This is a genomic window from Massilimicrobiota sp. SW1139 (assembly GCF_012027715.1).
In the GTDB taxonomy this organism is placed as follows: domain Bacteria; phylum Bacillota_I; class Bacilli_A; order Erysipelotrichales; family Coprobacillaceae; genus Allocoprobacillus; species Allocoprobacillus merdigallinarum.
Genome location: NZ_SJOR01000015.1, coordinates 1 through 50,452, shown reverse-complemented (window position 1 = coordinate 50,452; position 50,452 = coordinate 1). Strand labels below are relative to the sequence as shown.

Genomic DNA, 50,452 nt, shown 5'->3' with positions numbered 1-50,452 from the left:
ATAGTTAGACAAAGGAAACACTATAAATTCAATTTTCCTTTTTATAATCAACAAAAAATGATATTTTATAGTTTAAAATTTTTTATAACCACTATTAAAATATAAAATATTTCTTTTTGTTTAACTTTATTAATACAACTTTAAATAACTTTATTCTTCTTTTTTATACATATAGTATAAAATTATATCTCAAATAATCTTATAAACTTTCAATAAATTACTATATTATTTATACGAATAACATGTTTCTTACATGATATCAAATACTATACTAGAATTTTCATAGCCTACATACACACATTTAATCGAAAATTATTAACATGAATCAATTGATATCATTTCTCAATATTATATTTTAATATCTTTTACTTTTTTAAAATATCAAAAAATGGCTAACAGTGGCTATTTGATATAATTTTTTGTTCAAAAATATAAAAAAACCGCTTAAAATCAATGTTTGTAGCGGTTGTTGTTTTCTTTGGTGGAGGCGGCGGGAATCGAACCCGCGTCCAAAAGCCGTCCCATATGAAACTTCTACAGCTTATCTTGTCGAATGAATTTAACTAAGCTACGATCCACAAGCAGTCTTTCACTTAGCGATTCTGTACATTTTCGTGGTATAAATCCAGAATCTTTATACCCTTAACCTATTAAATATGTTACCAGTTCTATAGCCATAGGTATGCTATAGGCTGATATTCGCTAAAGTCTAACGTCGACTAGCAAGCGAAAGATAATTGTTGTCTGTTTCCAGATATTTTTTGTTTGCAATTAACGTATGCCCACGGCTGCCATTCCATTCAAACTGACCCCTGTCGAATCCAAGACGCCCCCATTAGTAAGCATTTTTTAATGCTCTTTCCATATCTCTTTTTGCATCTTTAGCTTTCAGATCCTGACGTTTGTCATATAATTTCTTACCTCTTGCTAAAGCAATCTCTACTTTTAACTTAGACGTATTAAAATATAATTTTGTAGGAACTACTGTTAAACCATTTTCTTTCACTTCTCTTTGTAGCTTTTTAATTTGCTTTTTATGAAGCAATAGCTTTCTATTACGAAGTGGTTCATGATTAAAAATATTTCCTTGTTCATAAGGAGCGATATGCATGTTTTCAATAAAAGCTTCATCGTTCTTAAAACGAATAAAAGCATCTTTTAAATTGACATGTCCAAGACGTATTGATTTAATTTCTGTCCCTTTTAACTCAATTCCAGCTTCATAAGTATCTAAAATAAAGTAATCATGAAATGCTTTTTTATTCTGAGTGACAACTTTCATGCATATCACATCCTTTCTATCTATGTTTTCTTGTCTTTCTATGTGACCTATTTATTTTACCTTTTTTTGTACGTTTTGTCTTTACTTTTCTATCATTTATTTTCACAATTTTTGATTTCTTTTTTCTTGATTCCATTCCCACAACTTCAAAATCAATTGTTCTTTCTTTTTTATCACAAGCAACAACTCTAACTTTCACTTTATCAGATAATTTAAAGATTCTTCCTGTTTTTTCACCAACGAGAACCATTCGTTTTTCATCATAGTGATAATAATCATCTGTTAAATCTGTGATATGTACCAAACCATCAATAGTATTTGGCAGTTCAACAAAGAAACCAAAAGAAGTAATAGAAGAAATCATACCTTCAAATTCTTCCCCAATATGTTCAGACATATACTCAGCCATCTTCATATCTGTAACTTCTCTTTCAATATCAACAGCTTCTTTTTCACGATATGAAGATTGTTCTGCTAATTCTGGAATCACTTCTTCAAAATGAGCAGTCTGTTTATAATCCTGTTTAAATAAGAATGTTCTAATTAAACGATGTCCCAATAAATCAGGGTAACGACGTATTGGTGAAGTAAAGTGTGTATAATATTCATCTGCTAAACCAAAATGCCCTAAACATTGAGCATCATATCTTGCTTTTTGCATACATCTTAACAATAATGTTGACACAATCACATGTTCATCAGTTCCTTTAGATGCATGAATAATCGCATTTAATTCATTTGGATAAACATGTTCTAAAGATCCTTTAATCGTATATCCTAATGGTTTTACAATATTCACAAATTGTTGTAATTTCTTAACCTTTGGCTGTTCATGAACACGATAAATAAATGGTAAATCCAACCATTTAAAATGCTGCGCTACTGTTTCATTGGCTTTCAACATAAACTCTTCAATGATTTTATCAGAAGCGCCACGTTTTCTTAAAACAACATCAGTTGGTTTTCCTTTTTGATCAACAAGTACCTTAGCCTCATCAACATCAAAATCAATAGCGCCACGTTCATCTCTGACTTTTCTTAATAATGTCGCTAATTCCTGCATTAAAAAGAATAATGGCACAGCTGGCGCATATTCCTGCTGTAATTTTTGATCACCATCTAAAATCTTATTCACATTATTATATGTCATACGATAAGAAGAATGAATCACCGTTGGTAAAATATCATGATTAACAACTTCACCATGTTTATCAATTTCCATAATACAACTGATTGTATAACGATCTGTATTTGGATTTAATGAACATATTCCATTTGATAATTTATGTGGTAACATTGGAATCACACGGTCAACCAAATAAATAGATGTTCCTCTTTTAATCGCTTCCTTATCTAAAGGTGAACCTTCTGTCACATAATAAGAGACATCTGCAATATGAACTCCCAGCTGATAATGTCCATTATCTAATTTCTTTAAAGAAATGGCATCATCTAAGTCCTTGGCATCATCACCATCAATTGTCACAATCAGCTCATTTCTTAAATCCGCACGATTTTCAATATCACTTGGATCAATTTCATCTGAGATACCTTCAATTTGTTCATAGACTTCCTTAGGAAACTCAATATCTACATCATGCGCATGGACAATAGATAATATATCTATTCCAGGATCATTACGATGTCCAATAATTTTAATAATATCGCCTTTAATTTGTGGTTTAAAAGTCTTAATTTCTACCACAACCTTATGTCCTGGCATAGCACCATGCATATGTGCTGCATCAACAATAATAGGCTTATCAAATTTCTGATCATCTGTTTTGACAATATAGTCTTTTCTTCCACGCTTCACTTCCCCAACATAACGAAGTTTTCCACGCTTTAAAACACGCACAACACGTCCTTCTTCACGTTGTCCATGAGATTTAATCTTTTCGATTAAAACAGTATCATTATGAAGTGCATCCTTCATATTGGAATCATGTATATAAAATTCTCTATCTTCATCAACTTTTACAAAACCAAATCCACGTTTATTTAATTCTAAGACACCTTTATAATATTGAAGCTGATTAATCAAATAATAATCATTAATACGACTTCTTATAATAAGCCCTTCATCTTCCATTTCATTAATAAGTTTAATAAACGCAACATAATCCTGTGTTTCTGTCATATGAAAGTGTTCTGCTAATTCTTGAATTTTTCTTCTTGTATAAGTTTGATCAGATAATAACTCTAATATTTCTTCTTTCAATTTTCTCACCTCACTTTTAGTTTATCCAATTAATAAAAAGAGGACACATCAAAGTGCCCTAATGATTAACCCATTCTAATTAAGATTGCAAGAACAAAAAATGCAATTGCAAGTCCAACAGTAATACGTGTTAAAACCAAATCTGCTCCTCTTTCTTTTTGATGAGCAAATAGGTTAGAACTTTGACCAGTCAAAGCATTCACCACACCATCAGATTTTCCACTTTGTAATAGGCATACAACAATAAGAGCAATTGAAACGATAATCAATAAAATATTTAAAATCATTGTCGTACCTCCTTTTCTTTTTTATACATTCGCATAGACATCATAGCATATCATCATTTAAATTACAATACTTTTATTTTTAACAAAGATTTTCATCAACAATGGTGCCCCAATTAAATAGAAAAAGAAGTTTCCAACTGCATGAAAAGTATCAAATAATAATCCCGATATATAATAAACAATAAATAGTGATGGTCCACCCACAACAAATTTATCTAATGATACAATAAAACCAAAAACATATCCCATCAAAAAAGCAAATATAGCCATAACTAAAATATGTGGTTGTTTATGTATTTTCTTAAAAAAATCCATTAAACATTGCGTCAATAAACAAATCACAATCCATGCTAAAATCTGAAAAATTGTCCAAATTCCCATACCTAAATAGATATTAGAAACAAGTGTTGTCACAATCGTTAATTTAATACCAAATGCCAAACCAAAAATCATCACTGAAATAATGATAATGGATGTTACGGGCTTAATATTAGGTAATGCCTGTAAAGCTATACGTGATGCTATATTGACAGCCGCTAATATTCCAATCAAACTGATTTCTTTAACTTTATCCATTTGTTGAATAGACCCATTCAACCTGATCACCATCTTTTAAAGTGCAAGCACCTGCACTCGTTTGAGGATATGTTCCATTAACCTTATATTTCCATCCTGACATGCCACCATAATCAAATTCCATAAGTCCGTTGATTCCTTTCACATAAATGGCTTGCCCAATTCCTGATGTACTCACAGGCATTTCATAATTATCTGCTAATATTTTTAAAGCATCATAAGCACTTATACCTTCTTCATATTCTATATAATCTTGTGCCATAACACCATCAACACCAGTGATTGTCACATAAACAGATGCAATTTCTTCTTCAATATAAACTTCTTCCTCTTTTTCAGGTACATCCTCTACTTGTGTTTGGTGAGATGTAGATGTTTCCTGATTGGAAGTTGTTGTTTGTTTCTGTTGTGTTGATTGAGATTCAGGCTTTTGTTTTGATGACTGTTTTTTTTCTTGCTGAGAAACTTGATTCACTTGTTCTTCTTTTTTTTCTTGTTGAGAAGTTTGATTCTCTTGTTCCTCTTTTTTCTCTTGGGAAACTTCCTCTTTTTGTTTCGAATCTGTCATTTCTTGTTGAACTTGATTTTCTGTATTGTCAGTCACTTGTTTTGCTGACTGACTTGGTGAAGCAAAGTAGGCATGATAAATGCCTACTCCACCTATTAATAAAAAACATACAACAACAAAAATGAGCGTATATTTCTTTGTTTTATTCAAGATACTGTCTTCCTTTCAATAGAAGTATACCACTTCCAATAAATAATAAACTATATCCTATCAACCATGATGAATCATCTGTTTGAACCACATCAGCTTTTTGTGATGATGATTCTTCTTTTGTCTGATTATCATTTTGCATTTCTGTCGAAGATGTTTCTTTATCTTCTTTAACTGGATCTTCTTCAACAGGTATTTCTGGTTCTTTTTCTATTTCGGTAACTTCACCTAAAGCTAAGTATGCTTGATGGGCCTTTTGATAAACTGAACCATTATAATAGTATCCTATTGTTTGTACACCTTGTACAGTTGCAAGCAAATTATATTGCCCTTCTCCTGTAAATGATGACCAAAAACTTCCATCAGAGTTTTGGAAAGATAATAAGACATCATATGGATTATGTTCATTTTGATTATATGTTCCGGCTTTCACACCAGCACTATCATATGTTAATAATCCCGCCAGTACACATGCCTGCGTATTAGCATCTGCACCATATCCATACATATCAAATCCAGCATCCTCTTTTTGATATGATAAAATATATGTCATAGCCTGTTGAATAGTTGGCTGATATTTCTCTTGATTAACTAAACTCAAAGCCTCTATTGCCCATCCTGTGACAGCAAGATCTTCATAACCTCCAGCATATGTAAATGCTCCATTATCTTGAATCATAGAAGCTAGATAATCTGCAGCTAATTCTTGTTTATCTGAGCCTACAATATATAAAGCATCTACACAAAAAATCTGATTATTTGAACCAAAACCATTCTCATTTTCAAAATGAACAGCTCCATCACTTTGAATTGCTGATTCTAATAATTCAACATAGTTGACCCCATTATAATTTCTAGGATCATTTCCATGTAAAGTTAAAACTATAATTGTTTTCGCAACATTTGATGCTGTATCTGTTGCAAGAAGTTCTTCAGGTATGACCTTCTGATCCGTTTCTACTCCAACTGATTCACTCGCAATGATTTCATCAACTGATTGAAACGCACTTAAATTTTGAAAATAATTTTTTGCTAATGTATAGCTTTCATCATAAGTAAGTGCAGCTATTGGAAAAATATTTCCCATCACCAACATTAGCATAATCAATAAACATGTAAAAATTTTCTTCATTTTGTCCTCCTCTTTTTCTAGACAAAAACAGGACATCTCTGCCCTAGAATTGAAACTAGAACGACTTTATACTCCGTAAAGTGTATTCCAAGATGTTGGCATGTATTCCGGCTCAAGTTCTTTGTCTTTGCACCTTCCCAGTTGCCCAGTGGTTATATTACATTGACTCCCTTTCACGGCTGCGGGACAGCTCAGGATTCACACCTGCTTCCATTTTCATGAAATATCTCTATTTCCAACCAACAAATTCATAAACTTTTACGCCATCATTATATACTATTACGAAAAGATAATAAAGAAAAAGAAGCATCATGATATGCTTCTATTGAACAATTATTCTTCCTAAATAAACACCAATAATACATCCTATCACACTTATCATAGCATATACTACAGCAAGTGCATAAAATCCATCTTCTAAAAGCGTCAAAGTTTCTAGAGAAAATGTAGAAAAAGTCGTAAATCCTCCACAAACTCCAGTTTTTAAAAATAAATTTATAGATGGTGAAATACGTTCTTTGGTAAACAAGCCTACAACCATTCCAATAATGAAGGCTCCTAGAATATTTGTTATAAGTGTGAGTATAGGAAAATGATTTTTTAATGGTATAAGACTTATGCCATATCTGAATATAGCTCCAAGTGCTCCGCCAAGTCCTACCCATAAAAATTTATCCATTATCATTCTCCATCGCAACAACACTAAACTTCTGATCTTTTTCAATTAAAGTCACCGTTGTTGTATATTGTAATGTATCTAAAATAGGATTTATTTCTTTAAAAGTCATTTGAACTTTGACATCGTAATAACTATAATCTTCCAATCCTGACAAAGCTTTATAAGAAACCACATTAGATAAAATATCATAACGGATAACTTCAGGTGGATTTATATCTGTCTGTATTTCTTTATAATATTCATTTCGAGCATAAGCTGTAAAATCATCTTTTTTCTCAGCATAGAAATAATCAATACCACCTATTTCTCCATTCTCTTTATTCGATAAAGTATAGTAATCACTCACAAAATAAGCAGCCACTAATTGCCTTTCTGCGGTTTTATCACCACGATTAATAGCTGTGACTAATTGATTATATATATCACTCATTAAACTTGTTTCATTTTGCGACTCTATATACTTAGTAGTCACTGGTGTCTGAGGTTCTACTTTTTCCTCATTATTCAAAACAAAAACCATTGAGAATACAATACCTATAACAAGAACCAAAATAACAGCATATTTTTTCTTGGCTTTTTGAATAATTCTTTGATATGGTTTTGTATCTTTGATGGAAGGCAAATATTCACTTTTAATAAAAATATTTAAAATCGTTAAAAGTGGTTTATATTTACGATCAATCATATTTGTTGCTTCTACAAAAAGTTCAAATAAAACCATCAAAGCAATAAATAAAATAGTTGCTGCAACCTTATCAAATAAATAAAGATAAGAACATAAAGAGAATAATACTGTAACAGCGTATAAGATTAAAACACTCTTGGTTTGTCCAAGTTCTAAAGAAAACATCAATTTATGATGAAGATGATTACGATCAGCTTCACTAAAACTTTTATGATGAACTTTACGACGAATAATCGCAATAAACGTATCCATAATTGGAACCATCAAAACAACAATCGGTGCCCCTAATGTAAAAAAAGATGAGCTTTTATAACCAAATCCAAGTAATGAAATGACTGCAATCATAAAACCAATAAACAATGCCCCACAATCACCCAAAAAGATAGATGCAGGATGAAAGTTATACACTAAAAAGCCACCTATTGCGCCAGCTAAAAGCAATGATAAAGAAGAAATATCTGTACGTCCATAAGTTAATGAAGTCAATGAAATAGTCACCAGAACAATAATAGATATACCTGCACACAATCCATCTAATCCATCAATTAAATTAATAGCATTACTAATACCTACGATCCATAAAATAGTAATAATAATAGCCAGTATATAAGACACTGATTCAGGTAAGAATGGAAGCGTGAATCCCTTTAAAACAATATCACCATAAATAATAACGACTAACGCAGCAATGACTTGACCAAGCATTTTTAATTTCGGAGATAAATCATGAATATCATCATAAAATCCTGTTAAGAAAATGATAAAACCACCTATTAAAATAGCATTAATCTGTGTATCTGTTTTTAAGAAGATCATCGTTCCAATTAAAAAACTCATATAAATCGCATAACCACCAGTTCTTGCGATAATGCCTTTATGTATTGTTCGTTTATTTGTATGGGCAATAATACCAAGTTTTTTTGAAACCTTTCCCACTATTGGAACAAGAATTAAGCTTAATACGAATGTCACAACAAACGATAAACATATTTCTAAACTCATGATTCTTAGCTCCTTTCTTCAATTCTATATCTTTTGTTATATCATAAATATGCGATTTTGCGAAGTCCTGACTGCATTTATTTCATTTATTTATTCTTATTAATGAAAAAAATTTTCCATTTATATACTCATCATATAGACTTATCTTTTCTTTTGAAGTTGTTTAATTATCTCTTTAAAAATATCATAATATAATATATTTTAAATGACAAAATCTATTCTAAGCTCTTTTTTGCTTAAAGTCTATTCACAAAGGTGCTATAATGTAAAATATAAGGAGGAAAATGAATATGCACAAATTAGGTATTTCTGTATACCCTGACAAAACACCAATGGAAGAGGTATACGCATACATGGAAAAAGCTGCAAAATTAGGTTTTAGCAGAATTTTTACATGTTTCTTATCTATTCCAGATGATGAAAGAGAAAGTTATTTAGTTCAATTTAAAGATTTCATGAAAAAAGCTCATGAATTAGGATTTGAAGTTGCTGCTGATACAAATCCACAAGTTTTTGACTTAATTGGAGCAACACCTAGCAATTTAAAACCATTCGCTGATTTGGGATTAGATATTATTAGAATGGATGGTAACTTTGGAACTCAAGGTGATATTCAATTAACACGTAATCCATACAATATTAAAATTGAATTTAACGCTAGTATGGATATGGGTGTAGAACTTTTAATCAATAATGGTGGTAATAAAGATCAAATCACTATGTGTCATAACTTCTTCCCAGAACGTTATACTGGGTTAGATTTTGATTTATTTATGGACTTTAACCGTTATTGGAAAGAATTAAATTTACACACTGCTGCTTTTGTTTCTAGTAACAATGAACATACAATTGGTCCATGGCAAGTTTTCTGTGGTTTACCAACTGTTGAAATTATGCGTGGTTTACCAATTGATTTACAAGCTCGTTATATGCTTGCGACTGGAGATGTTGATGATATTTTAATTGGAAACTATCCAGCAACTGATGAAGAATTAGAAGCATTATCTAAAGTGAATATGCAAGCTATTGAAATTAGAGTTGATGAAGCTGAAGGTATTAGTCAAAACGAAAAAGAAATCATGTATGATTTCGCTCCTCATTGGGATCGTTATGATCATTCATCATTTATGTTAAGATCTTCATCACCACGTGTATGGTTTAAAGAAAAGAAAAGTGTTCAAGATGGAGATATGGGAAAAGATTCTCAAATGAATGTAGAATCACAATCTATTCCATATAGAGATCCAGGTAAAAAAGTTTTCACTCGTGGAGATGTATTGATTGTTAATGATAATTTAGCACACTATCGTGGTGAACTTGAAATTGTTTTAACTGAAATTCCTAATGATGGTGAACGTAACTTAGTCGCTACTGTAAAACCTGAAGAATTAATGTTGTTAGATTTCATTAAACCAGGACATCACTTCAAAATCTTAAAATAAAAAACAAAGGATTGAAAGTTTCGTTTTCAATCCTTTTTTATACCTATTTTCTTGATTCAACTGGTGCAATCAAAACCTTTCCTGTGCCACGATAGACATTCACAAGGCCTTCACCAGATGCTGCTGATCCTGCTAATGTTTTTCCAGAACGTTCTACTTTGAACTCAAGAGTTCCACTCCATGCAATAGCCATATTTCCATCAATTTTTAAAACATCATCTTTTAAAGTCACTTCAATAAGTTCTTCTTGTGGACATTCTGACTCTAAGCATACAATACCAGAACCTTCTATTCCAAGATTAAATAATCCTTCATTTCCCATTGTCGCTGATGATAAATTAGAACGCATCACAGCTTTATGCTTTAATTTTGCATCACAAGCTAAAAATAAACCATCATCTAATACAACAGATTGATTCCATTCATCAAGATCAAGCAATAAAATATGTTTATATGTAGGTTCTAATACTAGAACTCCATCTCCTGTATATTCTGGTTTAATTGCTGTTTCCCCTGTAACTTTTCCACGAACTGCTTTAGATAATAAATCTCCTACACCTTTTAATCCTGTTGTGGCATAAACATTTCCAACCATCCATTGCATTGCCCCTGCCTGAACAACAATATTTGCTTTATTAATATCACAAATAACTTGTCTTTTTCGAATATTCATTTCATTACAAAAATATGCCGTTTGAGCATGATGTGGCATAACACTTAAATCACGTTGATATTCAATAACCTGAAATGGTCCACATTCTTGAATAATTTGAACATCATTATTGTTCGTAAAATTTGAAATCTTAAACATGTTTTTTCCTCCTTTTCTTTTATTATATCATGAATCAAAATCAGATAAGTTTTTTCTCACAATTTATAATGATATGTTAAAATAAAAAGTAGGTGATACTATGAAATGAATCAATAAATGACAACAGGCTGATTGTTTAATTAAACATCAAAGCCAAATGACCAATTACAACATTTTACATCATTACAAAAATCTTTCACAGGTATCTTTAGGTTTGTTTTCATATCATCTTATGGACTGTTTACGGATTCATACTTTATGATTTCATCATTATTATATCTAACAGAATAACAACTGTTTTAGCTGGTATTGTTTTATTCTATAAATATAAAGAAACATTTTTAAATAAAGACAATTAATTTTTACTCAAGTTGACTATTTCCTGTCGCATAATCAATTTTTACACCAGGTTGTACATTATAAACAAATACATTAAATTCAATATCTAATCCTTGATCTTCTACTGACATAGCTTCCATTAAAACACCATCAGCAACCAAATGATTTCCTTCAAAAACAGGTGTCACGCGATAAAGAACATGATTACCTGTTTCTTGTACATAATCAGCCACTTGATTTTCAAAAGGCAGCATTCCTTCTGTATTCATGTATCTTGTACCTGTAATTAGATTTTTCTCATTTGCATTTTCACCACTCAACTGATATCCAATCAAATGACAACGATTATATAAATATTTCCCATCTATAAAATCATATTTTTTAATTTGCCATCCAGAGGGTTTAATCATTCCAATATTCCCTCTTTTTTCTGTTGGCATAGTTTCTTCACCAATATTTGCATAAGCTACACCACATCTTCCTAATGAATCTAAAGAACTATATTTTTCAAATGTTTGTGTTGTTAAATTATCCTTATCAAAATAAGGTTCATTATCATTAATAATCACATAGGATTGCCCACTATATTCTGGGACATCTTCAATGCTGATAGCACTATATGTCTGCTGATGAAATTCAACACCGAGATAACCACCCAGTGCAACAACACCAGCAACAATAATTTTTATAAGTTTCTTTTTATAACTTTTTCTCATTTCGATTCTCCTTGCATGATACAGTTAACTTCATCAACAATTGGCTTTAATGCTTGAAAATCAACAAAATCAACTTTTTTATTATACGAATCCACCATAGCTTGATCTTCTGCAGTCATATTTTCTCTTGGTTTATTTTTAGTAACCTTATATAAAAGAGTCATCATAGTCTTGTGTTTAAAGTTTAACTTTGAATAATCAATACCTCCACGTAAATGAAAAAACTTTGAGTCATGAAAAAGTTCTGGTGATAATTGTTGTTGGAGAGCATGTCTTATATTTTTTATATTTTGTTCATCTTGAACATCTGCTAAACCTACTGTCACGACAATCATTTGTGTCTGTGATGGTATCATTTTAACTATATGTTTTAATCCCTTAACTCCTCCTGCATATAATCCACCTAAATAAACAATGAAATCATCATGTATATTTTTTACATCTTCTTCGTTTTCTAATGGTAAATGTGTTAATCTTGATAATTCTTCAGCATATTGTTTTGTTGTTCCATAGTGAGAACCATATATAATAATTCCTTTCATTTTTATGCCTTCCTTCCATTATATGCATTCCTTTTTCTCGCTCTATATATACAATAAAATAAGAACCTTACTATTTCTAAAAAATCATTTTCTATCACATGACTCATTTATATCCGTTTCTTTTCTACGCACATAAATTGTGTTCAATATTCCATTATCCTCATGAGATTCTACTAATTGTAATGGAATTGTTGAAAATCCTGTATGAAACAATGAAATGCCTGATCCTAAAAGAATTGGAATAATAGAAATATGATATTCATCAATCATTTGATTTTGCATAAGCGATTGAATGATTTGTGCTCCACCACAAATCCATATATCTTTTCCTTCTTTTTGTTTTAACTCCCTAATCAAATCGCTTGGATCCTGTAAAACAAATTGAATATTTTCTGTTGATTCTTTTTGATTATGTGTTATGACATAGCTTTGAAGTGAAGAATAAACCCACTGATCTGGTGATAATTCTGTTACAATCTGATGATATGTATTCCATCCCATAATAACTGTATCTATATTTTGAATAAATTCTGTATAAATATCTTTTGTTTCCTGATTCAAGTCCTGTCCTTGTAACCAGTCTACTCCACCATTTTGATTAGCAATATATCCATCTAGACTCATCGCAATAAATAAAATAACTTTTCTCATTCATCCACCTCAATGCATTCAAATTATAACATGTTAAATCTTTGTCGTCATTTCTTTTTATATGCAATTGATACTTATATAAACGTCTATTTTTTTATTTTTCAAACAAAAAAGAAGATCAATACATAGTATCAACCTTCTCATTATTGTTATTGAGCATTTGAAGCTGCGATTTTTACTTTACTGAAGTAATCTGAAATGATTTTACGAGTTGCTTCATCATATTCAAAAACTTCATCTTTATCATTACCAGTTCTAGGCACGTAAGCATTAATTCCTTCATAATCTCCACTTGCTAATTCATCCATAACTTCCTGATTAGCAGAAGTATATCCTACAAAGCTTGAATTATCCATAGCAGCTTCATAGCTACAAGCATAATTAATAAATTCATGTGCTAATTCTACATTTTCAGCATTCTTTGGAATCACCATAGCATCACTCCATAAGTTTGTTCCTGTTTCAGGCATATAGAATCCCATGTTTTCATTTTCACTCATCACATAAGCAGCATCTCCAGAATAAATCAATCCTAAAGCTTTTCTACCTTGAGCCATGTTATCAATAATTTCATCAGTTACGATTTCTGGTTCCATTGTTTCTACACATTTCACTAACCAGTTATAAGCTTCTTCTAATTCTTTTTCATCTTTTGTATTCATTGAATATCCTAAAGCTTTTAATGCCATCATGAATGAATCACGTTCAGAATCATATAGATAAATATCTCCTTTGTATTTAGTATCTAAGAAAATATTGTATCCTTCTTTTTCTAAGTCAGCTTCACTCACTTTTGTTTTATCATAAACAATTCCAACTGTTCCCCAGAAATATGGAATTGAATATTCATTGTTTGGATCATATGGTAATCCTTTGACAGCATCAACAAGCTCATCCATACATGTAATCTTATCTTTATCTAATTTTTGAATAAGATCTTCTTGAATTAATCTTTCAATCATATAGTCACTAGGAACTAAAATATCATATGGTTCTCCATTTGCGACTTTGATATACATAGCTTCATTTGAATCAAAGTAATCCACAACGACTGTTGCGCCTGTTAAATCTTCAAAACCAGAGATAAAATTTTCACCCATGTATTCTCCCCAGTTATAAAGGTGTAATTCTTGTCCAGCATATGGCTTATCTGCATTTGAATCCCCTCCACACGCTGTTAAAGTAAACATTGTTGCAACCGCTAATAAACTAGTTAATAACTTTTTCATCTTTTTTCTCCCTTCTTGCTTTAATTAGTGGTACTACATTGATAATCACTAAGACTACCGTTATCAATACTACGACAAGCGTAGATATTGCATTGATTGTTGGGTTAACTCTTTTACTCATTGTATAAACCATGATACTTAAGTTTTTAACCCCTCCTCCTGTTACAAAGTATGAAATGATAAAATCATCAAATGACATTGTAAAGGCAATTAAGGCTCCTGATACAATACCAGGCATAATTTGTGGCACTAAAACTTTTGTTAAAGCTTGCCATGGTGTTGCTCCTAAATCCATTGCTGCATCAGATAGATTTGGATCTAGTGAACGTATCTTAGGCATCACACTTAAAATAACATAAGGTATACAGAATGTAATATGAGCAAGTAACATTGTCATAAAACCACGTTCTATATGAAATGTAATAAATAGTAACATCAACCCAATAGCTGTCACAATTTCTGGATTCATAATTGGAAAATCATTTAACTGCATCATGACTTTTTTAACAATCTTGCTTGATTTTGATAAACCAATGGCACTAATTGTTCCTACTATTGTCGATACAATTGTAGCAATCACAGCAACTGTAATTGTGACATATAATGATTCCATCATATCTCTATTTTGGAAGAGTTTTTCATACCAGTTTAAACTAAAACCAGTAAAATGTGTTAATGATTTACTTTCATTAAAAGAGAAGATAACCATAAATACAATTGGTAAATAGAAGAATAAAATCATCAGAACCATTAAAATTTTACCAATAATTCTCTTATCTTTTTTCATGATTCCTGATTCCCTCCTCCACTATTACGTTCATCAATTTTTCTAATTGCATACATACAAATCATCATAATGACTGCCATAATCATAGAGATTGCACTACCAAAGTTCCATTCTCCAACTGTAATAAATTGATTTTCAATCACGTTACCAATTAAGAAGAACTGTCCTCCACCAAGAAGTTTAGGAATAAAGAATGAACTCACTGCTGGTAAAAAGACAAGTGTTATTCCACTGACAACTCCTGATAAAGATAATGGCAAAGTGACACGTAAGAATGTCTGGACTCTGTTCGCCCCTAAATCAGCACTGGCTTCTAATAATGATTTATCCATCTTACATAAAGATGTATTGATTTGTAGAATCATAAATGGAATAAAGTTATAAACCATTCCAAGCAATACAGAACCTTCTGTATATAACAACTCTACATCTTTAAATCCAAAGAAACCTAGAATTGTTTGAGCTATACCCCCATTAGAAAGAATTCCTATCCAGGCATATGTTCTGACTAACATATTAATCCACATTGGTAAAGTAATAGCTAAAACAAGAATATTACGAACACGATCACTGCTTCTTGCAATAAAATAAGCAACTGGATAACCTAAGACAACACAGATAATTGTTGTCTTCACAGCAATCGTCAATGAACGCCATAAGACAAGTAAAAAGTCTGGGTCGGTAAAAAACTTTTTAAAATGATCCAAAGTAAATGTAAAGTTAATGATGTCATTTCCACTTGTTGTTAATGAATAGAAAAGAATTAATAACATTGGTAATAAAATCATTAAGATCACCCATATCATATAGGGCCATGCTAATTGTGAAAAACGTTTCATTCTAGAACCCCATCTTTTCCATGACATGAATATCTTCAGGGAAGAATGTTAAACCGACCTCTTTACCTTCTTCCACATAATCTGTTGTATGAATCTTTAATTCTCTACCTTCTGTTGAGAAAGTGACTTTATATGTTCCTTCTTCAATATGTTCAGGATCAAAATCATAATCTACATAAATATCTACAGATTCATCTTCATCATTCAATTTCCATCCTTGAGCATTTGCCCATGTTTTTAAATCTGTATCTAATGCTACGGATTCATCAAGTTCATCAACTGTCTTAAAGAAATTGAATGCCATAACCCCTTCATTCGCTCTTTCATTCTTCACAACAGGTTGATTCACAACAATGATCTTACGTTCTACTGATGTTCCACTTGAAGTCGAGAATGTCACTGCATATTCACCAATTTCTTCTTTTAAATCATAATCAATCTTACTGATAGAAATATAATCATCTGTTTCAGGATTCCATGCCTGTGCATCAGCACGCGCAATAATTTCAGCATCATCTAATGATTTCACATCTTCAATATCAACATAGAAATCATTGGCACTGATTTTTTCTTTTCCGTTTTCAGATGTCACATCACGATTTCTGATGACATGCATGTTCACAGTTACACTTGTTCCTGGAACAGTTTCAACCATAACTTCATAATGTACACCTTTAAAAAGAACACTTAAGACTTCTCCTGTCATTTTTCCATCTTTGACATCGACAATATCAATATCCTCTGGACGGATCACAACATCAACAGGTTGTTTATCTTTAAATCCAAAATCCACACAGTCAAAAACAATATCATCAAATTTCACTTTATAATCTTCTAACATAACTGCTGGAATAATATTACTTTCCCCAATGAAGTTAGCGACATATCTATTTTCTGGTTCATTGTAGATTTCCTGAGGTGTTCCAACTTGTTGAATTTCCCCATCTTTCATAACAACAATCTTATCTGACATAGTTAAGGCTTCTTCCTGGTCATGTGTAACAAAGATAAAGGTAATTCCAACTTCCTGTTGAATTCTCTTTAATTCATATTGCATTTCTTTTCTTAATTTTAAATCCAATGCTCCAAGTGGTTCATCTAATAATAAAACCTTAGGTTCATTAACAAGTGCTCTGGCAATCGCTACACGTTGCTGTTGTCCCCCTGAAAGAAGTGTAACGTTTTTATTTTCAAAACCTTCTAAACCAATGAGCTTTAACATTTTCATAACTTTTTGTTCAATAACGTCTTTACTCATTTTCTTAATTTTTAATCCAAAGGCAATATTTTGATAAACACTCATATGTGGGAAAAGAGCATATTTTTGAAAGACAGTATTTAACTCTCTTTTATGTGGAGGAACTTGACTAATGTCTTCTCCATCAAAAATAACTTCTCCCTCAGTTGCATCTAGAAAACCACCTAAAATTCTTAGTAATGTTGTCTTTCCACAACCACTAGGTCCCAGTAAAGTCACAAACTCATTTTCATAAATATCAAGATTGACACCTTTTAAAACAATTTGTCCATCAAATTCTTTCACTATATTACGAAATTGTATTAACTTCTTCTTATCCATAATCATACTCCCTTCTTTTAAAACATTGGTGGTGTTGTGACCCACAATATTTTGGCATCACTTGAACCATTATTGATAAAATAATGACTTTCTTTACCATCCATATAGAATGTTTCTTTTGCTTTTAATCTATATTTTTTATTCCCACGAACTAAAGTGACATTTCCTTTTAAAATATAACCGAATTCTTCTCCATTATGACATTCCATTTCTTTACTTCTTTCATGTCCATGAATAGTTAAAAGAATTGGTTCCATTTCATTTTTCTGAGCATTAGGAATAACCCATTCAATCGTATATTCGTCTTTTTCATCCACAAAGAAATCCTGTGTATGAAAGACAATCTTTTCTTCCTGATCAGATTGAAAGAACTCAGAAAGATTGGTGCCTAGTGCCTCTAACAAATCTTCGAGTGTAGAGATACTTGGACTGGTTAAATTTCTTTCGACTTGAGAAAGAAATCCTTTTGTGAGTTCACTTCTTGATGCTAATTCTTCTAAAGTTAAATCATTTTTAATACGCAAATCCTTCAATTTCTTTCCAATGTCCATATAAACCTCCATGTCACTATACTAAACTTTAAATTCAAAAAATCAAACAACTTTATTATACATATTTCTACCCCTAATGCAACAATAAATTTCATATTTTTAAAATAAAGTTCATAAATATTAAACTTTTTTATCAAAATCAATTTGAATATATATAATAAATTCATTATAATAAAAAAGTAAAGGAGTATAGATTAGATTATGCACACATATACACATCAAGTTCAATATTATGAAACCGATAAAATGCAAATTACACATCATTCTAATTACATTCGTTTTATGGAAGAAGCGCGTATTGATTTTTTAAATCATATTGGTTTTAGTTATGATAAGATGGAAGAATTAGGTATTAGTTCTCCTGTTATAGGCATTCAATGTGATTATAAAAAAAGTACGACTTTCCCTGATCTTATTAACATTGAAACAAAGGTTTCTGCATATAAGGGAACACGTCTAGAAATAGAATATACGATGAAAGTCAATGATGACATTGTAGCTATTGGGAAAAGTTTACATTGTTTTCTTAATCAAAATGGTAGACCAATTATTTTAAAAAGATCTCTACCTGAATTAGACCAAATTCTTGTTCAACTTCTTAACGAGGATACAAACAATGTTGAGTGAACTCTTTCAAACTGATGGCTTTCATACATTGATATATCTTACCTGGTTTATTTTACCTTTTCTCTTTGTGTTTTCATTTGCTTTCGGTATTAAAAATGAAGTACACGAAAAAACTGGCTTTAACTTTGCACTATTAGTTGCCAGTATATCCTTACTTTTTATGTTTGCAATGATATTATTTATGTAGATATTTTTATGGGCAGAATGTTTCTGCTCTTTTTTATATTATCAATAATATGAAAAAACTAGCTTTGATAGCTAGTTATTCATTAAACATCTTTTCTAATTGTATAGCTACTCCGTTTTCTTGAACACTTGGACATATGATTTCTGCTCTTTGTTTAATATCTTCAATAGCATTTCCCATCGCAATAGGATGTCCAACTGTTTCAAACATTTCTACATCATTAGGACCATCCCCAAAACAATAACTATCTTTAATATCAATATTTAATTCATGTAAGACATCTAATATACCTGTTGCCTTAGATACTTCATTAGAATAAATTTCTAAGCTATGGTGATCTGGATGCAATTCATAAGAAAAAGATTGAAAACATGAAATCGCATAATCTAACTCTTCCTGATTTTTTGTCCATGCTTCCATTTTAACTGTTCTTTTTATAATATCTTCTTCATCATATTGATAACATAAATTATGAAAATCTATATTACAATGAGAATAGAAATCTAATAAACATTGGTTTGACTGATTCAAATAACAAAGTGTTGGTGTCTGCAAAATATATTCAATATTTTTAGACTTTAAACACTCAGTCAATTCTTTAACCTTTTCTGGATTTAAATATCTTGCTGTTAAATCTTTATTATGATATTTCACATTAGCCCCATTTGCCAGTACATATCCATCAAACCCTATTTCTTTTACATTTTCAGCAATGAATCCATAAGGTCTACCACTTGCAACAAAACATAAATGTCCTTGCTTTTGAACTGATTTAATTGCATTTTTCACTTCATCAGTAATACGTCCTAACTCTGGACAAAACAATGTTCCATCAATATCAAAAAATATAATTTTCCTACTCATTTAATCCACCCATCCAAAATGCTGACATGCTTTATAAATCCCATCTTTATCAGCATCATCTGTAATATATGTTGCTTTTGCTTTTAATTCATCAATAGCATTTCCCATCGCAATAGAAGTCCATTCATCACGAAACATACTCAAATCATTCTTCTCATCACCAAAAACAACAACATCCTGATAATCTCCACCAAAATGATCAACAATAGCTTTAATTCCTACTGATTTATCTCCTGGTTCAACAAATAAATATTCTTTATGGAAACGACACCAAGGTAATTCCTTTAGAGTTTCTAGTTTTTCTTCTTCTGGAGAAAAACAAGCCACATAAACTTTATAAATTTGATCATAATTTCTTGGATCGAGTCCTTCTTCAACAACTGTATCCATATAAATATCATGTGTAAAATCATAAAAGCGATTATCTGGTGCTAAACGTCTTGTTTCATTATCTGGTGATATTGCCCAAATGAATCCTTTTTCTTTACATTCATCAATTAACGCTAGACACTTATCATAATCTAAAGGTTTGATTTCAATTAGTTTTTCATTGATAGTGATTCCATTTCCCCCATCACTCACCATATTTTTAAATCCTAATTCTTTCATATGATTGACTGCCATTGCGTAGCTTCTTCCTGTCGCAATAGCAACAAAATGTCCTTTTGCTTCTAATTCTTTAATTGTTTTTTTCGCTGATTCAGGAACATATTGATCTCCTGGTGTTCCTACAGCTAAAGTTCCATCAATATCAAAGAAAAAATATTTCTTTTTCCCCATCTTTATCACCTCAGTCATCTATTTTAACAAAATCATATAAAAAATCTATTTTTTTACAGATAAAGAAAAAACTATTATTTTCAATATTTTATAAATGATAAAAGATATTTAAACTATTTATAGAATTGATTTTATATTTGAGTCAATATATATATCATAGTATAATTGAAATAGAAAAAGAATAATATGCCAAGAAAGGATGGTACGAAAAAAGAAGGCAATTCTTTCCATTATAGATACAGTAATAAAGGTAAAAATGACATATAAGATTGTATGAAGAAATAATTAAAATTTCTCTATGACTATTGATAATATTATGAATATTCTTATAACAATGATCAATGCAGTATATTTCACTCATATTGTAATCATTCAGTTGAAGAATACTTAGAAAAAGATGTATCCATTCATAATATTTAATTATATCATTTCAATGGAAAACAATTCTATGATTCAAATAAATTGATTGATGATTTTGCTAATACTATGGTGGAAAATAATAATTATTCATATAGAAATAAGTTCTACTATTTTAAACTTGATGATTATAACTTATATATAGCTCTTATGAGTTATAGCTCAATGATTAAACTTTCTAAAAAACTTATAAAAAATAGTAGGATAATGGGAATAAAGCTTGTCGAGGTAAAAATATAATATGAAAAAACATATAATAATAGTTTTGGGTTTTATGAGTCTTTTGATAATTGGATTTTTGTTTTCACAATTATGGGGATATAATGACTATAATCCGTATTTCGTGGAGAATTATGATGGCTTTGATTTTATTTATAATAAGGAAAATGAACCTGTTGGTGTTTCATTACAAGATGATACAGAGTACATCTATTTTCTAAAAGAAAGAGATTCTAAAGCGTATATAAATGATTATAATAAGAAACAACATGAATATAATTGGAAATATGAAGGATATGAATGTGAAGTTGAGCTGATGAGTAGCACTTCATTATGGATATACGGTAAAAAAAGTATATATGTATTTATCAAAACTGATGATTTTTGGATTAGAAGATATGTTGACTGTTCAAATATACAGAACAGTTCAGATTTTGAAAATATAAAAAATATTCAAGACATAGTGAATCCGTATATTACAAAAATGATCAACATATATGAAAAATACCATCAGCAAATTATACAAACTTATCAAAATGGCAGTGAAGAATTAATGCGCAGTAAAGATGAATTAGTCTAAGATATGGATGGTGGTTTTATGAAATTTATGAGTCCTAAGATGAATAATTTATGAATTTGTGTTTTAGGTCTTTTAGCACTATTCTAGCAAAACGGCGAATATCACTTTTCGTTTATGAATGATTCAGTTATGTTGCTAATGATTGTTTTATTTATAGGTTTTGTTTTCTTTCCAAAATCATGGTTTCATTGTATTTGGGAATTATTAATGGGATTTGCAGTCAGTATACCTTTATTATTGGAAGTATTTAATGGAACAAATAATATGATTGCTATTGTGTTTGATTCTATTTTATCATTCTTGATCTTTGGTTATTTTGGTTTCCTAATTTATAAAAAGTTAAAAATTAAGGTTCAATAATATTCTATGATTGATTTCATTGATTTTGTCAATGAAGACATTATTAAAAATAACTCAACCAAATATCTTTAAGTCATAATAAAAATGGGCAATAATCATCATTGTCCATTTTCATATCATAAGTTTATCATTTTTTATTCTCAAAATTCACATAAAAAAGCTGTACGCATTCACTTTTAAAAGCGATTTCGTTACAGCCTCTTTTATTAACTATTGTAAATATTGAGTGTTTTCTAACATAACACCGCATCCTTCAGCGACGCAGTCAAGAGCATTTTCAGCTACAAATACAGGAACTCCTAATCCTTCTTCTAAGAATTTATCTAAGTTATGAAGTAAAGCTCCTCCACCTGTTAAGAAAATACCTTTATTAACGATATCAGCTGATAATTCTGGTGGTGTTTGTTCAAGAACTTGTTTTGTAGAACGTAAAATTGTCATACAACATTCTTCTAAAGCTTCTTGAGTTTCTTTAGCATTCAATTGAATTGTATGAGGTAATCCTGTAACTAAATCTCTACCTCTTACATCCATTACTTCTTTTGGATCAGCTTCATAAGCACTACCAATTGTCATCTTAATTTCTTCTGCTGTACGGTCACCAATTAATAATTTATATTTATCTTTAACATATTTAATTAATTCAGCATCCATTTTATCTCCAGCAATCTTTAAAGATGTACTTGTAACGATATCGCCTAATGAAAGAACTGCAATATCAGTTGTTCCACCACCGATATCTACAACCATGTTTCCTGATGGTTTAGAAATATCTAATCCAGCACCAATAGCAGCTACTTTTGGTTCTTCTTCGATATAAACACGTTTAGCTCCACATCTTAATGCAACATCCTGAATAGCACTCTTTTCAATTGAAGTGATATTTGATGGACAACAAATTAAGATAGTTGGTCTTGAGAAAACTCCTTTTAAGTTAAGTTTATTAATAAAATGAGTTAATAATATTTCAGTAATTTGAAAATCTGCGATAACCCCATCTTTTAAAGGACGAATAGCTTGAAATTTACCTGGAGTTTTTCCAAGCATATCTCTGGCTTCTTCTCCTACTGCGATAGGTTTATTTGTTTCAGTATTGATAGTTACAACAGAAGGTTCATTGACAACAATACCTTCACCTTTGACATAAATAAGAATGTTAGCTGTTCCTAAGTCAATACCAATTTCCTTTGATAATTTCATTGAACATTCCTCCTATAAGCATTTCTATTGTATCATTTTTCCTATTAATTACAAGAAAAAATTATTTCTATATCAACATAATTTTTATCTTTTTCAAAACACTTTCTTTTCCTCAATGATAATATACCAAATGTATGAAATTTATGTGAATATTTTAAAAAAATTTAGATTCCTAAGAACCTAAATTTTATTTAATCATATCAAGTGTCTGTCCAATAAATTTCTCTGGATTATACAATTGATCCTCTTTTTGAAGAATAAAATGTAAGTGATTTTTTAAATCAGCTTCATAAACATTCTCACCACTTTTACCAATCACATCACCTTGTTTGACTTCTTTATTTAATTCTACTGATACTTCTGATAATGATTCATAAGTTGTAGAAATATTATCACTATTGGTAATAGTGATAACCCAGCCAAGTACAGGATCATTTGTTTTCTTTGTAACAGTACCACTGATAGCTGCCAACACATCAAATTTTTCATTCTTATTGGCATAGTCAATACCTTGATTAGGACGATAAACATCTTCAAATAATATTAAAGACTGTTCCTGCTTTGTGGCATCATCATCCTTATCATAATAATATCTCACTATCCCTATACCATCTTTAACCGGTGATTTTAAAGTTTCTACTTTCTTTTCTTCAGTTTTGTTTTCTTTGGTCTGATTTTCATCCACTTTGACAACAGTTTCATCTTCAAAATTTTGAGTATGTTCATCTAAAATATTTTGAACAATCCCAATACCACCTAAAAATAAAGCTAAAGCTAGTGAGATTCCTAATATCTTCTTATAATGAAAAGATCTTTTCTTCATGTTTTCACCTCAACTTAAGTATGAACAAAAGTTAAGAGTCTATACTTTCAATTTCAACATTTTGATAATAATGATGTAAAATCTCTTTATAACTTTTCTTTTCTAAAGCCATAGCTTGAGCACCATATTGACTCATACCAACACCATGACCATTGCCATGCGTAATAAAAGTATAACCTTTTGATGAAAACTGAATTTGAAAACACGAAGATGGTAGCGATAGTTTTTCTCTGATTTCTCTACCTGTATATGTTTTTTGATTAATAGTGACTTTGTCAACATAGCCACTTGATGTATGGGATGTGATTTTGATTTGTTCAGGAACAACATTAAATATATTGGCTAATTGTTGTTTGGTAAAAGTCTGACTCCTTGTATTATGAGGATCAATACTTGTATCCCAATGACTATCAACCGATTTAAGATAGGCCACTTCTCCCGTAAAATAATCTTCACTATTAACAGTTTTACCATTACTGCTAGAAAAAAACAATGCAGAAATATATTCTCCCTGATATGTCATAACTTCGCCTTTTGTTTCTTGAATTGCTTCTTCTATTTTCTTTTTATTTTGTGCATATTGTTTTCCCCATTTTTTCTTCATTTCATCATCATCTAAATAGACCTGTGAATTGGTTGTATTATCAACTTTTAAATCCCTTGATAATACAAAAGTTCGACTGGCTACTGCCTGTGCCTTGAGCGCCTCCTTTTCAAAACTGACTGGCATTTCCCCGGCAATAACTCCTATAAGATATTCTTCTAATGGGATGGATACAACCTGATCAGACATTTGAACTTGTACATTTTTTTCCTTTGTTTTCACTTGATATTTTGAATGAATCCAAACCATTGCATCCTGATAATGAAAACAACCGATTACTAATAAAATAGAAAATATAAAAAGAAGTTTTACATATATTTTTTTCATCATTCATATATATGTTGAAAACTTCTTATTTAGAATTGAAAACTTAAACTTCCAAAATCCAGTATAAAAGATGCAAATAAATAACCTAAAGCTATTGATGTGACAATAAAGAAAATATGAAATTCTCTTTCTTTACCTTTTCTGATGTATTGATCAAAGCGAAAACAGCTTAAACCAATCATAGCAAGAGTAATCGAAACGATATACACAATAATACTAACAATATGATACATGGAAACACCTCTTTTTCTTTTACATTATAATCATTATTTTATATAATAACAACAGGAGGGAATAATTTATGGAATATTTTCAAATATCAAAAACGGATTTAAAGGCTTCTCGTTTAGCTTTAGGTTGTATGCGTATTGCTGATAAAAGCCTAGAACAAGTCGAAGAACTCGTTCAAACTGCTTTAGATGCAGGTATTAACTTTTTTGATCATGCTGATATTTATGGTGGAGGAAAATCAGAAGAAATTTTTGGTGAAGTTTTAAAAAAGCACCCTGAATATCGTGAAAAAATGATCATTCAAACAAAATGTGGAATTGTTCCAGGGAAACGTTATGATTTTTCTAAGGAGCATATTTTAACAAGTGTTGAAAATTCTTTAAAAAGATTACAAACTGATTATTTTGATATTTTATTATTGCATCGTCCTGATGCCTTATGTGATCCAAAAGAAGTTGCTGAAGCTTTTGATGAATTATATGAAAGTGGAAAAGTGAAATATTTTGGTGTTTCTAATCATACACCTTTACAAATAGAACTTTTACAAAAATATACTCAACACCCATTAATTATTAATCAATTACAGTTATCTATCGTACATTCTGTTATGATTGATTCAGGAATGAATATGAATATGAAAGAATCATGGGCTCAAGATAAAGATGGTGGTGTTTTAGATTATTGTCGTTTACATGATATCACTATTCAACCTTGGAGTGTTGTACAGGCATCATGGGCAGAAGGATGTTTTATTGATCATCCTAACTATGAAAAACTTAATTCTGTCATGGAAAAACTAGCTAATGAATATCATGTGACAAAGAGTGCTATTGCAATTGCATGGTTACTTCGTCATCCAGCTTGTATGCAACCTATTATGGGGACAACTTCACCTGCTCATTTAAAAGAAATGGTCCAAGCGTGTGATATTCATTTAACACGTCAACAATGGTACGATCTTTACCTTGCGAGTGATAAGCCTCTTCCTTAAGGAGAGTCTATGATTATTGAATTAAAAACTTTAGATCAAATTGATCCCTGTCAATTAGCATATCATGCTAATGAAAAAAGTATTAGTACGTATTTAAGAAATACTTTTCCCTATCCATATACATTAGATCATGCTATGTCTTTTATTACTCATTCTTTACAAAATCATGGTCTAGATTTTGGAATTGTTGTAGATGGTATTTGTGTAGGTTGTATTGGTGGAACTTTGCATAATGATATTTACGTCCATAATTGTGAATTAGGATATTGGTTAAATCCCCTTTATGCTCATCATGGTATCATGCGACAAGCTGTACGTTTATTTTGTCAGCATGTTTTTGAATGTTACCATATTCATAAAATTTATGCTGAAGTCTTTGTAGAAAATAAAGCATCATGTCGTGTTTTAGAATGGAATCATTTTGAAAAAGAAGGTTACTTATTTGAACATGCCTATAAGAACTTTCAATATCATGATGTCATCATTTATAGTTTAAGGAGAACAACATGGAAATAAGAAAATCTCATCTTGATGATGTACAAAGAATTATGACACTTATTCATCAAGCTCAAAATTATTTTAAACAACAAAATATTGATCAATGGCAAGATGGCTACCCTCAATCTTTAGATATTATTGAAGATATTCAAAAGAATAATAGTTATGTTATTGAAGATCATGATATTATTGGAACAATGTATTTTGCTATTGAAGACGAGCCAACTTATCAAAAGATTCAGGGACAATGGTTAACTCATCATAAGCCTTATGCTGTTATTCATCGCATTGTTGTAGATGAAAATCATAAGGGTCAAAATATAGCTCATCAATTATTAGAATATGCTATTCATGAATGTCAACAAAACCATATTCATAGTATTCGCATTGATACCCATGAAGATAATTTATCTATGCAACGTTTTTTACAAAAACATGGTTTTCATCAATGTGGAGAAATTACTCTATTAAGTGGTGACTTACGTATCGGTTTTGAAAAAATATTAGAATAATTATAGATAACCTTCATACAGTAGAAGTATGGAGGTTATTTTATGAATTACTTTATCAACAAACCCTATCCAGAAATGACTGATATAAAGGAAAATCCGCAATATGCATCTTTAATGTTATCTAATTTAGCTGGACTCTATTCGGAAATGAATGCTGTTAGTCTTTATTTTTATAATCATGTTATTTTAAAAGACGTTTGGCCTGAATTATCTGTAGCAATGGAAAAAATCAGTATTGTTGAAATGCATCATTTAGATATCTTTGCTCATTTAGCTTATCATTTAGGTGCAGATCCTCGACTTTGGGATTGTCAGCAAGGTTGTCTAGAATACTGGTCACCTGGATATAATGTCTATCCTAGTCATTTAAAATCTTTATTAGAAAATGCGATTATTCAAGAACAAAATACAATTGCTATATATCAGCAACAAATAACCTGTATAAAAGAAAGAACAATCCAAAAGATTTTGCATCGTATTATTGAAGATGAAGAATTGCACATTCAAATTTTTGAATATTTTTTAAATGAATATTTACAAAATAGTTCCGAAATAGAAAAAGGAAGATTTATATAGAAATACGAAATCTATATAAACCTTCCTTTTCTTATTCGATAGGTTCTTGATAAAATCTTCCTGTTACACCTTCAGAGTTGATGATATTAATAAAAACATGTGGGTCTAATGCTTTAATCAAATGAACAACATCTTTCACTTCATCTGCTCCAACAACAGTATATAACATTGTTTTATTTTCTTTTAAATAACATCCTTGTCCTTCAAATTGTGTTACACCATGATGTGTATATTCTAATAACTCTTGTCCAATTGTTTCTCCATCTTTTGTAATAATTAATAAAGTCACTTTATGATCTCTACGATGTAATCTTTCTATGACTTGTGTTGAAACAAACTGGAAAATAATTGAATACATGGCAGCTTCAAATCCAAATAAGAAACCTCCTGTTGTTAAAATAACAACATTAATTCCAAATACAAAATTCCATGATGGTTTCTTTAATTTATTTGATAAATAGACAGCAATAAAATCAGTACCTCCACTTGATGCTTTTCCATATAATGCAATAACAATAGCTATACCATTTAAAATACCCCCAAAAACTGATACAAGTAATGGATCATATGTAATAGGTGTGACTGGTATTAAATCGACTAAAAATGAATTGAGAACAATCATTAGTACTGAATAACTTGTAAATTTCTTTCCTATTATCTTAAATCCAATAAACGCTGGTATAGCATTTAATGAAATATTAATAAGAGAATATGGTAATTCTAATTGAAAAAAAACACTACATGATCTTTGAATCAATAATGATAAACCAGTAAATCCTCCTGGTATCAAATCCCCTGCTCTAACAAATGATTTTATATTGATAGACATAATAATGGAAGCAGCAAGTACACATATAAACGAAGTAATATGTTTTTTCCACTCTTTTTCATTTCTTGTCTTGGCATAAACCATTATATTTCACTCTCCCCTTTAAAACGCCTCTATTATACTATTGTACAAACATAAATACAATATGAAAAGGTATCGCTTTACAGCAATACCTTAACTTTTTAAGCGACCTTCTTGAAGGAGTCTTAATAATTCTAAATTTTGTCTGGCACTACCAGTATAGTTCTCAATTCCATTTTTTTGTGCTAAATCTTTTCTCGATGCAAAAGATGAATCAACTCCTATCTGACTCAAAGCATCTACCAATGAATCTCCACGATATGTTGGATGAGATAAATATCTGAGAGTTCCTGTAATACTTTCATTATTCACCCATCCAAGACCATTTCCTATCAAGTATGGATTTCTCGCATTAGGAACAACTCTTGTAATAGTACCATGATTCATATATGGAACTAAAGGAACACTACTGTCTGAAGAGATAAAAACATGATTAAATGTTACATGATCTCCTACCTGATAGTTTTGTTGTGGTACTTCTGGTTCTGGTGCAGGTTCTGGGTTTGTTTCAACATTGAAATTGTTATATCCACCAGCTTTAATTTCTGTTGGAAAATCACGATATGAATGATTTCTATCTACAGGTACACTTATTCCTTCAACAAAACCATGATCCGTATATTGCCACATATCAAATCCTTCTACTCCTAATTCTTCAGCATAGCGAGCAACCCATCTTGTATATCTTTTAAATGTTGGACCAGTTAGTTTTGTTGTCCACCAATAATATGAAGCATAGAATCCTGGGAAATAATTATGTTTAGCAAGCTCATCAGCCCAGACTCTTGCATTTTTTTCAATTTGATCATTTGTTAATCTTCCTATACTCGGATCTTCTAAATCCAAATAAATAGGATATTCCATCTGATAATCTTGAATAAGCCTCATAACATGTCTAGCTTCTGATAATGCTGCCCTTTCATCAGTGGCATATGAATAAAGGTAGACACCAAAAGGAATACCTAATCTTGTACATTCATCAGCATTACGTTTAAAAGTAGGATCATCTTGTCCAGGCAAATCCTGACCAAAGCCGCATCTCAAAATTGCAAAATCAATATGATTTTTAACAAGTTCCCAATTGATTTCACCTTGATATTGTGAAACATCAATACCATCTTTAACCATTAACTCACCTCCTCAAGATACAATATGTTCTTATAAAAAAAATGCCTCCACATTTGCCATAGTTATAACGACTTTCTATTATATGCTTTATAATATATAAACATGTATGAATACTGACTTTCATAAATTCTATGAATTGGTATTTTTTTTAGAGTTTTTTATGTTATAATGTTTTTTACAGAGGTGATTAATTGAATGAAGAAATTAGGTATAAGTTTTTTAGCTTTTTGTTCAGTATTTGCTATGAGTCTATTTCCAATAGATGTTCATGCGACTGATTTTGAAGGACAAGAAGATAAATATATTAAAATTTGTTCTTCAAATCTAACAAATTCTAATAAAAAAGTATGTCAGGAATTTAACAAATATTTAAAAGAAAAAAATCAAGATTTAAAAGAAGAGATTCAAGATACAAAAGATGATTTAAGTGAAACTAATGATAACATTGATGAAGTATCTAAAAAGATCGAAACTTTAAATTCTCAAATAGATGAAAAAAACAAAGAAATTGATTATATGTTAAAATCAATCGAAAAAATAAAGAAAGACATTGCAAAGAAAGAAGAACAAATGAGAGAACGTTTATATGTTATGCAAACAACATATAACTCTAACTGGGTTTTAGATTTCTTATTTGGTTCTGAAGATTTCTCAACTTTCTTCTCACGTATAGGAAGTGTTAATGATATTACAGCTTATGAAAAAGAGTTAGTAGAAGAACTCACACAACAAAAGCAAAATCTTGACACACAACAAAAGTCTCTAGAAACAGCTAAAGAAAACTTAGAATCACAGAAAAAATCACAGGAAGCTTTACAAGAAAAATACATAGAACTGAAAACTGCACAACAAGAAAAAATCAAAGATAGTCAACAAGAATCTAAAGAAGTTTCCTCTGCACAAAAGAAAATTGATGCAGCTTTATCTGAATTGATTTCTCGTGCTCCTAGTGGCGGTGGCGGTGGTGGATCATATGTTCCAGGTGATTCAGCCGTAGGAAATGCCATTGCTCAAAAAGCTCTAACAAGACTTGGTTGTCGTTATTGGTGGGGTGCAAATGGTCCTAATTATTTCGATTGTTCTGGTTTAGTTTATTGGGCTTATAACCAAGCTGGCGTGAGTCTTGGTCGTACAACTGCTGCAGGATATGCTGGTAGTGGAAAAGCTATTTCTCGATCAGAATTACAACCTGGTGATGTCATTACATTTAGTTATGGTAGTGGTGTTGCTCATATTGGTATCTATATTGGTGGTGGAAGTTTTGTTCATGCTTCTGGAGAAGGTTCTGGAACTGTTGGACAATATCCTGATCAATGTGTTAAAACTGCCCCATTATCTGGATACTGGGAAAGATATGTTTATAATTATAGAAGATTATATTAAAAGCGTCGGAAACAAAATAAATATCCAATAGTCTACAAAAAGGACAATGATGATCAAAGAATGATTTTCATTGCCCTTTTTCATTTCATTGATAATACATATATTCTTCATCATCGTGATAAATCTTTTATAATAAGTATAGAGATGTTAAAATTATATTGTAAAAAGTAGATATGGGGTGACACTATGAAACATTTATTGAATAATACTGGTGTTAAAATTTTTTTAGGTATAATACTCAGCATCATTTTAGGTAAAGAAATTGTTTATAGTTTTATATCAAACATGAATGGTACTGACTATATTCTTAAACAAATTTTAGCTATGCAAATTACCATCATTATTTTAATTATTACTTTTGGTTTTATTATATTAAAGAACATAAAAATAAATAGTAGTCATTTATAAAAAAACAAAGAGAATCAATTTTGAAGATACTATTATTTTTTTATCAAAATTCAAATTAAAGAAAAGAAGCTGAACATATCAATTTTTAAAAAGATATTTTGTCACAGCTTCTTTTTTATTTCAATAAATTGCATATAGCAATTTATGCTTTTAGTTTTAACTTATTCATTATAATGATTAATAATGTTCCTATGATTAGTGAAATAATTAAACTAGAAATAAAATATATTGGATTGTTAATGAGGAATATTGTCCATATACCACCATGTGGGAAAGCTTGACCACATTGAAAATACATTGATAATGCGCCAGCTATGCTTGATGCTATAATACATGGATATTTAACAGCGATTTTATATTTTTTCATATATGGAATAGCTACTTCACTGACAAAACACAATCCATTTAATAAACAAGACCATTTCTTTTGTTTATCTTCTTGATCAAAAACTTTTGATGTTAACATTGTTAACCATATGATCAATGGTGGCATCATACCAGCTAACATAACTGCTGACATCATATCATATCTACCTGTAAAGATACCGATAATACCTATTGTGTAAGCAATCTTATTAATTGGACCGCCTAAATCAATGGACATCATCATACCTAAGATTGCACCAATAATAACAACTACAATACTATCTAGATTTTGATTCAATAAACTGACATAATCAATAAAATATGGGGCTAACATATAAATGAGAAAACTTAATATTGTTGTTCCTATAATAGGTACAAATAAATTTGGAGTTAAACTTTGTAAATCCTTTGGTAAATATGAAAACAAATGTGATAATCCTAATGCTAGATATCCACCTATGAATCCTACTAAAATCCCTTCTATAATATTACCCTGCACATTAATCAAAAAGATGGATGAAATCAACGAAACAACAAATCCCTGTTTTCCTGCTATACTATCACCAATAAAAGCACTGGTTATTGGAATTGAAATATTAATAGCAAGTGATGCAATATAATACATGATAGTTAAATATTCCTGATCAACATCCATATTCTGTAAGTAAGGAATAAGACTCATTAGTATACCTGAAATCATTAAGATAGGTATAATCTGTGATATACCATTCATGAGATGTTGATATATTTTTCTAGTCCCCTTTTCATTACTTTCTTTGTATAATTTTTTGCCATGATAAATTTCTGCTTTTTGCTGTAATGCGTTTTTTAATAATTCTTCAGTATGATCAATCGCTTTTGTCACAGGAACTTGAATAACATATTTATTTTGAAATCTTTCCATCTCTACTTTCTTATCTGCCGCTACAATAACACATTTTGCTTTTTCTATATCTTCTTTTGTTAATTTATGTTGGATACCACTTGCTCCATTTGTTTCTACCTTTATGGATATATTCATTTCTTTTGCTTTCTCTATTAATGCTTTTTCTGCCATATAAGTATGTGCTATTCCTGTAGGACATGCAGTTACAGCTACTAGATCAATATTATTTTGAACAACATTTTGATCTTTCATTGTATCCATATTTTGAAATAATAAATGAATAAACTCTTGCTCATCTTGACTATTAATCAATTGCTTAACCATATCTTCTTCCATTAACATTTGACATAGTTGAGCTAATATCTGTAAATGCTGTGATCCACCATCTTTAGGTACTGCAATCATAAAAAAGAGAGAGACTGGTTTTTGATCCAATGCATCATAATCTATGCCATTTTTGTTAACCATTGCTACTAAAGAAGGATAACAAACTGTTTCACTTTGAGCATGAGGTATTGCTATCAAGTTGCCCACTCCTGTTGATGATATCTTTTCCCTCTCTAAGATAGCTTTTTCAAAAACGAACTTATCTTTGATATGTCCACATTGAAAGTGTTTTTCTACCATTTCATGAATTGCTTCATTTTTATCTTTTGCATTTGAATTAAGAATAATACTATCTTCTTTTAATAAATCTTTAATATTCATATTCAACCTCATTGATTGTTTTTAATAAAAGTTCAACTTCATCAGCAGTTGCTAAGTCTTTTGAGAATGCACTTGCACTTCCTGTTGCTACTCCCATTTTAAAAGCTTGTAGATAATCTTGAGTTTTGACATATCCTGCAATGAATCCTGCAACCATTGAATCTCCAGCACCTACTGAATTTACAACTTGACCTTTAGGTGCATCACAAAAATAGACTTTTCCATTTTCGCATACAAAGAGTGCTCCATCTCCTGCCATTGAAATCAATACATTTTTTGCACCCATTTCTTGAAGCTTTTTAGCATATTTAACAATATCCTTTTGATTAGAAAGTTTCACGTGAAACATTTCTTCTAATTCATGGTTATTAGGTTTAATTAAAAATGGTTTATATTCTAATACATTCATTAATAAATTTCCTGTTGCATCAACAACAACTTTTATTCCTAAATGATTAATCTCTTTCATGATATGAGCATAAATATCATCAGATATACATTTTGGTATACTTCCTGATAAAACAAGTATATCCCCTTCGTGTAATTTTTTTATTTTTTCAATAAGCTTTGTTAAATCAGTTTCATTAATCATCGGTCCATTTCCATTAACCTCAGATTCTTCATGACTTTTCATTTTAAAATTAATACGTGAATAACCATTTTGAACATCAATAAAATCTGTATGTATACCATTTTCTTCTAAATGAGTTTGAATATAGGAACCTGTAAATCCTGCAATAAAACCTAATGCCTGACTTTCAATTCCTAAATTATTTAAAACGATTGAAACATTAATTCCCTTTCCACCAGTTAAAACATATTCATTTGCTGTTCTATTGACTTTCCCTAGTTGAAAATCATCTACTTCAACAATATAATCAATTGATGGGTTAAATGTTATTGTATAAATCATATTTATTCCTCCTTTTTTATATGTTTATTATACATAAAATATAAAAAAAAGAATATATTTCTATATTCATTTTTTATGATATTCATTATATACAATATTTTTAGATAAACCTCTTTCTTTTGCTACTGCTTTAATAGCATCCTTAGTAGTTAAACCTTTTTCAATATACTCTTCAACATGTTCTTCAATGCTCTGATCAAAAGTTTTTATATCTTCTATATTTTCTTCTTGATTACCTTCTACAACAATGACCATTTCACCTTTCATATCATCTATAACAGATAATAAGTCTTCAATTGTTCCTCGATTAATTTCTTCATGCTTCTTAGTTAATTCTCTACATAATGCAATTGAACGATTTCCTAAAATCTCTAACATCAATTTTAGTGTCTTTTTAATACGATGTGGTGCTTCATAAAAAACAATTGTTTCTCTATAGTTTTTAAGTTTTTCTAACTCCCTCTTCTTATTCTTATCATTTCTATCTAAGAAACCATAAAACATAAATGGCTGAGGAGCAATACCTGAAACAACTAATGCATCTAAACAAGCATTGGCACCTGAAACAGGTACAACATTAAATCCTTCACGAATAGCCTCTTTAACAAGTTCATAACCTGGATCGCTAATTGCAGGATATCCAGCATCACTAACCAAAGCAATATTCAAACCACTCTTTAAATCATTAATAATTTTAGGTATTGCAATCATTAAATTATGTTCATGATGAGAAACAAGTTTTGTTGAAATATCAAAGTGGTTTAATAATTTAATAGTATTGCGTGTATCCTCTGCAGCAATATAATCGACTTCTTTTAAAGTTTGTATAGCACGATAAGTCATTTCATTCAAATTACCAATAGGTGTCGCTACAATATATAGTGTAGGTAATGAATTTTCAAAACTTTTTTGTCTATTCATTGATATCTTCTCCAAACATTTTTCTTATTTCATTCGTATAACTACCATCATCATTATGAGCATATAATGGTGATTCAATTTTCAATCCTTTATTTCCTTTATACATACCTTCAATTAAAAAGATATGAGAATCCTTTCCAATTTTAGGATAAACAAAGCGAATACGTTTAGGTTCAATATCATATTTTTGCATGATATTAATAATTTCAATCATACGATCTGGACGATGAACCATTGCAAAACGTCCTTTATTATCCAAAATTCTTGCTGCTGATTGAATAATTTCATCTAAATTTATTTTTATTTCATGACGAGCTATTTTAAGGAATTCATTATCATTAAGATTACTTCTTTCATTAACCCTGAAGAATGGCGGATTACATACAACCAATTTCACTTTAGAAGCATTCTTTACATAATCCTTAATATCTGAATGTATAATTTCAATTTGATTCTCTAAATGATTTAATTGAACATTCTTCAAAGCCAAATCTACAGCTTCTTTTTGTATTTCAATACCCTTTATCTTCTTGTCAGTTCTTAAACTCAACAAAAGAGGAATGGCAGCATTATTCGTTCCAAAATCAATAATTTCATCTAAATCTTTATTAATTGTACAAAAGTGAGCTAATAAAACAGTATCCAAAGAAAAGTTAAACATATCCTTTCTTTGGATAATTTTCATATTTTCATAAGCCAATAAATAGTTAACGACTTCTTGGTTCATGTTTATGCTCTCTAGGTGGTAATATTTGAATTTCATCTAATGATACAAATGAAATATTACCATCATGTTCAATTTTGACTAAATCACTTATTACATTTAAACCAGTCACTTTTACAATTTTATTATCGTATTTTACTTTTGAACCAATTTTAGGAAATCTTTGTTTTTCCTTTGTATATGTATCATCTTCATATTTAAGACAACAAAGCAATCTTCCACATGCTCCTGATATCTTATCAATATTGATTGCAAGCATCTGATTTTTTGCCATATTAATAGAAACACCATCAAATTCACCTAAAAATGATGAACAGCAAAGTGGTAAACCACATGATCCAAGTCCACCTACAATCTTAGATTTATCACGAGGTCCAATTTGTCTTAATTCAATACGACATTTAAAGACACTTGCCAACTCTTTCAACAATTCTCTAAAATCTACACGTGTTTCAGAAGTGTACATAAATATAACTTTTGAAGCATCAAGTGTATATTCACAACTTACTAAATGCATGTCTAGATCATACTCTTTGACAATCTCTTTACATATTTCTAAAGACTTTTCAGCCTTTGCTTGATTATAAGCAAATAATTCCAAATCCGCACGATTTGCAACTCTTTTAATTTTTTTAAGTTCAGTATCAAGATTAAATTCAGAAATATGTTTTAAATCTGATACCAACTCTCCTAATTCCAACCCTCTTATTGTTTCTACAACGACTTTATCACCTTTATAAAGATCTAAATCAGTTGAAAAATAATAAGATTTTCCAACATTATTAAAACGAATAAGAGCTAATCTTTCTTCCATAAGTTCTCCTTTCTATATTCTAAACATCATACTATCCATTAACAACATAACATTGGCATTTGTACTCAATAAATATTCTGTATTTAAAATCAAATCAATTTTATTAATAATATTTTCATCACTATCATTTATTCTCTTATATAAACTTAAAAAAGATGGATAAGTGAGATTCATAGAATGTTTCACGTGAAACAAATCTCTTAATGCTAAAACAAGCATATTCAAAAATAATTGAATGTTCTCTTTTTCTTTAAAATCTTTTAATAAATGAGTCTGAACATTAATGATTAAATTATCTCTGTGAAAATAAAGATCATCAAGAAAATGATAAACTTCAAGCTTTAGTTTTTCAAACATATCAGATTCAATATATTTTTGACATTCATCATAGCTTGTAAACAATTCAGATAAAATATTGATATCATCTTCCAAGATGTCATCTCTCTTTAACTCCTCTTTCAGTGATTTTTGAGAAACAGGTAATAATTGAATAACTTGACATCTTGATTGAATCGTAGGTAAAACACGATTTAAGTTTTGACAAGTAAAAATAGCATAAACTCCTGAAGTTGGTTCTTCAAGCATTTTTAATAAACTATTCATTGCTTCAATAGTTGAATTTTCAATATTTTCCATTAAATATATTTTTGACTTTCCTTCTAAAGCAGATTTAGAAAATTGTTCTTGAATATATTCAATATGTGGCTTCTTAATTGTTTCTTCTAATCCATTACAATAAATAAAATCCCCATAATTATGTTCATCAATACGTCTACATTCATTGCAATGATCACATGCGAGAACATCATTTTCACAAATCAAACTTTTCGCAATAAAATGAGCTGGTTGTCGAGCATTCTTCCCTACTAATAAAAAAGCATGTGGAATTTTATTGTTTTTAAAACTTTTTGAAATAATCTGATATAAAATAGGTTGTTGCTGTTTTAAGATTTCTTTATAACTCATAGAATTTCTTGAATTCTTGATAAGACTTGATTAAAAACTTGATTTACATCTAGTGAAGCATCTATTTTTACAATACGTTCAGGAAATTTATCACATAAAGTTAAATAACCTTGATAAACTTTTCGATGAAAATCAATATTCTCTAAATCCAACCTATTTACTTCTCTATCCTTATTTGCATATACACGTTGAAGTCCATCATCCGGTAAAATATCAAAGAAGATTGTACGCTTTGGTAAAATATTTTCAGTGGCAAATAAATTCATCTGATAAACTTCATCAATACCAATTCCTCTAGCAATACCTTGATAAACCATTGAACTATCAACATAGCGATCACAAATCACAATATATCCTTTTTCTAATGCTGGAATAACCTTTTCAACAAGATGCTGTCTACGACTTGCTGCATAGAGTAAAGCTTCTGTTTTTCTATCCATATTTGTATATTGTACATCATGTATAATATCACGAATTTTTTCAGCAATTTCAACACCACCAGGTTCTCTTGTTAAAACAACATGATAACCTTCTTTTGTAAGCGCTTCTTTAATCATTGAGGCAATAGTTGTCTTTCCACTACCTTCTCCACCTTCAAAAGAAATAAAAACGCCTGACATATTAACACCTCATTTCTTTCTCTATTATATAAAAAATTAATCCAAAGATAAAGTTTTATTTCTTGACAATTAAAGGACAACTCTTAAAACAATGCAAAGTATAAAGCCAAAAATATCAAATATAGAAATAATAAGAATATTAAATATATTGAGTGATAAAGTTAAATGAGTTATTGAAGAAAAAGCATTAAATATAAAAATTGAAATAGTTGCCATAAGCAACCTCATAAAAATGCGTGTTACTTTCAACAAAAAAATCACCTCATTTTAATATATGAGATGATTAGATTTTTTTTCTTCCTTCTAATGATTTTAATAAAGTCAATTCGTCAGCATAATCTAAATTACTTCCTATTGGTAAGCCATTAGCTATTCTAGAAGCTGGTATATTCTCTTTTGAAAGAAGTTTAGCTAAAAATAAAGCTGTTGTTTCACCTTCACGTGTAGGATTTGTAGCAATAATAACTTCTTTAATATTGTCATTGAGACGTTCAAACAAAGAATGAATATTTAAATCATCAATTGTTTTACCGTCCATAATGGATATAGTTCCATGCAATACATGATATAAACCATGATATTCTTTCAATTTTTCCATTGCAAAAACATCTTTAGGTGATTCTACTACACAAATAGTTGTCTGATCTCTTGTTGGATCCTGACATATATCACAAATTTCTCCTTCGCAAATATGTCCACACTTCTTACAATAATGAATTCGTTTCTTCAAATTTAATAAAGCATCTGAGAATCTTTCAACTTGTTGTAAATCCATTGAAAGAACATGATAAACAAGTCGTTCAGCTCCTTTTGTTCCAATACCTGGTAACATTTTAAAACATTCAACCAGTTCTTCAAAACTCTGTGGATATTCCATTATAGAAATGCTGATACATCAACACCATTTGTAACTTGATTTAATGTATCTTCCCTTTCTTTAGAAACTTTAGCTATTGTTTGATTAATAGTTGCCATTAATAAAGCTTCCATATTGTCCTGATCTTCTTGCATTAAAGAAGGTGCAATATGTAATTCAATAATAGAAAGATTCCCTTTCATCTTTCCAATAATCAAATCATCCTGACTATTGAATTCAAATTCTCTTTCATCAAATTCTTTTTTTGCTTTATTGACTTTACGTTGCATTTGTTGCGCTTGTTGTAATAAATTTCCAAAATTCATATTAATCCTCCTTAAATTCTACAATATCTTCTCCAAATAATTGAATCGCAAATTCTTGTGCTTCAGTCATATCAACATGATCTAAATCATGACTATCTATATGCTTTAATGTTAATTCATGAGGTTGAGGTAATTGACCTTTTCTCTTTAATTCAATAAAATGGCTACGCATTTTCAACCACTCATCCTGCTGAATCGCAATAAAACGATACTCACTTCCTAAAACTTCGCTAAGAAAAGCACTTAACTGTTTATAATTCTTATAATAATTAACAGCATTAACAGATGGCTGATATTCAAAAGAAATAATAAGTCCACCTTCACATGCAGCTACTGCTGTTCCATCACATAACATACTTGCACTTTTAGCCATGTTCAGATTAGCTAAATATCTTTTAATAATTGGCCATCTTTCTTGAATACTTTCCAATATTGTTCTTTTGGCTTGAACAAGGATATTCATAATATCAGCTTCATCTACCTGAATTTCATCATCAACAGTTGGTTCAATATCCTGTTTCTGTTCAAATTCAAAAGTAGGAATATCATCATTTTCATGACTTTCTAAAGATGAATCATCAATGATTTCATCAATAATCTCTTCTTGAACAGGCTCTTCTATCACATCATGATGATCTTCTTCAACATCATGATGGTCCTCTATAATCACATCACTGTGTTTAAGTTGTTGAATAGGCTGTTCAGGTACTTTTACAGTTTCCATATGAATAACTTTTTCATCTTTTATTTGATTACACATTTTTAAAATAGCTAATTCAAAATAAACGGAAGGATTGATCACTTTCGCATATTTTTCACTGGCATCCATTAAAATATCAATAAAATCTAATGCTTCTTCACAACCCATATACGGTACAATTAAATCTAAGTAATATTTAGATAAAACAAATAAAATAGATTCATCATGTGTATTACGATAAATAACAACATCTTTTAAAATATCAACTAAATCCAATGTTAATCTTTTAATATCTGTTCCATTCATTTTCATATCATCTAATAATGATAAAGCTTTTTTCATATCTTTAGAAAGAATTGTTTTTATAAAATCAATCTTATTTTCTAAAGAAACAATTCCATATATCTGATTCACATCTTTTACAGTTAAATGTTGATCATTATAAGCGAGACATTGTTCTAAAATAGACAATGCATCACGCATTCCACCATCAGCCAGTTTTGCAATCAATTCCAATGCCTCATCATCACATTCATAATGTTCCTCATTGATAATATCTTTCATACGATGAACAATATCTTGAATGCTTAATTTAGTGAAATCAAATCTTTGGCATCGAGAAATAATTGTTGGTAATATTTTGTGTGGTTCTGTTGTTGCAAAAATAAATATAACATGAGTTGGAGGCTCTTCCAATGTTTTTAATAAAGCATTTGAAGCACCTGGTGACATCATATGAAATTCATCAATAATATAAACTTTATATTTTCCTTGTGTTGGTGCGTATTTGACCTTTTCAATAAGATTTCTCACTTCATCAACACCATTATTGCTGGCAGCATCAATTTCAATAACGTCTGGATGCGTACCTAAAGTTATCTGTTGACAATTCTCACATTGATCACATGGTTTAGGAGAACCTGTACAATTAACAGCTTTTGCTAATAATTTAGCAATTGTTGTTTTTCCAGTTCCTCTTGGACCACAGAATAAATAAGCATGAGCAATTTTATTTTCATCAACAGCATGTTTTAAAGTTGTAATAATATGTTCTTGTCCAGCAACATCTTCAAACTTTTGCGGACGATAAACACGATATAATGTCTTATATGCCACCTCGATCAACTCCTTGTCTTGTCACATTATAACATAAAAAAAGATATCTTTCGATATCTAATTATTATCCATGATTAACATTAAAATATCAATAAAGATATTAACAAAATCCAAATACAGTTCAAAAGCACAAAACAATATTAAGCCTTCTAGGTATTCTTCTGACGATTGTTCATACATTGTCGAAATCATCTTGAAATCATATAAAGTAATACCTGTAAAAATTAATAAATCTAAAAAAACAATAATATAATAAAGCATTGGTGCCTGAATAAACAATAAAATGATATAACCAATAATCATGACTGGTAATACTGATATACAGACTTTAGCGATATTTGAAAAACTTGAAGTCGTATATTTTGTAATGGTATATAACAAACCAAAATAAGCACATGTTAAAGCAAATGCTAAAGCCGTTATATAAATAGAAACTGATGCTAATATAAATGAAAAAATAACACCATTAACAATTGAATATAAGATAAAAAATCTTTTCACAGATGCAAATGATAATTCATCTATAGGTTTGTCTACCTTTTTATTTAAAGTCCATACAAATGCGATTTCAATAATAACTGAAATAATCAAAACTGGAAAATAAAACGGTATTAAAGCATAGATAATCCCAGAAAAAATCACTAATAAAGAAGTTATAGCCGTTATTCCTACACCAAAGAAAACCCATTTGATAACTTCTGACAAGAATTTTTCATAATTCATTTGTTTCGTTAACATCTTTTGATCCATATATCTCACCTCTAAATATAGTATATCATATTGATATGGATAAATGATGAAAGTCTACAAGATAATATCAAAACATATGCTTAAGATAAAAAATCTGCATTAATGATTTCTTTTTCCTTTAAAATATTGGGACAATAATAAACAGCATTGTTTTTCTAAGATTCCTGAAATTACTTGAGGATGATGATTAAACTCATGATTTGCTAAAAAAGTTGATAATCCATGCCATCGTTGTCCTTTAGCAGCAAAAACAACTTTTTCTATACGACTTTGAATAATAGCTCCACTGCACATAATACATGGCTCTAATGTTGAATATAATGTACAACCATCTAAATGCCAATTGCCTAATTTTTGACAAGCTTCTCTAATTGCAATCATTTCAGCATGTGCCGTTACATCATGGGTAGATTCTTTTTGATTATAAGCCTTTGCGATAATCTCACCATCTTTGACAATAATAGCTCCAATAGGCACTTCATCAATGTCTCTTGCTAAACAAGCTTGCTGATAAGCTATTTTCATATATTCTTCATCACTCATAATCTCACTCCTTAGAAAAAAGCCACTACACATAAACGGACATTCTTAATGCTGCTACCTTCCGGTCCTGACATGGTTCGAAGCCGCCTATTGTAATGGCAAAATCTATTATAGCATATTTCTTATACAAATCAATAAAAAATTCTATTTCCCAATAAATCCATCTTTTCCTTTATAAAACTTTAATTTTTGATGATAAGTTAAATAATCCTGATTCCATTCCTGATATTCTGGATGACTACGATAATCCTGAAAATCATATTGTTTTTTTAAATATTCACCTAAATATCGTGTGACTTTCTGAGCACCAAAATCATTTAAATGATTACCACCATCTCTAGTATCATTGATCCAATCAAAATCAATATCATCTAATAACATATTAAAATCTAAAAAAGGAATATGGTATTGATTGGCTATATCTTGAATTTTATGGTGTTTATCCATAGTCCATGTATTTGCAGTTGGACAGCACATAAATAAAACTTGAGACTCGTGTTTTTTTGCATAGCGAATAAACTGATCAAGATAATATTGTGTTGTAAGAGTTAAAGAACTTTTCTTTTTATTTTTTAAGTAAGATTTTCCACCTTTATAAGATTCTACATTATTATAATACTTATAACCCTTTGTAAGTATTTTTTGATCATAGTTTTTATTTTTAACAAAATCATCTTTTTGAATTGTTTTCCAACGACTATGATAATCAAAAACTGGAAAAGATTCTTTTAATAATTCAGATACTGTAGTATCTAAATCATCTACATCACTCTTTGTAAATAATTCATCAACTTCTAAAATAATTAATTTGGGATTTTGATTTTTATAAGTTTCTTTTAATAAAGAATAAGCTTCAACAATTTTTTGACTTGGCTCAGCACAAACATATGATGGTATTCCCTGTTCATGCCATAACTGTAATGGGTTCATAGCATTATATAAATCACTATTACCAATAGCTACAATATCCAAAGAATGATCTCTTTCACCATAGAAACCTCTAGCGTTTTCATATTTAATTCCAGCTTCTTTGGTATTTTGCTTAGGAACAACAATTTGTGATGACAGATGTAAAACACAAACAGTTAAACTTAAAAATATAACTATTTTCGCAAAATTTTTTATATTTTGTTTTCTCATCAAAATTCCTCCTAAAATTGTGCATAAATGAAGCTCACTATATCATATCCTCTACCATAAGCACCAAAAATAACAACAATCATTAGACCTGTTAAATAAAATGTCCAACGTGGTATAATATGCCATTTAGCAATCTGCTCTCTTATATGAATATTTTTTTCTTTAATTAAACTTATAATGAAAACAATCAAAATACCTGATAATACAATCCAAATATCTTTGACATCAATTCCCATATAACCAACATCAAAAGAACCTTGAAAACATGAAATAAACATATGCCATGCAATAGATAAACTATCAGCCCTAAAGATTAACATTCCAATACTTACAATCAAAATAGTTCTTAATATACTAAAAAATTGATATGATTTATTTTGATCTTGAATATGTAAAATATTTTTTATTTTTATAAAAACTGGTTCCAGGTACATACCTAACATCATTAATATATAGTAATACATTCCATACATCACATATTTGATACTTGCCCCATGCCAAAGTCCATTACATATCCATACAAAAAATAAAGCAGTTGAAGCAGGCAATAGTTTGTTAATATAATCATTTCCATGTTTTCTTACAAACTGACTCCATTTTTTAAATGGGGCAGATAATGAAACACTATAAAAAATATAATCTCTCAACCATGTTCCTAGTGTAATATGCCATCTTTGCCAAAACTCATTAATATTTTTTGCAAAGAAAGGCTGTCTGAAATTCGCTGGTAAATGAATACTAAAGAGCTGAGCACTTCCTCTGACAATATCCATACATCCTGAAAATTCAGTATATAACTGTATTGTATAAAAAATAATCGCAATAATAACACTTAATCCTGAAAACTTTTCATAATCATTAAAAACATAGTTTACCAACATGTTGGCTCTATCAGCAATGACTATCTTTTTAAACATTCCCCATAAGATTAATTGCACTCCATATGTTAAATTTTCATAACAGAATGAACGTCCTTCATATATCTGATAAGCAACCTCATCATATCTTGTAATAGGTCCTTCTACAATTGTTGGAAAGAATGTTAAATATAAAGCTACTCTTGTCAAGCATGTATCAGCATGATATTTACCACGATACACATCTATCACATAGCTTATAGCCTGTAATGTATAAAAAGAGATACCTAAAGGCAAAAACAGCTTAAGTAATGGTATTGAGATATCAAAATGTTCAAGTAAGCTGAAATTCAGTATATCTATGAAAAAATTAGAATATTTAAGGAATACAAGTAACCCTAAATTTATAATTAATACCAATCCAACAACAAGCTTTTTTTGCCATAATATCTTCTCTTTAAATGCTTTTTTCTGTTGTCTATCTAATGATTTTTTGACACTTGTAAATAAATCATTGATTTGATCTATCCATATAGCTCCAATATAGATAGATAATGTCGTTAATAGAATAAATACAATCATCCATATACGACTAGAAAGAATATAATAAAGATAACTCGCTGATAATAAAACAACCCATTTATATTTTTTAGGAAACACACTATAAAGTAAGAATGTGATTCCTAAAAAAAGTATTAAATATACATATGTTGTATAAGCCATTAATTTTCTTCCTGTAAACGTTGAATCAATTGATAAATTGTATCTACAGATTGAAAGTTTTCAGGTAATATATCTAATGGTGTGATTTCAATATCAAATTCATCATTTAATTCTACTGTTAAATTCATAACATCTAATGAATCTAATATTTTATCATCAATTAAATTCTTTTCATTTTCAAAATTAACTCCTGGTTTTAAGTCTCTTAAAATATCTAATAACTCTTCCATTTATTTTTCCTCCTCATGATAATGATTTTTTAACCATTTTCTATCTATTTTTCCATTTTGATTTAAAGGCATAGCCTTCATTTTTATAATTTTATTAGGATACATATATTGTGGTATCTTATTGGATATACCTGACATAATCTCTGTATCAGTTATTTTTCCTGTATAAATCAAAATAATCTTATCTTCCAATTCATCATAAATAACAGCACAGCTTTGAATTTTTGATAATGCATAGACAGCTGCTTCAATTTCACCTAATTCTATACGATATCCCATATGTTTAATTTGAAAATCTTTACGTGTAATATAAATCAATTCTCCACGCTCATTGTATTTTACCAAATCTCCAGTTCGATAAATGATTTCTGGATATGCCTGATTTAAAGGATTTTGAACAAATACTTCTTTTGTCTTTTGAGGATTATTATAATAACCTAAAGCTAAAAATGATCCTCTTACACAAAGTTCACCTTCTTTATCATCTGTGATTTCATGATTATTTTCATCAAGTAAGAAAATATCACAGTTTTGACATGCTTTTCCAATTGGTAAAACTTCATCATCACTAAATTCTCTATCAACAATATAATAAGTACAAATATCTGTTGTTTCCGTTGGACCAAAAAGATTGGCATACATGATATCAGGATAATGCTTCTTCCAGTAATTTAAATGTTTGGTAGGCATAACCTCCCCAGCAAATAATACTTTTTGAATATCATTCAACTTAACATAATCTAATACTTTCATATTAGCAATAATACCTAAAGCAGATGGAACCCAATAAATGGTATTAACATGCTTTTCATTCATATATTCAATGAGTTTAACTGGAAAAGAAAATAATTTCTTTGGTAAAATATGAAGTGTTGCTCCAGCAATAATTGTACTAAAAACATCTGATACTGACATACTAAAATAAAAAGGTGTCTGACTACCAAATTGTGTATCTTCTTGAATATCAAAAGTATCATGAAACCAAGATGCATAATTGATAACATTACGATGAGATAATACTGCTCCTTTAGGTACTCCTGTTGATCCAGAAGTAAATAAAGCATAAAGTGGATCAGTATCTATCATTTGTTTTCTTATTTCCTTTAAATGAATGAAATCAATATCTGTCTGAATCATTTGCTCATAAACAAAAACCTGATGATGTAATGCTTTTGCTTTTTCTTTATATTGACTTTGACAAATCAAAGCAACTGGATTTAATGTTTCAAAAATAGTCTGAATACGATCATTTGGCATCATTGCATCTATAACAACATAGAAATTGCCACTATATATGACTCCAAAAAAAGCAGTTAAACTTTCGACATTTTTATCCATCATCACAGCAATAGGTTGTCTATGTGACTGTAATGATAATAAAGCCGTTCCTACTTTTTGTGCATTTTCCATACATTGTCCATAACTTATTTCATTATTTTCATCAGTAAAAGCAATTTTAGTAAAATACTTTTGTGATGCTTGTTCTAAAAATTCAAGGACATTTTTCATATACTCCCTCCTATTCGACAAGATTCTATCAAAACCTTATGAATATATAGTGGAAAAAATGTGTATTTTATGTGTACGAATATTCAAATAAAATATGATTTATCTTTATATACAAACTTAAAAATTATACAATAATATATATCACTCAATATAAAGGAGATTTATATGAAACCAATAAAAATCATTTTTTTTGATATTGATGGAACACTCATTGATATGAATAAAAAACAAATATCTCAAAAAATGCTTGAAACATTAAAAAGATTAAAAGAGAATCAAATCAAAATGTGTTTAGCAACTGGTCGAACACCCATGAGTTTACCTCATTTTGATGGGATTGAATTTGATGCTCTCTTAACTTTTAATGGTTCTTATTGTTTTACAAAGGATCAAGATATTTCAAGCTTCCCTATTCCATCTTATGATGTTCAACAAATTATTCAAAATGCCAAAAAACTACATAGACCATTATCCATTGCTACAAAAAATAGAATTGCCAGCAATGGAAAAGATGATGATTTGGTACAATATTTTGATTTTGCTAAAATGAAAGTAGAAGTTGCTGATGATTTTAATGAAGTCGCTAAAGATGAAGTTTATCAAATAATGGTTGGTTGTAGAGAAAAAGATTATTCAATTCTTATGGATAACGTAGAAAATGCTAAAATTACAGCATGGTGGGATAGAGCAGTTGATATTATTCCTGCTCAAAGTGGTAAAGGTATTGGTATTCAAAAAATTCTTGACTATTATCAATTAGATGCATCACAAGCTCTCGCTTTTGGTGATGGAAATAATGATATAGAAATGTTACAAACAGTAGGAACAGGTGTTGCAATGGGAAATGCTTCATCACAAGTAAAAGAGATTGCTGATGATATATGTGGTCATGTTTGTGATGATGGTATTTATCACTACTGCCTCTTACATCACCTTATATAAGATCTAAGCTGCAGCTTTGCAGCTTTTTTATATCTTTATAAAATAAAAAATGCCCTGAATTTATATCCAGGACACCCTGCCATTTTTGAATCTTAACCAATTCTTTCTTTTCCACCCATATATGGTCTTAAGACTTCAGGAATAGAAATACTTCCATCTTCATTATAATTATTTTCAATAAATGCAATTAATGCACGTGTACTTGCTAGAACAGTATTGTTAAGAGTTGCGACATAATATGTTCCTTTTTCACCTTTTGTACGAATACCTAAACGTCTAGCTTGCGCATCTCCTAATGTAGAACAAGATCCGACTTCAAAATATTTCTTCTGTCTAGGTGACCATGCTTCTACATCACAAGATTTAACTTTTAAATCAGCTAAATCTCCACTACAACATTCTAGTGTTCTTACAGGAATATCTAAACTTCTAAATAATTCAACAGTATATGACCACATTTTATCATACCATTCCATAGCTTCTTCTGGTTTACATAAAACAACCATTTCCTGTTTTTCAAATTGATGTACACGATAAATACCACGTTCTTCAATACCATGAGCACCAACTTCTTTTCTAAAACATGGTGAATATGAAGTTAATGTAATTGGTAATTCTTCTTCTTTAACAATCTGATCTTTAAATTTACCAATCATACTATGTTCACTTGTTCCAATTAAATATAAATCTTCACCTTCAATTTTATACATCATAGCATCCATTTCTTCAAATGACATAACACCAGTCACAACATCACTTCTAATCATAAATGGAGGAATACAATAAGTGAATCCTTTATCAATCATGAAATCTCTGGCATAAGATAACATAGCTGAAGAAAGTCTAGCAATATCACCCATCAAATAATAGAAACCATTACCACTTGTTCTTCCGCTTGCTTCTTTATCTAAACCATTTAATTTTGTAATAATATCAGCATGATATGGAATTTCATAATCAGGAACAACAGGATCTCCATATTTTTGAATTTCAACGTTTTCACTGTCATCTTTTCCAATAGGTACACTATCATCAATAAAGTTAGGAATTTTCATCATCACTTCTTTTAATTTTGGACCTAATTCAACTTCTTTTGCTTCTAATTCTTTTAAAGTATCAGCCATTTCACTGACTTTTCTTTTATTTTCTTCAGCTAAATCTTTTTTCCCTTCACGCATAAATTGTCCAATTTCTTTAGATAATGAATTACGCATAGCACGAAGCTCACTCGCTTTTGTCAAAGCTTCACGATATTCTTTATCTAATTCAAAAGCTTCATCAACTAAATGTAAACGATCATGCTGAAATTTCTTTCGCATATTTTCTTTTACAGCTTCTGGATTTTCTCTTAGTACAGCAATATCAATCATTTTTCATTTCTCCTTTTTCAATAAAATAAAAAGCACCTTTTACAAGGGACGAATATATCGTGGTGCCACCCTATTTCTTATCAAACTGATAACTTTTATGAGATAACGGTTCAACCGGAAGTGATTAGCTTCTCTTATTGGTAGATTTCAATGTTTCCTCATACTGATTTACACCAACCATCAGCTCTCTATCATGATTTCACATTTACTTATCCAATGCAACGATTTGATATACTGATTATAGCATAAGACCTGATAATTTCAATAATTATTTAATCAAAGAATACATTATCATGTCATGAAACTCACCATTTTTAAAGCCGTTCTTACGTAAAAGACCTTCACGTTCAAAACCACATTTTTCTAAGACTCTTTGTGAGGCTGGGTTATAATCAAAAGGAGCCGCAAAAATTCTCTCTATATCACTATGTTCAAAAACATATTGACATGTCTGTTTCACAGCTTCACTCATAATACCTTTTCCCCAATAAGAATATCCTAAATAATATCCTAATTCTGCACTTCTACGATAAATATCATCTTGTCTTAAAACAGAAATACTGCCAACAACATGTCCTTCATATTCAATCGCAAAAGCAAAGATTTCATTTTCATCAGCAGATAACATAGCATCTATATAATCATAAGCATCCTGTAAATGATATGGATAAGGTATACGATCTGTTAAATTATTTAAAACTCTTAAATCATTAATAGATTGTTGTAAATCTTGAGCATCTTCTCTTTTCCATTTTCTAATCAAACAAGTCATCTTCATA

55 protein-coding genes, 2 other RNA genes, 1 riboswitch and 1 other annotated feature are annotated in these 50,452 nt (G+C 29.8%); of the genes, 11 read left to right on the top strand and 46 right to left on the bottom strand.

Going from position 1 to position 50,452, the window contains the following annotated elements; translation table 11 throughout:
- Positions 1-479: 479 nt before the first annotated feature.
- From ssrA to E0K96_RS08825, 9 genes are all read right to left on the bottom strand, one after another.
- Positions 480-834: a transfer-messenger RNA gene (gene ssrA, locus E0K96_RS08865) on the bottom strand.
- Between the two features lies 1 nt (position 835).
- Positions 836-1,282, bottom strand: a complete 447-nt coding sequence (gene smpB / locus E0K96_RS08860) for an SsrA-binding protein SmpB (RefSeq protein ID WP_168082618.1) — start codon at positions 1,280-1,282, stop codon at positions 836-838.
- Positions 1,283-1,298: 16 nt separating this feature from the next.
- Positions 1,299-3,503, bottom strand: a complete 2,205-nt coding sequence (gene rnr / locus E0K96_RS08855) for a ribonuclease R (RefSeq protein ID WP_168082616.1) — start codon at positions 3,501-3,503, stop codon at positions 1,299-1,301.
- Between the two features lie 65 nt (positions 3,504-3,568).
- Positions 3,569-3,790: a preprotein translocase subunit SecG gene (secG, locus tag E0K96_RS08850; RefSeq protein WP_087244997.1), complete on the bottom strand. Its 222-nt coding sequence runs from the start codon at positions 3,788-3,790 to the stop codon at positions 3,569-3,571.
- Between the two features lie 57 nt (positions 3,791-3,847).
- Positions 3,848-4,366 (bottom strand): hypothetical protein, encoded by a 519-nt coding sequence (locus E0K96_RS08845; RefSeq protein ID WP_240924485.1) that lies wholly within the window; start codon positions 4,364-4,366, stop codon positions 3,848-3,850.
- Positions 4,359-5,084: a DUF4430 domain-containing protein gene (locus tag E0K96_RS08840; protein ID WP_087935785.1), complete on the bottom strand. Its 726-nt coding sequence runs from the start codon at positions 5,082-5,084 to the stop codon at positions 4,359-4,361. Before E0K96_RS08840 ends, E0K96_RS08845 begins: the two co-directional genes overlap by 8 nt.
- Entirely contained in the window at positions 5,077-6,216 is a 1,140-nt protein-coding gene (locus tag E0K96_RS08835) for a prenyltransferase/squalene oxidase repeat-containing protein (protein ID WP_168082614.1), read from the bottom strand. The genes E0K96_RS08840 and E0K96_RS08835 overlap by 8 nt, the downstream gene beginning before the upstream one ends.
- 80 nt (positions 6,217-6,296) lie before the next feature.
- Positions 6,297-6,475, bottom strand: a riboswitch (cobalamin riboswitch).
- 63 nt (positions 6,476-6,538) lie between these two features.
- Complete coding sequence (gene crcB / locus E0K96_RS08830; RefSeq protein WP_087244995.1) at positions 6,539-6,895, bottom strand: fluoride efflux transporter CrcB; 357 nt, start codon at positions 6,893-6,895, stop codon at positions 6,539-6,541.
- Positions 6,888-8,582: an MraY family glycosyltransferase gene (locus tag E0K96_RS08825; protein WP_087244994.1), complete on the bottom strand. Its 1,695-nt coding sequence runs from the start codon at positions 8,580-8,582 to the stop codon at positions 6,888-6,890. The genes crcB and E0K96_RS08825 overlap by 8 nt, the downstream gene beginning before the upstream one ends.
- A gap of 290 nt (positions 8,583-8,872) precedes the next feature.
- On the opposite strand from E0K96_RS08825, the gene E0K96_RS08820 reads away from it, so the two are divergent.
- Positions 8,873-10,024, top strand: coding sequence for a DUF871 domain-containing protein (locus E0K96_RS08820; protein WP_087297237.1), 1,152 nt, complete (start codon positions 8,873-8,875; stop codon positions 10,022-10,024).
- Between the two features lie 43 nt (positions 10,025-10,067).
- Here the strand turns inward: E0K96_RS08820 and E0K96_RS08815 are convergent, their stop codons facing one another.
- The 9 genes from E0K96_RS08815 to E0K96_RS08775 all read right to left on the bottom strand — a co-directional run bounded on the left by E0K96_RS08815 (position 10,068) and on the right by E0K96_RS08775 (position 18,068).
- A complete protein-coding gene (locus E0K96_RS08815) occupies positions 10,068-10,835 on the bottom strand; it encodes an AIM24 family protein (RefSeq protein ID WP_168082612.1) in 768 nt (255 codons plus the stop codon).
- A 362-nt stretch (positions 10,836-11,197) separates the two neighbouring features.
- Entirely contained in the window at positions 11,198-11,890 is a 693-nt protein-coding gene (locus tag E0K96_RS08810; RefSeq protein ID WP_168082610.1) for a DNA/RNA non-specific endonuclease, read from the bottom strand.
- Entirely contained in the window at positions 11,887-12,432 is a 546-nt protein-coding gene (locus E0K96_RS08805) for a flavodoxin domain-containing protein (protein WP_168082608.1), read from the bottom strand. The genes E0K96_RS08810 and E0K96_RS08805 overlap by 4 nt, the downstream gene beginning before the upstream one ends.
- An 84-nt stretch (positions 12,433-12,516) precedes the next feature.
- Complete coding sequence (locus E0K96_RS08800) at positions 12,517-13,083, bottom strand: dihydrofolate reductase family protein (RefSeq protein WP_168082606.1); 567 nt, start codon at positions 13,081-13,083, stop codon at positions 12,517-12,519.
- 149 nt (positions 13,084-13,232) lie between these two features.
- A complete protein-coding gene (locus E0K96_RS08795; protein WP_087297241.1) occupies positions 13,233-14,312 on the bottom strand; it encodes an ABC transporter substrate-binding protein in 1,080 nt (359 codons plus the stop codon).
- Positions 14,293-15,099, bottom strand: a complete 807-nt coding sequence (locus E0K96_RS08790; protein WP_087244987.1) for an ABC transporter permease — start codon at positions 15,097-15,099, stop codon at positions 14,293-14,295. Before E0K96_RS08790 ends, E0K96_RS08795 begins: the two co-directional genes overlap by 20 nt.
- Complete coding sequence (locus E0K96_RS08785; RefSeq protein WP_168082604.1) at positions 15,096-15,938, bottom strand: ABC transporter permease; 843 nt, start codon at positions 15,936-15,938, stop codon at positions 15,096-15,098. The genes E0K96_RS08790 and E0K96_RS08785 overlap by 4 nt, the downstream gene beginning before the upstream one ends.
- Position 15,939: 1 nt before the next feature.
- Entirely contained in the window at positions 15,940-17,517 is a 1,578-nt protein-coding gene (locus E0K96_RS08780) for an ABC transporter ATP-binding protein (RefSeq protein WP_087244985.1), read from the bottom strand.
- A gap of 17 nt (positions 17,518-17,534) precedes the next feature.
- Entirely contained in the window at positions 17,535-18,068 is a 534-nt protein-coding gene (locus tag E0K96_RS08775; RefSeq protein WP_087244984.1) for a helix-turn-helix domain-containing protein, read from the bottom strand.
- A gap of 201 nt (positions 18,069-18,269) precedes the next feature.
- Here E0K96_RS08775 and E0K96_RS08770 point away from each other — a divergent pair, with 201 nt between their 5' ends.
- Entirely contained in the window at positions 18,270-18,695 is a 426-nt protein-coding gene (locus E0K96_RS08770; RefSeq protein ID WP_168082602.1) for an acyl-CoA thioesterase, read from the top strand.
- Between the two features lie 262 nt (positions 18,696-18,957).
- On the opposite strand, the gene E0K96_RS08765 is transcribed toward E0K96_RS08770, so the two are convergent.
- Together E0K96_RS08765 and E0K96_RS08760 are read right to left on the bottom strand one after the other, a co-directional pair.
- Positions 18,958-19,746, bottom strand: a complete 789-nt coding sequence (locus tag E0K96_RS08765; protein WP_168082600.1) for an HAD family hydrolase — start codon at positions 19,744-19,746, stop codon at positions 18,958-18,960.
- Entirely contained in the window at positions 19,747-20,526 is a 780-nt protein-coding gene (locus tag E0K96_RS08760) for an HAD-IIB family hydrolase (RefSeq protein ID WP_087304679.1), read from the bottom strand.
- 691 nt (positions 20,527-21,217) lie between these two features.
- Here E0K96_RS08760 and E0K96_RS08755 point away from each other — a divergent pair.
- Entirely contained in the window at positions 21,218-21,742 is a 525-nt protein-coding gene (locus E0K96_RS08755) for a hypothetical protein (RefSeq protein ID WP_168082598.1), read from the top strand.
- 114 nt (positions 21,743-21,856) lie between these two features.
- Positions 21,857-22,102 carry a hypothetical protein gene (locus tag E0K96_RS08750; RefSeq protein ID WP_168082597.1) on the top strand — a complete coding sequence of 82 codons (246 nt, stop codon included), beginning with the start codon at positions 21,857-21,859 and terminating at the stop codon, positions 22,100-22,102.
- A 210-nt stretch (positions 22,103-22,312) separates the two neighbouring features.
- Here the strand turns inward: E0K96_RS08750 and mreB are convergent, their stop codons facing one another.
- The 4 genes from mreB to E0K96_RS08730 all read right to left on the bottom strand — a co-directional run bounded on the left by mreB (position 22,313) and on the right by E0K96_RS08730 (position 25,289).
- The gene (gene mreB, locus E0K96_RS08745; RefSeq protein ID WP_087245783.1) at positions 22,313-23,302 is read right to left on the bottom strand and encodes a rod shape-determining protein; all 990 of its coding nucleotides are present in this window, start codon (positions 23,300-23,302) and stop codon (positions 22,313-22,315) included.
- Between the two features lie 187 nt (positions 23,303-23,489).
- Positions 23,490-24,125 carry a M23 family metallopeptidase gene (locus tag E0K96_RS08740; RefSeq protein WP_168082595.1) on the bottom strand — a complete coding sequence of 212 codons (636 nt, stop codon included), beginning with the start codon at positions 24,123-24,125 and terminating at the stop codon, positions 23,490-23,492.
- Between the two features lie 31 nt (positions 24,126-24,156).
- Positions 24,157-25,056: a stage II sporulation protein D gene (gene spoIID / locus E0K96_RS08735; RefSeq protein WP_168082622.1), complete on the bottom strand. Its 900-nt coding sequence runs from the start codon at positions 25,054-25,056 to the stop codon at positions 24,157-24,159.
- Between the two features lie 29 nt (positions 25,057-25,085).
- Entirely contained in the window at positions 25,086-25,289 is a 204-nt protein-coding gene (locus E0K96_RS08730) for a DUF1146 family protein (RefSeq protein WP_087245779.1), read from the bottom strand.
- A 68-nt stretch (positions 25,290-25,357) separates the two neighbouring features.
- Between E0K96_RS08730 and E0K96_RS08725 the strand changes: the two genes are divergently transcribed.
- The 4 genes from E0K96_RS08725 to E0K96_RS08710 are packed head-to-tail and all read left to right on the top strand — an operon-like array spanning position 25,358 to position 27,864.
- Positions 25,358-26,278 carry an aldo/keto reductase gene (locus E0K96_RS08725; RefSeq protein ID WP_168082592.1) on the top strand — a complete coding sequence of 307 codons (921 nt, stop codon included), beginning with the start codon at positions 25,358-25,360 and terminating at the stop codon, positions 26,276-26,278.
- 9 nt (positions 26,279-26,287) lie between these two features.
- Complete coding sequence (locus E0K96_RS08720) at positions 26,288-26,794, top strand: GNAT family N-acetyltransferase (RefSeq protein ID WP_168082590.1); 507 nt, start codon at positions 26,288-26,290, stop codon at positions 26,792-26,794.
- The gene (locus E0K96_RS08715; protein WP_168082588.1) at positions 26,785-27,288 is read left to right on the top strand and encodes a GNAT family N-acetyltransferase; all 504 of its coding nucleotides are present in this window, start codon (positions 26,785-26,787) and stop codon (positions 27,286-27,288) included. Before E0K96_RS08720 ends, E0K96_RS08715 begins: the two co-directional genes overlap by 10 nt.
- Before the next feature lie 42 nt (positions 27,289-27,330).
- Positions 27,331-27,864 carry a ferritin-like domain-containing protein gene (locus E0K96_RS08710; RefSeq protein WP_087245771.1) on the top strand — a complete coding sequence of 178 codons (534 nt, stop codon included), beginning with the start codon at positions 27,331-27,333 and terminating at the stop codon, positions 27,862-27,864.
- 31 nt (positions 27,865-27,895) lie between these two features.
- Here the strand turns inward: E0K96_RS08710 and E0K96_RS08705 are convergent, their stop codons facing one another.
- Positions 27,896-28,777, bottom strand: coding sequence for a YitT family protein (locus E0K96_RS08705; RefSeq protein WP_168082586.1), 882 nt, complete (start codon positions 28,775-28,777; stop codon positions 27,896-27,898).
- Between the two features lie 90 nt (positions 28,778-28,867).
- Positions 28,868-29,902, bottom strand: coding sequence for a glycoside hydrolase family 25 protein (locus E0K96_RS08700; RefSeq protein ID WP_168082584.1), 1,035 nt, complete (start codon positions 29,900-29,902; stop codon positions 28,868-28,870).
- A 195-nt stretch (positions 29,903-30,097) separates the two neighbouring features.
- Between E0K96_RS08700 and E0K96_RS08695 the strand changes: the two genes are divergently transcribed.
- Together E0K96_RS08695 and E0K96_RS08690 are read left to right on the top strand one after the other, a co-directional pair.
- Positions 30,098-31,285, top strand: coding sequence for a C40 family peptidase (locus E0K96_RS08695; protein WP_168082582.1), 1,188 nt, complete (start codon positions 30,098-30,100; stop codon positions 31,283-31,285).
- 186 nt (positions 31,286-31,471) lie between these two features.
- Positions 31,472-31,693: a hypothetical protein gene (locus E0K96_RS08690; RefSeq protein ID WP_168082580.1), complete on the top strand. Its 222-nt coding sequence runs from the start codon at positions 31,472-31,474 to the stop codon at positions 31,691-31,693.
- Positions 31,694-31,835: 142 nt separating this feature from the next.
- Here E0K96_RS08690 and E0K96_RS08685 read toward each other — a convergent pair whose 3' ends face one another.
- The 18 genes from E0K96_RS08685 to E0K96_RS08600 form a co-directional block, all read right to left on the bottom strand.
- Entirely contained in the window at positions 31,836-33,653 is a 1,818-nt protein-coding gene (locus E0K96_RS08685) for a PTS fructose transporter subunit IIABC (protein ID WP_168082578.1), read from the bottom strand.
- Complete coding sequence (gene pfkB / locus E0K96_RS08680) at positions 33,643-34,566, bottom strand: 1-phosphofructokinase (RefSeq protein ID WP_168082576.1); 924 nt, start codon at positions 34,564-34,566, stop codon at positions 33,643-33,645. Before pfkB ends, E0K96_RS08685 begins: the two co-directional genes overlap by 11 nt.
- Positions 34,567-34,632: 66 nt before the next feature.
- The gene (gene rsmI, locus E0K96_RS08675) at positions 34,633-35,487 is read right to left on the bottom strand and encodes a 16S rRNA (cytidine(1402)-2'-O)-methyltransferase (protein ID WP_168082574.1); all 855 of its coding nucleotides are present in this window, start codon (positions 35,485-35,487) and stop codon (positions 34,633-34,635) included.
- Entirely contained in the window at positions 35,480-36,214 is a 735-nt protein-coding gene (locus E0K96_RS08670) for a tRNA1(Val) (adenine(37)-N6)-methyltransferase (RefSeq protein ID WP_168082572.1), read from the bottom strand. The genes rsmI and E0K96_RS08670 overlap by 8 nt, the downstream gene beginning before the upstream one ends.
- A complete protein-coding gene (locus E0K96_RS08665; protein WP_129737647.1) occupies positions 36,195-37,025 on the bottom strand; it encodes a PSP1 domain-containing protein in 831 nt (276 codons plus the stop codon). Before E0K96_RS08665 ends, E0K96_RS08670 begins: the two co-directional genes overlap by 20 nt.
- Positions 37,026-37,037: 12 nt before the next feature.
- On the bottom strand, positions 37,038-37,991 hold the full coding sequence (locus E0K96_RS08660) for a hypothetical protein (protein ID WP_168082570.1): 954 nt from the start codon (positions 37,989-37,991) through the stop codon (positions 37,038-37,040).
- Positions 37,988-38,611, bottom strand: coding sequence for a dTMP kinase (gene tmk, locus E0K96_RS08655; RefSeq protein WP_168082568.1), 624 nt, complete (start codon positions 38,609-38,611; stop codon positions 37,988-37,990). The genes E0K96_RS08660 and tmk overlap by 4 nt, the downstream gene beginning before the upstream one ends.
- A 69-nt stretch (positions 38,612-38,680) precedes the next feature.
- A complete protein-coding gene (locus E0K96_RS08650; protein WP_277985402.1) occupies positions 38,681-38,872 on the bottom strand; it encodes a pro-sigmaK processing inhibitor BofA family protein in 192 nt (63 codons plus the stop codon).
- Positions 38,873-38,894: 22 nt separating this feature from the next.
- Positions 38,895-39,488, bottom strand: a complete 594-nt coding sequence (recR, locus tag E0K96_RS08645; protein WP_087245066.1) for a recombination mediator RecR — start codon at positions 39,486-39,488, stop codon at positions 38,895-38,897.
- Positions 39,488-39,793, bottom strand: coding sequence for a YbaB/EbfC family nucleoid-associated protein (locus E0K96_RS08640; RefSeq protein WP_168082566.1), 306 nt, complete (start codon positions 39,791-39,793; stop codon positions 39,488-39,490). Before E0K96_RS08640 ends, recR begins: the two co-directional genes overlap by 1 nt.
- Position 39,794: 1 nt before the next feature.
- Positions 39,795-41,609 (bottom strand): DNA polymerase III subunit gamma/tau, encoded by a 1,815-nt coding sequence (gene dnaX, locus E0K96_RS08635; RefSeq protein WP_168082564.1) that lies wholly within the window; start codon positions 41,607-41,609, stop codon positions 39,795-39,797.
- Positions 41,610-41,666: 57 nt separating this feature from the next.
- On the bottom strand, positions 41,667-42,359 hold the full coding sequence (locus E0K96_RS08630; protein ID WP_168082562.1) for a Bax inhibitor-1 family protein: 693 nt from the start codon (positions 42,357-42,359) through the stop codon (positions 41,667-41,669).
- 99 nt (positions 42,360-42,458) lie between these two features.
- Positions 42,459-42,902 (bottom strand): nucleoside deaminase, encoded by a 444-nt coding sequence (locus tag E0K96_RS08625; protein WP_168082560.1) that lies wholly within the window; start codon positions 42,900-42,902, stop codon positions 42,459-42,461.
- 15 nt (positions 42,903-42,917) lie between these two features.
- An RNA gene (ffs, locus tag E0K96_RS08620) (signal recognition particle sRNA small type) lies at positions 42,918-43,005 on the bottom strand.
- Positions 43,006-43,046: 41 nt separating this feature from the next.
- On the bottom strand, positions 43,047-44,042 hold the full coding sequence (locus E0K96_RS08615; RefSeq protein WP_240924484.1) for an SGNH/GDSL hydrolase family protein: 996 nt from the start codon (positions 44,040-44,042) through the stop codon (positions 43,047-43,049).
- Positions 44,043-44,053: 11 nt separating this feature from the next.
- Complete coding sequence (locus E0K96_RS08610) at positions 44,054-45,622, bottom strand: MBOAT family O-acyltransferase (protein WP_168082556.1); 1,569 nt, start codon at positions 45,620-45,622, stop codon at positions 44,054-44,056.
- Complete coding sequence (locus tag E0K96_RS08605; RefSeq protein WP_168082554.1) at positions 45,622-45,852, bottom strand: acyl carrier protein; 231 nt, start codon at positions 45,850-45,852, stop codon at positions 45,622-45,624. Before E0K96_RS08605 ends, E0K96_RS08610 begins: the two co-directional genes overlap by 1 nt.
- Positions 45,853-47,361, bottom strand: coding sequence for an amino acid adenylation domain-containing protein (locus E0K96_RS08600; RefSeq protein WP_168082552.1), 1,509 nt, complete (start codon positions 47,359-47,361; stop codon positions 45,853-45,855).
- A 165-nt stretch (positions 47,362-47,526) separates the two neighbouring features.
- Between E0K96_RS08600 and E0K96_RS08595 the strand changes: the two genes are divergently transcribed.
- Positions 47,527-48,303, top strand: coding sequence for an HAD family hydrolase (locus E0K96_RS08595; RefSeq protein WP_168082550.1), 777 nt, complete (start codon positions 47,527-47,529; stop codon positions 48,301-48,303).
- Positions 48,304-48,395: 92 nt separating this feature from the next.
- Here E0K96_RS08595 and serS read toward each other — a convergent pair whose 3' ends face one another.
- Entirely contained in the window at positions 48,396-49,673 is a 1,278-nt protein-coding gene (serS, locus tag E0K96_RS08590; RefSeq protein ID WP_168082548.1) for a serine--tRNA ligase, read from the bottom strand.
- Positions 49,674-49,714: 41 nt separating this feature from the next.
- Positions 49,715-49,904: a binding site (T-box leader), on the bottom strand.
- Between the two features lie 37 nt (positions 49,905-49,941).
- On the bottom strand, positions 49,942-50,452 hold a 511-nt coding region (locus E0K96_RS08585; RefSeq protein ID WP_240924483.1), incomplete at its 5' end, for a GNAT family N-acetyltransferase.

Bases quoted from the DNA above. Each gene is read 5' to 3' on its own strand.
- E0K96_RS08805 (WP_168082608.1), bottom strand. From the start codon at position 12,432: ATGAAAGGAATTATTATATATGGTTCTCACTATGGAACAACAAAACAA.
- E0K96_RS08755 (WP_168082598.1), top strand. From the start codon at position 21,218: ATGAGTCTTTTGATAATTGGATTTTTGTTTTCACAATTATGGGGATAT.
- E0K96_RS08710 (WP_087245771.1), top strand. From the start codon at position 27,331: ATGAATTACTTTATCAACAAACCCTATCCAGAAATGACTGATATAAAG.
- smpB (WP_168082618.1), bottom strand. From the start codon at position 1,282: ATGAAAGTTGTCACTCAGAATAAAAAAGCATTTCATGATTACTTTATT.
- E0K96_RS08760 (WP_087304679.1), bottom strand. From the start codon at position 20,526: ATGGGGAAAAAGAAATATTTTTTCTTTGATATTGATGGAACTTTAGCT.
- E0K96_RS08815 (WP_168082612.1), bottom strand. From the start codon at position 10,835: ATGTTTAAGATTTCAAATTTTACGAACAATAATGATGTTCAAATTATT.
- E0K96_RS08770 (WP_168082602.1), top strand. From the start codon at position 18,270: ATGCACACATATACACATCAAGTTCAATATTATGAAACCGATAAAATG.
- rsmI (WP_168082574.1), bottom strand. From the start codon at position 35,487: ATGAATAGACAAAAAAGTTTTGAAAATTCATTACCTACACTATATATT.
- E0K96_RS08670 (WP_168082572.1), bottom strand. From the start codon at position 36,214: ATGAACCAAGAAGTCGTTAACTATTTATTGGCTTATGAAAATATGAAA.
- E0K96_RS08705 (WP_168082586.1), bottom strand. From the start codon at position 28,777: ATGGTTTATGCCAAGACAAGAAATGAAAAAGAGTGGAAAAAACATATT.
- spoIID (WP_168082622.1), bottom strand. From the start codon at position 25,056: ATGAAAAAAATATATGTAAAACTTCTTTTTATATTTTCTATTTTATTA.
- E0K96_RS08605 (WP_168082554.1), bottom strand. From the start codon at position 45,852: ATGGAAGAGTTATTAGATATTTTAAGAGACTTAAAACCAGGAGTTAAT.
- E0K96_RS08765 (WP_168082600.1), bottom strand. From the start codon at position 19,746: ATGAGTAGGAAAATTATATTTTTTGATATTGATGGAACATTGTTTTGT.
- E0K96_RS08780 (WP_087244985.1), bottom strand. From the start codon at position 17,517: ATGGATAAGAAGAAGTTAATACAATTTCGTAATATAGTGAAAGAATTT.
- crcB (WP_087244995.1), bottom strand. From the start codon at position 6,895: ATGGATAAATTTTTATGGGTAGGACTTGGCGGAGCACTTGGAGCTATA.
- E0K96_RS08740 (WP_168082595.1), bottom strand. From the start codon at position 24,125: ATGAAGAAAAGATCTTTTCATTATAAGAAGATATTAGGAATCTCACTA.
- E0K96_RS08615 (WP_240924484.1), bottom strand. From the start codon at position 44,042: ATGAGAAAACAAAATATAAAAAATTTTGCGAAAATAGTTATATTTTTA.
- mreB (WP_087245783.1), bottom strand. From the start codon at position 23,302: ATGAAATTATCAAAGGAAATTGGTATTGACTTAGGAACAGCTAACATT.
- E0K96_RS08820 (WP_087297237.1), top strand. From the start codon at position 8,873: ATGCACAAATTAGGTATTTCTGTATACCCTGACAAAACACCAATGGAA.
- E0K96_RS08730 (WP_087245779.1), bottom strand. From the start codon at position 25,289: ATGTATCATATTGTTAGTATTATTGTGTATATCGTTTCGATTACTCTT.
- E0K96_RS08790 (WP_087244987.1), bottom strand. From the start codon at position 15,099: ATGAAAAAAGATAAGAGAATTATTGGTAAAATTTTAATGGTTCTGATG.
- E0K96_RS08725 (WP_168082592.1), top strand. From the start codon at position 25,358: ATGGAATATTTTCAAATATCAAAAACGGATTTAAAGGCTTCTCGTTTA.
- E0K96_RS08665 (WP_129737647.1), bottom strand. From the start codon at position 37,025: ATGGAAGAAAGATTAGCTCTTATTCGTTTTAATAATGTTGGAAAATCT.
- E0K96_RS08660 (WP_168082570.1), bottom strand. From the start codon at position 37,991: ATGAGTTATAAAGAAATCTTAAAACAGCAACAACCTATTTTATATCAG.
- serS (WP_168082548.1), bottom strand. From the start codon at position 49,673: ATGATTGATATTGCTGTACTAAGAGAAAATCCAGAAGCTGTAAAAGAA.
- E0K96_RS08700 (WP_168082584.1), bottom strand. From the start codon at position 29,902: ATGGTTAAAGATGGTATTGATGTTTCACAATATCAAGGTGAAATCAAT.
- E0K96_RS08595 (WP_168082550.1), top strand. From the start codon at position 47,527: ATGAAACCAATAAAAATCATTTTTTTTGATATTGATGGAACACTCATT.
- E0K96_RS08795 (WP_087297241.1), bottom strand. From the start codon at position 14,312: ATGAAAAAGTTATTAACTAGTTTATTAGCGGTTGCAACAATGTTTACT.
- secG (WP_087244997.1), bottom strand. From the start codon at position 3,790: ATGATTTTAAATATTTTATTGATTATCGTTTCAATTGCTCTTATTGTT.
- E0K96_RS08785 (WP_168082604.1), bottom strand. From the start codon at position 15,938: ATGAAACGTTTTTCACAATTAGCATGGCCCTATATGATATGGGTGATC.
- E0K96_RS08685 (WP_168082578.1), bottom strand. From the start codon at position 33,653: ATGAATATTAAAGATTTATTAAAAGAAGATAGTATTATTCTTAATTCA.
- E0K96_RS08825 (WP_087244994.1), bottom strand. From the start codon at position 8,582: ATGAGTTTAGAAATATGTTTATCGTTTGTTGTGACATTCGTATTAAGC.
- tmk (WP_168082568.1), bottom strand. From the start codon at position 38,611: ATGTCAGGCGTTTTTATTTCTTTTGAAGGTGGAGAAGGTAGTGGAAAG.
- E0K96_RS08775 (WP_087244984.1), bottom strand. From the start codon at position 18,068: ATGGACATTGGAAAGAAATTGAAGGATTTGCGTATTAAAAATGATTTA.
- pfkB (WP_168082576.1), bottom strand. From the start codon at position 34,566: ATGATTTATACAATAACATTTAACCCATCAATTGATTATATTGTTGAA.
- E0K96_RS08720 (WP_168082590.1), top strand. From the start codon at position 26,288: ATGATTATTGAATTAAAAACTTTAGATCAAATTGATCCCTGTCAATTA.
- recR (WP_087245066.1), bottom strand. From the start codon at position 39,488: ATGGAATATCCACAGAGTTTTGAAGAACTGGTTGAATGTTTTAAAATG.
- E0K96_RS08715 (WP_168082588.1), top strand. From the start codon at position 26,785: ATGGAAATAAGAAAATCTCATCTTGATGATGTACAAAGAATTATGACA.
- E0K96_RS08625 (WP_168082560.1), bottom strand. From the start codon at position 42,902: ATGAGTGATGAAGAATATATGAAAATAGCTTATCAGCAAGCTTGTTTA.
- E0K96_RS08640 (WP_168082566.1), bottom strand. From the start codon at position 39,793: ATGAATTTTGGAAATTTATTACAACAAGCGCAACAAATGCAACGTAAA.
- E0K96_RS08600 (WP_168082552.1), bottom strand. From the start codon at position 47,361: ATGAAAAATGTCCTTGAATTTTTAGAACAAGCATCACAAAAGTATTTT.
- E0K96_RS08610 (WP_168082556.1), bottom strand. From the start codon at position 45,622: ATGGCTTATACAACATATGTATATTTAATACTTTTTTTAGGAATCACA.
- E0K96_RS08695 (WP_168082582.1), top strand. From the start codon at position 30,098: ATGAAGAAATTAGGTATAAGTTTTTTAGCTTTTTGTTCAGTATTTGCT.
- E0K96_RS08800 (WP_168082606.1), bottom strand. From the start codon at position 13,083: ATGAGAAAAGTTATTTTATTTATTGCGATGAGTCTAGATGGATATATT.
- E0K96_RS08750 (WP_168082597.1), top strand. From the start codon at position 21,857: ATGAATGATTCAGTTATGTTGCTAATGATTGTTTTATTTATAGGTTTT.
- E0K96_RS08810 (WP_168082610.1), bottom strand. From the start codon at position 11,890: ATGAGAAAAAGTTATAAAAAGAAACTTATAAAAATTATTGTTGCTGGT.
- E0K96_RS08835 (WP_168082614.1), bottom strand. From the start codon at position 6,216: ATGAAGAAAATTTTTACATGTTTATTGATTATGCTAATGTTGGTGATG.
- E0K96_RS08630 (WP_168082562.1), bottom strand. From the start codon at position 42,359: ATGGATCAAAAGATGTTAACGAAACAAATGAATTATGAAAAATTCTTG.
- E0K96_RS08845 (WP_240924485.1), bottom strand. From the start codon at position 4,366: ATGGATAAAGTTAAAGAAATCAGTTTGATTGGAATATTAGCGGCTGTC.
- E0K96_RS08690 (WP_168082580.1), top strand. From the start codon at position 31,472: ATGAAACATTTATTGAATAATACTGGTGTTAAAATTTTTTTAGGTATA.